Origin of the sequence: Streptomyces sp. DSM 15324, assembly GCF_001514285.1 — a bacterium.
Lineage (GTDB): Bacteria > Actinomycetota > Actinomycetes > Streptomycetales > Streptomycetaceae > Streptomyces.
In genome coordinates this window covers 1-57,671 of the sequence record NZ_KQ949042.1, presented here as the reverse complement: position 1 = coordinate 57,671, position 57,671 = coordinate 1, and the positions used below count along the sequence as shown (strand labels likewise).

Genomic DNA, 57,671 nt, shown 5'->3' with positions numbered 1-57,671 from the left:
CAGCGCGACCAGCTCCGCGCGGACGTGGACGCCGTGGACGCGTTCGGCGTGTTCGAGGACGCCCGCCCGCTCACCGCCCCCATCGACGCCGGGGCCGGTGAAGCCGAGGAGATACCCCTGCCCTCCCTCGGCGAGGCCGCCGCGCCCGCCCCGCTGCTCGCCGCACGGCTCAGCGCCTCCGCCCGCGCCACCCTGCGCTTCGCCGTCGCCCTCGACGGCGAGGTCCCGCACCAGGCCCACCTGCCCGCCCTGGTCGGCGACACCCACGCCGACGCCGCGCTCGGCGAACTCGTCGCCTGCGGACTCGTCTCCCCGGTCGGCGTCCGCTACCGGCTCGCCGCCGGCATCCAGACCCAGCTGGAGGCCGCCGGATACGACGACGACATCGAGGCCCGCGCCGCGGCCGCCGCCCAGCACTACGCCTGGTGGGCCGGGCACCCCTCGGTCACCCCCGAACGGGTCTGCGCCGAGGCGGACGCCGTCCTCACCGCCCTCGCCCGCGTGGTGCCCACGACCACCCCGCCCGCCGAGGACGAGGAGGCCACCGCGGTCGGCCTCGCCCGCGCCGCGGCGCCCGCGTTCGCCGCCGGACTGCACTGGAGCGCCTGGGAGAGCGCCCTGCACGAGGGCGCCGAGGCGGCCCGGCTGGCCGGACGGTCCGCCGACCGCGCCTACTTCCACCACGAACTCGGCGTCCTCGCCCTGTGCGGCGGGGACCTCGACCGGGCCCGCTCCGAACTCGAGGCCTCCCTCGGGCTGCGCGGCGCCCTCACCGACAAGCGCGGCACCGTCGCCGGCCGCCGCGCCCTCGCCCTGGTCGCCGACGCCTCCGGGGACGTACCGGGCCTCGCCGCCGCGACGCTCGGCGAGGAGGTGCCCGCAGCCCGCCCCGAGGAGCCCGTGTCCCCGCCGCGCGGCATCCAGGCGGCGCTGCCGACCTATCCGCCGGAGGCCCGGACCGTCGCCCACCGCGCGGTGACCCCGCCGCGCGCCCCGGCCCCGCAGCCCCGGCGCCGGGGCGGCCTCAAGGGCCTCGCCAAGCGCAACCTCGTCGCGGCCGGCGCGGGCGCGCTCCTCGTCGCCGTCCTCGGTACGGTCGTCACGCTCGGCGCGACCTCCAACAACGACGCCGGGGACCCCGCCGACCGAGGCGGCGTCAACCCCTCCGCCAGCACCGGCCTCGACGACGGCGTCGGCTCCGACACCCCGGGCGCCGACACCGGCACCGGCGACACGGGCGCGGCGACCAGCCGGCCCACGGACCCGGGGCCGGACGGGACGATGGGGACCTCGGACGACCCGACACCGTCGGAGTCGCCGTCGGCGACGGAGAGCGGCTCGACGGGGTCGACCGGGGGCGGCTCGCCGTCGCCGTCGCGGTCCACGTCCCCCTCACCGTCGCACTCGACGTCCTCGACGCCGGGGCCGTCGGCATCGAGCAGCTCGGGCTCCGGCGGCTCGTCGTCGCCCTCGCCGTCCGCGTCCGAGACGACGCCCACCACCCCGAGCGACTCCCCGTCCTCCGGCACCTCGGCCAGCGGCACCAGCTCCAGCGTCCCGGTGTCGCCGAGCTCGGCGGACTCCGCCTCCTCCCTCTCCTCGTCCTCCTCCGGGACGGTGATCTGAGGCACCCCCGGGCACGACCGAGGGCCGGGTTCCTCCCCAGGAACCCGGCCCTCGGCCTCGTACGACCGTCCTCAGAACAGCCGCAGCTTGTCGTCCTCGATGCCGCGCAGGGCGTCGTAGTCCAGGACCTGGCAGCCGATGCCGCGGTCGGTCGCGAGGACGCGCGCCTGCGGTTTGATCTCCTGCGCGGCGAAGACGCCGCGGACCGGGGCGAGATGCGGGTCGCGGTTCAACAGCTCCAGATAGCGCGTGAGCTGCTCCACGCCGTCGATCTCGCCGCGCCGCTTGATCTCGACCGCGACGGTCTGCCCCGCCGCGTCCCGGCACAGGATGTCGACCGGGCCGATGGCCGTCATGTACTCACGGCGGATGAGGGTGTAGCCCTCGCCGAGGGTCTCGATGCGGTCGGCGAGCAGCTCCTGGAGGTGTGCTTCCACGCCGTCCTTGATCAGGCCCGGATCGACGCCCAGTTCGTGCGACGAGTCGTGGAGGATCTCCTCCATCGTGATGATGAGTTTCTCCCCGCCCTTGTTGACGACGGTCCAGACGCCTTCCTCGTCACCGGTGCCCTCCTTCAGCGTGCAGGGCGGCGACATCCAGTTCAGGGGCTTGTAGGCCCGGTCGTCCGCGTGGATCGAGACGCTGCCGTCCGCCTTGACCAGGATGAGACGGGGGGCGGAGGGGAGATGGGCGGTGAGCCGGCCGGCGTAGTCGACGGAGCACCGGGCGATGACGAGACGCATGGTCGGCAACGCTATCCGACACCTCGCGCCCCACGCGATTCGCCCTGGAAAACGATCGTTCGGACGCCGGGCGACTCTGGCCGATTGTGTGCCCCGCGGGGACCCCCTATGTGCCCATTCTCCTGGTGCCGTCACGGTCAGTTGCCTACCGTAGTAAACGGGAGGTCGTGATGCGTGTACTCAGCGTTGCGGTGTTTTGGCATGGCGAACTCCCGTGCCCTGTCCGGCAACCCCTGCTCTCTTAGGGGTGCGAGAGGAGAACCCATGTCGCTCGACGTCTCACCGGCCCTACTCGAACAGGCCGAGCGAGGCGAGGTCGACGAAGCTGAATTCGTCGACTGCGTCCGGACCTCCCTGCCCTACGCATGGGAGATGATCAGCTCCCTGGTGGCCCAGCTGAAGGTGGACGGCGGACCTTTCGCCGACAACCAGACGCCCCCGCCGGACGAGCAGGCGCGCGGGCAGCTGCTGCGCGCGCTCGCGAGTGACGCCATACGCGGCGCCCTGCAGCGGCACTTCGGTGTCCGGCTGGCCTTCCAGAACTGCCACCGGGTGGCGGTGTTCCCGTTGGACTCGGCTGTCGACGAGAAGCTCGCCCGCTTCACCTCGGTGCGCAGCCAGGTGCTGAACCAGTCGCCGGAATTCCGGGACTGCTGAGGCATCGGTGTGAGCCTGTCGCTTGCCGCTCCGCCCGCAGGAGGTGCGATCAGTACCGGAGCGGCAAGCTCCCGGCCGTCCCGCCCCGTTCAGCGCAGGTGGGGGAGCACCTCGGCGCCCAGCCGCCGGACGTTCTCCTCCGTGGCCGCCAGGTCGCCCGAGCCCTCCACGAGCAGGGCGAAGCGCGAGATGCCGGTCCGTTCGCAGGTCGCCGCGAGACGGTCGGCGCACAGCTGCGGGGTGCCCACCGGGTGCAGGGCGCAGAGCAGTTCGGTGTACGCCACCGGGTCCCGCATGGAGCGGGGACGGCCGTCGACCGTGACATGGGCGTCGAGCCCCTGCCGCAGCCAGCCCGGCATCGCCTTCACGAGGGTCTCCACCGCGTCCGTGCGCCGGTCCGCGAGCTGGCAGACGCCCGCCGAGACATGGGCCGCGGCCCGCATCTCGTCGCCGGAGCGCCCCGCCGCGCGGGCGTGCTGCCGCCACAGGGCGACCATCTCCGCCTTCTCCTCGTCCCCGACGTGCATCCCGAGCAGCATCGGCAGCCCGCGCTCGGCGGCCAGCCGGACGCTCGCCGACGAGGTGCACGCCACGATCACCTCCGGCCCCCCGGTGTCCGTCAGCGCCTCCGACGGGCGGGGGACGACCGGGACTTCACGGAAGCGGAAGCGCTCGCCGTCGGCTCCCACGGACGGCTCGCGCAGCCAGCGCACCAGCAGATCGAGTGATTCGGGGAACCCCGACTCGTACGCCGCGAGGCCCGATCCGAAGACCTCCAGATCGATCCACGGCCCGCCGCGGCCCACGCCCAGCGAGAACCGGCCGCCGCTCGTCAGATGCAGCAGCGCGGCCTGTTCGCCGAGGGCGACGGGGTGCACGGTGGGCAGGACGCTCACCGCGGTGCCGACCCGGATGCGCCGGGTGCGGCCGAGCAGCAGCGCGGCGAGTGTGACCGCCGACGGGCAGGTGCCGTACGGCACGAAGTGGTGCTCGCCCAGCCAGACCGAGTCGAGGCCCGACTCCTCGGCGACCTCGGCGGAGCGGACCGCGCGGTGCAGTGCCTCTCCCTGGCCCTGCCCGGGGAACTGGGCACCCAACACGAAACTACCAACGCGCATGGACTTTCCTGCTTCCTTGGCTCCGACACGGAGCTCCCCCACCCGGCATAACCGTCTGACACGTGCCGAGGACACGGCCTGGCGGAGAGATTTGCCGATTGTCTGCAGAATGGGGTTCCGGGCAGGGGGACTTGTGGGGATCGGTCCCTTCCGGGTACCCGTGCCGACGCCGCGTACGCTGGACGGGAACCCTGCTTCCTGTATAGCCCCGTGAGGTGTTCCGTGTCCCCGCGTCGCAACCGACCCAAGGGTGCCGATCCGTCCGGCGCGTCCGGCTCGTCCGGCCGGAGCGCCGAGGACGACCGGGCGAGCCGGTACGGCGGCTGGCAGTCCTCGGTGAGCTGGCAGGGCGAGGAGTGGAACGTACGGCACGTGGCCGGTGCGAGCGCGCAGGGCAAGAGCTACCGGTGCCCCGGCTGCGACCAGATGATCCTGGACGGCGTGCCGCATGTCGTCGCCTGGCCCGAGCACGCGGGCGTCGACGACCGCCGGCACTGGCACAAGGCCTGCTGGAACGCGCGGGACCGCCGCAACCCGGGGGTGCAGCGGTCCCGTAACGCGCCTCGCTTCTGAGGGTCCTGCCGACTACCTGGACGGCTACACGTCCCGCTTCTCCAGCAGGGCGAAGGCACCGGCGAGCGCGGCGGCCGTGACACCGAGCGCGATCCAGAGCGGGTCCCAGCCGGAGGGGCCGGTCTCGCTGAGCTGAGTGGAGTACCAGACGCCGAGCTGGCTGGGGATCGAGTACTCGAACAGGGCCTCGCGCAGGTCCTGCAGGGACTCGGAGAACATGAAGATCGCGATGACCAGCGGGGCCAGCAGCAGGCCGATCATGATGGTGATGGCGCCCGCCGAGTGGCGGATGATCGAGCCGACGGCCAGGGACAGCAGTCCCAGCAGCGCGATGTAGAGGGACACGCCGACGGTGGCCTTCAGCCACTCGCCGCCCGAGGGCTCGCGCGCCTCGGTGAACAGCGCCGCGTCCACCATGGCGACCAGTCCCGTGGACACCAGGGTCACCACGAACGCGATCGCGAAGAACACGATGCCCTTCGCGGCGAGGACCCGGCCGCGCGAGGGGCAGGCGACCATGGTGGTGCGGATCATGCCGGTGCCGTACTCGGAGGCGGTGGTCAGGACACCGAGCGTGATGATCGGCATGCTGCCGAGGAGCACCCCGAAGAAGCCGAACGACAGGGGGCTGTCGCCCGCGAGGTCGGACTCGGAGGCGTTCGCGTCGACGATCAGCGCGACCATCATCCCGATGCCGACGACGAGGAGCACGAACACCCCGAGCGTCCACATCGTCGAGCGCACCGACCGGATCTTGGTCCACTCGGACGCGACGGCGTGCCCGAGGTGCGTGCGTACGACGGGAATCGGCGAGGTGTAGCCCGGGACGGCGTACGAGGGACCGGGCGCCCCCTGCCAGCCGGGCGCGGCGGCCTGCGGGACCGGGTGCTGCGGGGTGCTCATCGGGCGTCCTCGGGCTGAGTCGTCGGGGTGGCGAAGGGTTCGGCGGGCGCCTTCGCGAGGGAGGCGGGGGCGAGGGGCCCCTGGCTCGCGGCGGAGGCGGGCGGGGCGGCCGGGGTCGCCTGGGCCGTCGGGGCCGTGGGGGCGGCGGGCGCAGCCGGGGCCTGGTCCCGCGACGCGTCCGCCGTGGGGGAGGGCGCGGGGGAAGGCGTCGGGGAGGGCGCGGTGGCGGGCGTCGGGGCCGCCGGCGCCGGGGCCTGGGCGTACGGGTTGGCGCCGTGGGGCGCCGGGGGCGCGGCGGGGGCGCCGTAGCCGGGGCCGTACGGCTGGGCGGGTTGCGGCGGGGCGTAGCCGTGCTGCGCGGGCGGCGGGGCGTACCAGCCGGGCTGGCCCTGGCCGGGGACCGGCATCGGCGGCGTGACGCCGGGCGGCAGCGGCTGCTGGAGGCCGGCCTTCTCGTCGGTCGTCGAGCGGTAGTCGACGGCGCCCTGCGTCATCCGCATGTACGCCTCCTCCAGCGAGGCCTGGTGCGGCGACAGTTCCCACAGCCGTACGTCCGCGTCATGGGCGATGTCGCTGATCTGCGGCAGCGCCAGTCCGGTCACCCGCAGGGCGCCGTCCTGCTCGGGCAGGACATGGCCGCCCGCCGCCGACAGCGCCCCCGCGAGCTTCTCGCGGAGCTGCGGCTCGGTCTGCGGTGTGCGGACCCGCGCGAAGTCCGCCGAGTTGGCCGAGATGAAGTCCTTCACGCTCATGTCGGACAGCAGCTGACCCCGCCCGATGACGATCAGATGGTCCGCGGTCAGCGCCATCTCGCTCATCAGGTGCGAGGAGACGAAGACCGTACGGCCCTCCGCCGCGAGCGCCTTCATCAGGTTGCGCACCCAGAGGATGCCCTCGGGGTCGAGGCCGTTGACCGGCTCGTCGAACAGCAGCACCTGCGGATCGCCGAGCAGCGCCGCCGCGATGCCGAGCCGCTGCCCCATGCCGAGCGAGAAGCCCTTGGAGCGCCGCTTCGCCACGTCCTGGAGCCCCACCACGCCGAGCACCTCGTCCACCCGGCGGGCCGGGATGCCGGAGAGCTGGGCCAGGGAGAGCAGATGGCTGCGCGCCGACCGGCCGCCGTGCACGGCCTTGGCGTCGAGCAGCGCACCCACCTGGCGGGCCGCGTTCGGCAGCCTGCGGTACGGGAAGCCGCCGATCGTGACCCTCCCCGAGGTGGGGTTGTCCAGGCCGAGGATCATCCTCATCGTCGTCGACTTGCCCGAGCCGTTCGGCCCGAGGAAACCGGTGACCGCACCCGGCCGTACCTGGAAGGAAAGGTTGTACACAGCGGTCTTGTCGCCGTAGCGCTTGGTCAGGCCGACTGCCTCGATCATGCTCCGCACCCATCGACAGGTTCAGGACAGCGGGGCACCACGCCCCCGTAAGGGTTAGGAGCTTATCGAGCCGCTGACGGTTCCGCCCAGCTGAAAGCCGCGACCACGCGGGCGCGCCACGAAGCCCGCTGCCACCGCTGGCAACGGGCTTCGTCCGACGGTCGGCCGGGGTACCCCAGGGTTACCGGGACTGCTGGGCGGGCACTCCGCGGGAGATCGGCTCGTCGTCCGTGACCGGGGCACCGGCCGCGGCCACCGCGGCACCGGTCAGCGTGGCGAGCATCTCGCGGACGTTCGTCAGCTGCGCGTTGATGCTGTCGCGGCGGTTGGTGAGCGCCGCCAGCTCGCGCTCGGATTCCGAACGGATGCGGTCCGCCTTGGCGTTGGCGTCGGCCACGATGTCCTCGGCCTGGCGCTGCGCGGTCTCGACGGTCTGGCGGGCGCGGCGCTCGGCGTCCGTGCGCAGCTTCTCCGCCTCCAGGCGCAGCTGCTCCGCGCGGTGCTCGATCTCCGCGAGCCGCTTCTCCGCCTTCTGCTGACGGGACGCGAGGTCGCGCTCGGACTGCTCGCGGCGCTTGGCCAGGTTGGTCTCGAAGTCGGCGGCGGCCTGAGCGGCCTTGGCGCGGGTCTCCTCGAAGAGGGCGTCCGCCTCCTCACGCTTCGACTGCGCGTCCTTCTGGGCCTCCTGGCGCAGCTGGGCCGCGTCGCTCTTGGCCTTCTCGACGATCCGGACGCCCTCGTCCTCCGCCTTGGCCTTGCGGTCCGCAGCGAACGATTCTGCGTCGTTGCGCACCTGCTGGGCCGCCGACTCGGCGAGCTCGCGGTGCTGCTCGGACGCGCGACGGGCTTCCTCGCGCAGATCCTTGGCCTCCTCCTCGGCGAGGCGGAGGATCTTCTCGACCCGCGCACCGAGCCCGGCGTACGACGGCTCGGCGTCGGTGACCTGGGCCTGGGCGTTCTGAGTCTCGAGGTGGAGCTCCTCGATGCGCTTTTCCAGAGCGGTGATGCGGGCGAGAGCGCTGTCACGGTCGGAGACGAGCTTGGAGATCCGTTCGTCCACCTGAGCGCGGTCGTACCCACGCCGCACTAGCTCGAAGCCGTAGGGGGAAGTGTCGCTCATGGGGTTCCTGTCGAATGAGACCGGTGAGGTGATAGGTGGAATCCTAGGGGCCGGAGCGCTGTGTCATCGAGCGTATGCGTGTTTGATCTGAGGAATGACACCCCTTTTGGGTGGCTGAACCCCACACCCCTTGCCAAAAACTCGGGGTAAGGGGGCAGACTTTAACGCAATCCACACATTCCACTAACCGTCAGAGGTCTTCCCGCCCGCTCGTGGCGCGCCGATGCTCGCCCCCGCCCGCATGCTGCCGTCCTTGTTCGCGGACGGGATCTCAAAGGACTCCAGCGCCTCCAGCACGTCCTGGACCCGGGAGATCTCGGCGTTGATGTCCTCACGCCGCCGCACCAGGACCTCCAGCTCGCGCTTGCCCTCCTCGACCGTGAGCCGCGCCTCGCGGATCGCCTCGGCCTTGAGCTCCTCGGCCTCCCTGATCAGCGCCGACTTCTTCTGCTCGGCCTCCTTCAACAGGCCCTCCGCCTTCTTCACGGCGGCGATCCTGACCTTGCCGGCCTCGGAGTTGGCCTCCGACACCAGCTCCTTCGCCTTGGCCTGCGCCTTGGCCAGCTGCTCCTCGGACGCCTTGATCAGCGCGTCGCAGCGGTCGCCGGTCGACTTCATCGTCTCGGCGGCCTCACGGCGGGCCCGCTCGTGCAGCGACTCGATCTCGGCGGTGATGCGGTCGCGCAGCTCCTCCGCGCGCTCCCTGATCGCGGTGGCGTCCCGGCGGGCGCCGACGAGCAGTTCGTCCGCGTCCGTACGGGCCTTCTCCACACGGGTGTTGCCCTCGCGCGTCGCCTCGGCGATCAGCCGGTCGGCCTCGGTGCGGGCCGCGCCCACCATCGAGTCGGCCTGCGTCTCCGCGTCCGCGGTGGTCTGCAGCGCCTGCTCCTGTGCCTCCGTCAGCAGCTTGTCGACCTCGGCCGTGGTCTCCGTGATGAGCGTGTCGACCTGCTCGGCCGCCTCGGAACGCCGCTTGTTGGCCTCCTTGCGGGCGGCGTCCAGCGTCTCGTCCGCCTCGTCGCGGGCCACGCTCAGCATGCGGTCGGCCTCCGCCGCCGCCTGCGCCTTGACCCGCTCCGACTCCAGCCGGATCCGCTCGGCGGCCTGCTGCGCCGAACCCACCGTCTGGGCGGCCTCCGCCCGCAGCCGCTCCGCGTCGCCGCTCGCGTCCTGGATCAGCTTCTCCGCGCGGGCGACGGACTCGGCACGGACCCGCTCGGCCTCCGCGGCCGTGTCGGCCGTGAGCCGCTCCGCCTCGGCGAGGGTCTCCGTCTGGAGCCGCTCGGCCTCGTTGCGGGCCTCGGTGATGAGGGTGTCCGCCTGGGTCGCCGCGTCCGACCGGATGCGGTTGGCGTCCTCGCGGGCGTCGGCCCGGGTGCGGGCCGCGGCCTGGTCGGCCTCCGCCAGCGCGTCCGACGCCTCCGTGCGCACCCGCTGGGCGTACGCCGACGACTCCGCGCGCAGCCGCTCGGCCTCCGAGATCGCCTCGCCGACCGTGCGCTCGGCCAGTTCCCGCGCCGCCTCGGCGGCGTCGTTCGCCTCGCGGCGGATCCGGCTCGCGTCCTCGCTGGCCCGCTCCCGCTCGGCGTAGGCGTCCAAGCGGACCCGGTCCGCCTCCTCCTCGGCCTCCCGCCGGGTGCGGTCCGCGGCGTGCTCGGCGGCCGAGCGCAGCCCGTTGATCTCCTCCTGGGCCTGCTCGTGCAGCCCGCTCACGGAGTCCCGGACCTGCTGGGCGTGGAGCTCGGCCGCGGCGACCATCTCGCCGGAACGCCGGTCGGCCTCCTCGACCAGCCGGACCGCCTCGGTCTGCGCCTCCTCCACCCGGTTGCGCGCCGACGCCAGCAGCTCCTCGGACTGCGCCCGGGCCCGCTCGCGCTCCTGGTCGGCCTCCTGACGGGCCGAGCCGAGGAGTTCCTCGGCCTCGCGGCGCCGGCGGACGGCCTCCTCCTGGGCGGCGTCCAGCGTCTCGGTCGCCTCGTCGGCCAGCCGCTCCGCGGCCGCCGTGGCCTCCGCGCGCACCCGGTCGGCGAAGTCCTGCGCCTCGCTCCTGAGCCGTTCCGCCTCGGCCGCGGCCTCCGACCTCAGGCGTACGGCGACGGCCTCGCCCTCGGCCCGCGAGGCGGACGCGTCGGCCGCGGCCTCGGTGCGCAGCCGGTCGATCTCGTCGGCGGCCTGCTGCTGGAGTGTGCGGATCCGCTCGGCGGCCTCGGTGCGCAGCCGATCGGTCTCCTCGGCGGCCTCGCGGCGGATCCGCGCGGCCTCCTCACGCGCGTCCGTCAGCGCCTGCTCGGCGGACGCCAGCCGCGACTCGGCCTCCGTGTGCAGCCGGGTCAGCTCCTCGGCGGCCTCCGCCTGCCGGGCCTCGACCGCGCGCTCGGCCTCCTGGCGCAGCTCCTCCGCCGCGCGCTCGGCACCGGAGGTGATGGTCTCGGCGAGTTCCACCGCCTCCTCGCGGGAGCGCTCGGCCTCGGCGCGGGTGCGCTCCAGGGTCTCCTCGGCCTGCCGGCGCAGGGTGGTGGCGCGCTCGATGGCCTCGGTGCGGACCTTCTCGCTGTCCGCCGTGGCCTTCTGCCGCAGCTCGTCCGCGTCGGCCTTCGCCTTGGACAGCAGCTCCTCGGCCGACCGGGCGGCCTCCTCGATCTGCTGGACGGCCTCCCTGCGGGCCTCCGCGCGGATCTTCTCGCCCTCGGCGACCGCGTCGGAGCGCAGCTGCTCGGCCTCGCCGCGCAGCCGGCGGGCCTCCTCCTGGAGCTCGACCGTCTTGGCGCGGTACTCCTTGGTGTCGTCCTTCGCGGAGCCCTTGAGCTGCTCGGCGATGTCGTGCGCCTCGGCGCGCAGCCGGTCGGCCTCGTTCTCCGCCTCCCGGCGGATCCGCTCGGCCTCCTCGGCGGCGGCCTTCGTGGTGCCCCGCGCCTCCTCCTGCGCCTTGTTGAGGACGTCCTCGGCGGTCTTGGCCGCCTTCGACAGCTGGGTGGCGCTCTCCTCGGCGGTGATCGTCCGGGCCTTCTCGGAGGCCTCCGCGACGATCTTCTCGGCCTCGGCGCGGGCGTCGGCGACGATCTGCTCGGCGTCCGCCTTGGTGGTCTCGGCCTCCTGGCTGGCCTCGGTGACCAGCCGGGCGACCTGCTCCTTCGCCGTACGGGTGCGCTGCTCGTTGGTGGCCTCGGCGCTCGCGAGGGCCTTCTCGGCGGCGGCCTTGGCCTCGGCGACGACCTTCTCGGCCTCGGACTGCGCCTTGCGCAGTGCCTCCTCGGCCTCGGCCATCCGCTGCTCGGCGGCCCGGCTCAGTTCACCCGCCTGGCGGCGCGCCGAGTCCGACTCGGTCGCCGTGGAGGAGCGCAGCGCCTCGGCGTGCTCGGTGGCCTCCTGGGCCTGGGTGGAGGCGGCGTTCAGCAGCCGCTCGGCGTCGGTGCGGGCGCGCAGCAGGAGCTGCTCGGCCTCCGCGCGGGTCTGCTCCGCGTCGGCCTGGAGCCGCTGGCGGGCCTCCGCCGCCACTCGTTCGGCCTCGGCGCGGGCGGCGGCCACGGCCTGCTCGGCCTCGGCGCGCGACTCCTCCAGCAGCCGGCGGGCCTGGGCCTCGGAACGGGCCCGCAGCTGCTCCGCCCACGCCACGTTCTCGTTGACGTGCGACTCGACGGTCTGCCGGCGCTCCGCCAGTTCCTGGTCGAGCTGCTGGCGGCGGCTGACGGCCTCCTGGTGCAGCTCCGCCTGGAGCCGGGCGGCCTGCTCGGCGTGCTCCTGGAGGATGCGCTGGGTCTGCGCGCGGACCTGGCTCAGCTCGCGTTCGGCGTCCTGGCGCAACTGGTCGGCCTGCATCTGCGCGTTGCGCAGCATCTGTTCGGCCTGGTACCCGAGGTCGCCGCCGTCGAAGGACGGCCGGGACATGAGTGTGCGGCGCGCCTCGTGCAACTTGGCGCGCAGCACCTCGACCTGGTAGCCGAGGTCCTCGGCATGCTGGATCGCCTTCTCACGCTCGGTCTTCAGCCGCTTCATCTCGGCTTCGAACCGTGTGAGGTGGTCGACGTCAGCCGCCGGTTCCCGCTCCTGGCTCTCGTAGCCCCGCACTGCGCGGTCCCATCCGTCCCTGGTCGCAAGCTTGCCGAACGAGCTCCCGTCCATCCGCCGAACGGGGCCCCCGGGGAATGGTGTCAGATCAACGACGGAGCATGGGCTGCTGCCCCGACGCTCGTCCCCCGAAACCCGGACCCCGGCAACGTCCCGCCGTCCAAGGCAGCAGGACCGGCCGCCCTGGTGGAGCGACGACCGCCCCCAACCCTACCGGCCCATATGTACGAGGGTCAGTGCTCAGGTGACTCAACAGGTGCCGAAGTGACCAGTTCTGTCAGTACTCCGTGGCAATCCTTGGGGTGCAGGAAGGTGATTCGTGACCCCATGGAGCCGCGTCGCGGCTCTTCGTACAGAACGCGTACGCCCTTGGAGCGGACGTCCGCGGCCTCCGCGTCCACATCCGCCGTACCGAAAGCGATGTGGTGGACGCCCTCGCCGTTCTTGTCGAGCCACTTGGCGACGGTGGAGTCCGGGCGGGTCGGCTCCAGGAGCTGCAGGTAGGAGGCGCCGCCGTCGGAGGTCTCGTTGATCTTGAGCATGGCTTCCCGGACACCCTGCTCCTCGTTGACCTCCGAGTGGAACACCTCGAAGCCGTACGTGGAGCGGTAGAACTCGACGGTCGCGTCGAGGTCGTGACAGGCGATCCCGATGTGGTCGATTCGCGTCAGCATGGTGTTAGTGGAGCGCGGCGGAGGTGGTTACGCAACGTGCGCGCGATCACACTGAAGGGCGGATGACGGCACGGAGTGCCACTCAGTACATTCGAAGTAAACCCTCGTTCACTCCTCGGCGCGTGCAGGCCGGTAAGGGGAATCGCAGCTCATGACTGGATCTACTGGAACGAACAGCAGGACCTCGGTGATCGTCGCGGGCGCGCGCACGCCCATGGGGCGGCTGCTGGGCTCGCTGAAGTCCTTCTCCGGAGCCGACCTCGGCGGCTTCGCGATCAAGGCCGCGCTGGACCGCGCCGGGATCGGCGGCGACCAGGTGCAGTACGTGATCATGGGCCAGGTGCTCCAGGCCGGCGCGGGCCAGATCCCGGCCCGTCAGGCCGCCGTCAAGGCCGGCATCCCGATGAACGTCCCGGCGCTCACCATCAACAAGGTGTGCCTGTCCGGCCTCGACGCGATCGCGCTGGCCGACCAGCTGATCCGCGCGGGTGAGTTCGACGTGGTCGTCGCGGGCGGCCAGGAGTCCATGACCAACGCCCCCCACCTCCTGCCGAAGTCCCGCGAGGGCTACAAGTACGGCGCGATCGAGATGCTCGACGCCATGGCGTACGACGGTCTCACGGACGCCTTCGAGAACATCGCCATGGGCGAGTCCACGGAGAAGCACAACACGCGCCTCGGCATCCAGCGCCCCGAGCAGGACGAGATCGCCGCGCTGTCCCACCAGCGGGCCGCCGCCGCGCAGAAGAACGGGATCTTCGAGGCCGAGATCACCCCGGTCGAGATCCCGCAGCGCAAGGGCGAGCCGGTGGTCTTCAGCAAGGACGAGGGCATCCGCGGCGACACCACCGCCGAGTCCCTGGGCAAGCTGCGTCCGGCCTTCACCAAGGACGGCACGATCACCGCCGGCTCCTCCTCCCAGATCTCCGACGGCGCAGCCGCGGTTGTCGTGATGAGCAAGGCCAGGGCCGAGGAGCTGGGGCTCGCCTGGATCGCCGAGATCGGCGCCCACGGCAATGTGGCCGGCCCGGACAACTCGCTCCAGTCCCAGCCCTCCAACGCCATCACGCACGCCCTCGCGAAGGAGGGCCTCGGCGTCGCCGACCTCGACCTCATCGAGATCAACGAGGCCTTCGCCGCGGTCGCGGTCCAGTCAATGAAGGACCTCGGCGTGTCCACGGAAAAGGTGAACGTCAACGGGGGTGCGATCGCCCTCGGCCACCCGATCGGCATGTCCGGCGCCCGGCTCGTGCTGCACCTCGCCCTGGAGCTCAAGCGGCGCGGCGGCGGTGTCGGAGCGGCCGCGCTGTGCGGCGGCGGTGGCCAGGGCGACGCGCTGATCGTGCGCGTGCCCAAGGCCTGAGCCCGCGGCCCGGGCACGCGGTAGACCCCCTTCGGAACGGAGCTTTGATGCAGGACGTCCCCTCGCTGGTCGCCCAGGCCAGGGAAGGCCGACCCAGGGCCGTGGCCCGGCTGATCTCCCTGGTGGAGGGGGCGTCCCCGCAGCTCCGCGAGGTCATGGCGGCCCTGGCTCCGCTCACCGGCAACGCCTACGTCGTGGGCCTCACCGGTTCCCCGGGCGTCGGCAAGTCCACCTCGACGTCCGCGCTGGTGACGGCGTACCGCCGACAGGGCCGGCGGGTCGGCGTCCTGGCCGTCGACCCGTCGTCGCCGTTCTCCGGCGGCGCCCTGCTCGGCGACCGGGTCCGGATGGCCGACCACGCCTCGGACCCCGGCGTCTACATCCGCTCCATGGCCACCCGGGGTCATCTGGGCGGCCTCGCCTGGTCCGCCCCGCAGGCGATCCGGGTGCTGGACGCAGCGGGCTGCGAGGTGATCCTGGTCGAGACGGTCGGCGTCGGCCAGTCGGAGGTCGAGATCGCCTCCCAGGCGGACACCAGCGTCGTCCTGCTCGCCCCCGGCATGGGCGACGGCATCCAGGCGGCCAAGGCCGGCATCCTGGAGATCGGCGACGTGTACGTCGTCAACAAGGCCGACCGGGACGGCGCCGACGCCACCGCCCGGGAACTGAACCACATGCTGGGCCTCGGCCAGCCCCGCAGGCCCGGGGAGTGGCGCCCGCCGATCGTCAAGACGGTGGCCTCCCGGGCCGAGGGCGTCGACGAGGTGGTCGAGGCCCTGGAGAAGCACCGGGCCTGGATGGAGGAGCACGGCGTCCTCACCGAGCGCCGCCGTGCCCGCGCCGCCCACGAGGTCGAGACGATCGCCGTCACGGCCCTGCGCCGACGTATCGGCGACCTGCACGGCGACCACCGCCTCGGCGCCCTGGCCGACCGGATCGTCGCGGGCGAACTGGACCCCTACCGCGCGGCGGACACCCTGATCGCGGGCCTCACCGCGAGCTGAGCCCTCGTCACGCGGGCGCCGCCCTGCTCGGGCTCGTCCACCGTGGCCGAGGGGTGCCGGCCCTGTTCGGCGGTACCGCCGTCTTCACGCTGCCCGGGCAGCCCCTGCCGGGCGCTCCGCGGGGCTGCTCCGACGCGCCCACTGCCTCGACGGCGTCGCCGAGCACTTCTCTTCGTCGCCGGGCCCTGCTCGCGCGTTCCTGATGGGCGCGTTCCTGATGGACGCGAGGACGGCCGCCCTCGTGACCTCCCCGGCGCACGGAGCCGTGCCCTGGCGCGACGCGCCCGGCTGACGGCTGCCGCTGCTCACGGCGGGACTCGGACTGGCCCTGTGCGCCGCCGAAGTGGCACCCGGTGCCGTCTCCCGGCTGCCGTCGTCGTGGCCGTCAACGCGGACGAACGCCGCCGGGCGGAGCTTCGTCCCTGTCCGGGCTCCGCCCGGCGGTCGCGCGGGTGGTTACGGGCGTCCCCGCTGACCGCGCAGGTGCTCCGCGATCGGCTTCAGGGACGTGTCGAGGTCCGCGAGGGCCTCGGGGGTGAGGAGGTCGATGAAGTGCCGCCGCACGGATGACACATGGTGCGGGGCGACCTTCATCATGGTCTCCATGCCGTGCTCGGTCAGGACCGCGTAGAGCCCGCGACGGTCGGACTCGCAGTTCTCGCGCCGGACCAGGTTCGCGTTCTCCATGCGGGTGATCTGGTGCGAGAGACGGCTCTTGGACTGGAGGGTGGCGGACGCGAGGTCGCTCATCCGCATCCGGACGTCCTCCGACTCGGAGAGGTTCACCAGGATCTCGTAGTCGTTCATGGTCAGGCCGAACGGCTGCAGGTCCTTCTCGAGCTGGTACGTCAACAGCCTGTTGACCTCCAGGTGGGTGCGCCAGGCGCACTGCTCCGCATCGGTCAGCCAGCGCGTGGCCGTTTCGGTCTCCATATGTGAAGTCTACCTAAAATGTTGAAAGGCGAACTAGCGAGGGTGGTGTGACGGTGCGCACGCGTTCGATGTCACACTCCGCAGACTACCGCTCACAGCCCGAAGCGACGCTGGAGATCACCCAGCTGTCCGGGAAGGCGCGGTACACCGCTCTGACCGCCGTGCCCACCCGGGACGCCGGGCATTCCGCCCCCTCCGGGTACCCCCGGCTCGTGCGGAACGGTCCCCGTGGCCTGCTCCGCCATGAGGGTCTCGGTCGACTGCAGCAGCACCGTGCCGGCGCCGACGAACTCGAACTGGTGCTCTTCCCCGGAGGCCCCGCCGAGGCCCGTCAGCGCACGTAGACCGCCCATGACACCCGTCATGTACCCGTGGTCGTAGTGATGGCACGGGGAGGGGCAGTCGGCCCAGCCGACGAGTGCCTGGGGATCCACCCGGAGGGGAGGTTCCATGAACACCACCGGGCCGTTGGATGCGGCCACGAACTTTCCGGTTCCGATCAGCGTGAGAAATCCCGGCACGATCGACTGCTTGAGGGACAGAGTTGGCTGAAAAGCAAGCAGATTGCCCGAGCGAATGGTCAGGTTGCCGTCGTCCAGGTCGTACGAGTTCACGTCGAAGGCCCGGTCGGCGAGGAGCATCTTGCCCGAGCCCTCCGCCACGACCCAGTCGCTCGCGTGCAGAGGCGAATGGAACGAGGTGCGCACCAGCCGGTCCAGCCGGCCGTGCCCGATGCCGTTGAAATCGATCGACCCGTAGTAGGCGATCATCTTCCCCTTCTGGAGGAACCACTGGCTCCCCTTCAGTTCCACGCAGAAGGTGTAGTGGTTGACGTTGTCGTCGACCGGGAGGGTCATCGGGTCGTACACGGTGGGGCCGGCGGGGCCCATGCCCGGGTGGTGGCTCACAGCTTCTCCTCCGACGCCTGGACGAACACCGCACCGCTGCCGCTGAGCTCCAGCTGGAACGCCTCGCCGGAACCGCGCCCCACCATGTCCCGCCAGCCGAGCGCCGTCGACAGCTTGTTGCGGACGTCGCCGTGATGGGCGACGTAGGCCTGCGGATCGACATGGACGGGACGCTGTGGGGTGATCGGGATCTCGAAGACCCCGCCGTGGGCCATCACGGCGACCGCGCCGTGCCCCTTGAGGGTGGTGGTGAACAGGCCCTGGCCGCTGATCTGCCCGCGCACCATGCCCATGACGCCGCCCTGCGAGCCCAGGAACATCGTGCCCTGCTGGAGGGTGCCCTCGAAGGCGAGCAGGCGGTCCGCCTCGACGTACAGGGTGTCGCCGGTGAGCCGGATGACCTGGACGTGGTGGCCGCCGTGCCCGAAGAAGACCGTGCCGCTGCCCTCGACCGTCATCAGCGGGGTGTCCTCGTTGGCCAGCCGTCTGCCGATCATGGACATCACACCGCCCTGACCGCCCTGCAGGTTGGGGGTGAAGGAGACCTCGCCGCGGTACGCCAGCATGGCGCCGCGCTGACTGAACAGCCGCTGCCCCGGCACGACCGTCGCCTCGATCATCTTGGAGTTGAGCTCTCGGAAGGTCACCTCAGACGTCCCCCGCGATCGTGTTGCGCTCGCTCGGCTGGACGTACACCAGGCCGTCCCCCTCGAAGCGGATCTGGAAGGCCTCGCCGCCGCCCTCACCCAGGAACGTGCGGAACGTCACACCGGACTGGAAGGACTGACGGACGTTCCCCTGGTGGGCGATGTACGCGCCCGGGTCGACGGTCAGCGGGTACTGCGGGCTGACCCGCAGCACGACGGCCGGTCCGTCGGAGGTGATGGCCGCCTGGCCGTGCCCCTCCACCGTCGTGGTGAACAGCCCGTTGCCCTGGGAGGCGCCGCGCAGGCCGGTGAAACTCGTCCCCGTCCGCAGGCCCGCGTCCGTCGCGAGCAGATTGCTCGACTCCACGAACAACGTGTCCCCCTGGAGGCTGACGAGGTTGATCTCGGAGGCGCGGTCGGCGAACCAGCACGTCCCCTGTCCTCTCACCTCCATCACGGTCATCTGTTCGCCGGTGAGCCGCCGGGTCACCATCCCCCGGATCCCCTCACCGCCGCCACTGAGCTTCTTGAAGGCCATCTGACCGTCGTACGCGACCATCGAGCCGTTCTTCGCCTTCACGGCGTCCCCGGTCATGTCGACGGCGAGCACCTTGCTGCCTTGCAGTCGGAACATCGCCACGCTGCGAAAGGTAGCGGCCCCGCGGGTGCGCCGAACAGCACCTGTGGGTGGAGAACGACCCTGAGCGCACCCCTAGGGGGACCGTTTGCCACAATGGACGGACCCTTGTGCGTGCGTTCACAAGCGAACCGACCGACCTGAACCACCCGAAGTCCCCCCGAAGCCCCCCGATGTCCCCCTGATGTCCCCCGAAGGTGACCCGTGGACCTGAAGACCGCCTCCGCCCTCCGCCGCCTACGACTGGTCTCCGCCCCGGAGGCCGTCTCGTTCCTGCTGCTGCTCGTCTGCTCGGTGCTGAAGCGGACCACGGACTTCAACGCGGTGCCGGTGATGGGCATGGTCCACGGCATCCTGTTCGTCCTGTACGTGCTGTTCTGGGCGGACGCCTGGAACCGCGCCAAGTGGTCCCTGCGGACGGCCGCCCTCTACTTCGTCCTCTCCGTCCTGCCGACCGGCGGCTTCTTCGCCGAGCGCAGGCTGCGCCGCGAGGCCGAGAGCGCGGTCGACGCCGCCCTCGCCGCCCGTGCCCGCAAGGAAGGCGTGGTGAACGCGTGATCGTCGCCTTCTCCGTCACCCCGCTCGGCGTCGGCGAGGAGGTGGGCGAGTACGTCGCCGACGCCGTCCGCGTGGTCCGCGCGTCCGGCCTGCCCCACCGCACCGACGCCATGTTCACCTCCGTGGAGGGGGACTGGGACGAGGTCATGGACGTCGTCCGGCGCGCCGTGGCCGCCGTGGAGCAACGCGCCCCGCGCGTCTCCCTCGTCCTCAAGGCCGACATCCGCCCCGGAGTGACGGACGGTCTGACGTCGAAGGTGGAGACGGTCGAGCGCCACCTGGCCGACTGAGCGGCCCCCTCCCCGCGGCCGCCCCCCCCGTGAAGGGCGGCCGCGGGGCGGCTCACCGCCGTGCGGACGCGCGCCGCAGGTACTGCCGCACCGCCCGCTGGGCCACCGGGCCGAGTTCCTCCAGCGCGGCGACCAGGAGGCCGAGCTGCTGCAGCGCGTCGAGCGCGGAGGTGGCGCCGGCCGCGTCGACCCCTTCGTACAGCTCGATCCCGACGAACGAGGCCGCGACGGCCCGGGCGAGGCCCGGGGGATCGGTGAACTCGCCGAACGGGGTGCCGGTGAGCACGCGTTCGAGGACCTGCTCGATCTCCGCGACCCACAGGTCGAGGCCCGCCGCCGTGGCCGGGCCGAGTGTCGCGTGGGTCGGGGCGCCGGCCAGCAGCTGGCCGAGGAGCGCCACATGGCCGCCCGCGCGCTCCCGGTCATGGATCTCGCGCCCCAGGGCGAGGAGTTCCGTCAGCGAGGCGACGGCGGCGAGACGAGGCCGGTAGCGCGCCACCGTGCGCTCGGCGCCGTAGCGGCAGGCCGCCGCGAGCAGTTCGTCCACCGAGCCGAAGTAGTAGAAGACCAGCGCCTGGTTGACACCGGCGGCCGCCGCGATCGTCCGCGCCGACGCCTTGGCGATGCCCTGCTCGGTGAGCGTGCGCAGGGTGCCTTCCAGCAGCTTGGTCCTGGTGTCCGGACCGGTGCGCGGTGCGGGGCTCAATCGGGTGCCTCCGTGCTCGGGAAATGGTCGATACGGGTGAAATTCCGGTGCATCACAGGCCCCAGCGGTGGCGCTCCGACGGGTCCTGTGGTTGCGCCCGGACCCGTCGAAGCGGACCCGGATGTGCGCCCCCATGAAGATCGTCATACGAATTCCCCAGGTCGGGGCCTGTTTGAGCGATCGCTCAAACAGCTCGCGAGGGACGGTACACCCGTTTGAGCGGTCGCTCAATAGGGCGACCGGGGGACGGGTTTCGACCCGAGGGGCGCTGGCTAATCTCTCCCGGTGTCGATCAAGTCCTGTGTGATGAACCGTTGTTCGGCCGCCGTGCTCCTGGCGGCCGCGCTGGCCCTTCTCGCGTCCGGAGCCGGAACGCACCCGCGTGCGGGACACCCCGGCCACGCGTGCGTGCTCGCCCCCGGCGAGCTGACCGTCGACGACCTGCCCGCCGGCTCCTCCGCGACCCGCTGCGGCGCCGTGGGCCGTCTGGTCACCCACGGCGGCGCGGGCCTCACGGTCCCCGAACCCGGCACCGAGGTCAGCGTCGACTCCCTCACGGCGGACGGTTCCAGCCGCGGCTTCACCCTCGCCGTCGCCGCCGACGGCACGGTGTCCTACGGCTACGACGACGGCGAGGACGGCGGCACGGGCGGCCACCCGGCGGACGGCGAGGGCGACCGCAGCCACGCCGGCGCCCGGCACCGGCCCTCGCCCAAGGGCGCCCGTCCGCCCCGCCTCACCGGCAGCCGCGCCGACGCCCCCGCCCCCTGCGCGGACACCGCCTACTCCGTGGCCGACCGCAAGGAGTACGGCACGTACGAGTGGTTCATCGGCGACGGCCCCCAGCCGGGCGACCTGCCCCGCCGTCAGGTCCGCCAGGCCTTCGAGGACGGCATCACCGCCATCATCCGGGGCCGCAACGCCTGCGGACTCGCCGACACCATCAGCGCCCGCGCCAGGTTCCTGGCCGCCACCGGCCACGAGGCCGGGATCGACCAGATGGCCCGCTGCACCTTCAGGGACGGCATGAACGTCTGGGACGCCGGGGACCTCAGCAGCGACAGCGTCGCCACGACCTGCTCCTGGAGCCGCCCCGTCTCGCGGGGCCCGGACCGGCTGATCGAGGCCGACGTCCGCTTCAACATCCACGACTACACCTTCACCGACGACCCGACGGAGGCCTGCGAGGACGCGTACGACATCCGCAGCGTCGCCACCCACGAGGCCGGCCATGTCTTCGGCCTGGGCCATGTCGGGCAGGGCCACGAGAACCTCACGATGTTCCCGAGCTCCTTCTCCTGCTCCACCACCGCCCGCACCCTCGGCAAGGGGGACGTGCTGGGACTGCGCAGCATCTACTGAGAGATCTACTGAGAGATCTACTGAGAGCCGCCGTCGACCGCCGCCGTCCGCCGCACGTGCCAAGACCCTGCGCGCGATCCGGCGGACCGAAAGCCGAGACAGGGCTGACCACCATATGACCGGCGGGTAGGGTCGATTCCGTGCCGAAGCCGCTCAGTCTCCCCTTCGATCCCATCGCCCGCGCCGACGAGCTCTGGAAGCAGCGGTGGGGCAACGTGCCGTCCATGTCGGCGATCACGTCGATCATGCGCGCGCACCAGATCCTGCTCGCCGAGGTCGATGCGGTGGTCAAGCCGTACGGGCTGACGTTCGCCCGCTACGAGGCACTGGTGCTGCTCACCTTCTCCAAGGAGGGCGAGCTGACCATGTCGAAGATCGGCGAGCGGCTCCAGGTGCACCCCACCTCGGTGACCAACACCGTCGACCGCCTCGTGAAGTCGGGCCTGGTCGCCCGGCGCCCCAACCCCAACGACGGCCGCGGCACCCTCGCCGTCATCACCGACAAGGGCCGCGAGGTCGTCGAGGCGGCCACCCGTGACCTCATGGCGATGGACTTCGGGCTCGGCGTGTACGACGCGGAGGAGTGCGCCGAGATCTTCGCGATGCTGCGCCCGCTGCGGGTCGCGGCACGCGACTTCGACGAGGACTGACCCGGCCCAAGATCTACCGGAACGGGCGGTTACGCTCGACGGCATGAAGAAGAGCGTGCTGACCCGCTACCGCGTGATGGCCTACGTCACCGGTGTGCTGCTGGTCCTGCTGACCCTGGGCGTGATCGCCAAGTACGTGCTCGACCTCGACGGCGCAGACAGCTTCACCCGCGCCGTGGGCATCGCGCACGGCTGGCTGTACGTCGTCTACCTCGTCTTCGCCTTCGACCTGGGTTCCAAGGCGAAGTGGCCGGTCGGCAAGCAGCTGTGGGTGCTGCTCGCCGGCACCGTGCCGACGGCCGCGTTCTTCGTGGAGCGCAAGGTGACGCGCGAACTGGAGGAGCGGGTCGCCGACGCCGCCCCGGACGTCGTCAAGGCGTAGCCCCGGGCGCGTCCGCCGCACCCGGCGAGTGCTACGGAGACCGGGATCGGGGTCACCGACGCGTTCAAGGCGCTGAAGGCGCTGGACAACGTGGACCCGGAGACCCTGGCCCAGATCGAGCGCACTGTGAAGGCCTACGAGGACGCGCGCACGGCGTGCAAGCTCAACAGCTTCCCCGGCACGACCGAGGTGGTCCTGGCCGACGGCAGCCGCAAGGCGATCCGTGACGTGCGGTTCGGCGACCTGCTCCTGGCCACCGACCCGCTCACCGGCCGCACCCAGGCCGAGCCGGTCACCCGCACGTTCTCGCACCCGACCGAGGACCTGCTGGACATCACCCTGGCGGACGGCGGCCGTCTGACGAGCACGCCGGGCCACCGCTTCTACGTCACCGGCCGGGACTGGACCCTCGCGGCCGACCTGCGCGCCGGTGACACCCTGCGCACACCTCCGACGGAACCCTCCGTACCGTGGCCGAGGTGCGGGACCGGGCCGACCGTGCGCCCCGGACGGTCTACGACCTGACGGTGTCCGGCCTGCACACGTTCTACGCGGTGGCGGGCAGCACTCCGGTGCTGGTCCACAACTGCAACGACATCGTGCTCGACGGAGCCAAGTTCCCCGGCCTGGCGCACACGATCACCGAGCACGTGACGCCCGACAGGCTGGCGGCCGAGGCCCTGGCCGCCCAGAAGACGGCCAAGTACGGCAGGGACACGCCGAACAGCGTGTGGGTGAACCAGGACACGGCCCAGAAGGTCGTCGACGCCGCCCTGAAGGACAAGGCGAGCATGATCACCAACTGGCTGCGGGGCAACAAGACCGAGCTGGACTGGTCGGGCTTCTTCGGACCGAGGGACAGTTCCCTCGGCACGGTGTACTACGCCAACGGGACCGCGGCGGGCCGGGCCCCCACGGCCGCCGGCAACGGCTACTACATCAAGCTGGTGAGGGCACCGAAGGGGCCGGGCATTCCGAAGCACCCCCGGGGCTACTACGTGCAGACCTGCTACCCGAAGTAAGGTCCCGAGCGAGGAGGAGACACACGTGCAACGCTTCACCGCGTTCGGTTTCGGCGTCCCGTGGGTGATGGGCTTCTTCCACCAGGACTGGATCCACGACGGGCCCACGGCCGTCGACGTCGTGGCGAAGCACCTGGCGGAGGAGAGCGACGAGGAGGTCCTGGCGGTACGCCGGGACGCACATACGCTCGCCGGCCACCTGCCCTCGGAGACGCTCGAGGTCCTGTGGACCGCCGGAGCCCAGTACATGCCGGGTTTCGTGGGGATCACGGGAGCCGAGTGGACCGAGACGGTCGTCGGTCTGTGCGACGCCCGGCTGTCCGAGCGGCCGGACGCGCGTCCCCTCACGGGCGCCGACACGGAGGACGGCTGGTCCCAGCGTGAGGCGGTCGTGGCCGAGATCGAGCGGGCGGGGTTCCTGGCCGCCGAGGTGCGGGCGGCGCTCGTCGAGTGCGCTCGCCACTGCACCCCGGACCTGGCCTTCCGCGTCCTGCTCAATGCGGTGGAGCACGCTCCCGGCGCGACGCTGTCCCCGGAGCAGTACCAGGGGATGGAGGCCATCGGGACGGCCCTGCACTACGGCGAGTTCGTGGTGGACCGGGTCCGCTTCCTGGTGGAGACGCCCTGACCGGGAACTGACCGCGAAACCGGGGCCCGCACTCACCATGTTCTGTTCCAGCTTTGGCTAATGCGGTGGCGTGGCGGGCGCTGGCGGAGGGTCCGCACTCTGCTGGGCGCGGGCCCTTTCGCATGGGACGAGCGAGGGCCCGTGGTGCGGGAGAGTGCCGAAAAGCAGGCGTCAGATCGTTGTGGCTGCGCTCAGGCCGTTCAGCAGGAGCCGGGTGAAGGCCTGGGTCCACTGTGTGTCGACGGGCTCGGCGCTCACCAGTGACCGATGGACGACCGCTCCGGCGACGATGTCGAAGATGAGGTCGGCGGTGCGTGTGGCGTGCTCCGAACCTGATTCCGGGGGGAGCTCACCTCGGGCCTGCGCCCGGCTGCGGCCCTCCAGGACGAGGTGTTTCTGCGGCTCCACGATGGAGGAGCGGATGCGGGCGCGCAGGGCCTCGTCGCGGGTGGACTCGGCGATCACGGCCATCAGCCCGCTGCGGGCCTCCGGCAGCGCAAGGATCGCCGCGAACTGCAGGACCACGCCCTCGATGTCGGCGGCCAGACTGCCCCGGTCGGGGAGTTCCAGTGCGGCGAACAGCTCGGCCACCGCGTCGACGACGAGTTCGTTCTTGCCGGCCCAGCGGCGGTACAGGGTCGTCTTCGCCACCCCCGCGCGCGTCGCCACGTCCCCCAGGGTGAGTTTCGACCAGCCCAGCTCGACCAGCGCCTCCCGGGTCGCGGCCAGGATCGCGGTGTCCGCGGCGGCGCTGCGCGGGCGGCCGGCGCGGCCGACGGGGGTGCGGCTCTGCATGGACCGACCATAACCGCAGGTTTCGGACCCGCCAGTCCCCCGGTCGCCGTGAGAGAGATCACCGGGAACCCATGGTGCAGCGGCACTCGGTGCCATTACGATACGACTCGTAGCGAAAGCGTGCGACGCCGCTCCGCGCCACTCGTGACGGACGTTTCACGAACCGGGGACGCGGGCGTGGGGTGGGGACCCCGACGCCTGGGCAGGACGCTTTCGGAACGCTTTTCGCCTACGCGCGCGGACGGGGGAGGATAGGCGCATGCAGCCACGGAACATGTCCATGAGCGGAGTCGTCGACCTCGCCGCGGTGAAGGCGGCCCAGGAGGCCAAGGCGAAGGCGGAGCAGACGCGCGCCGAAACGGCCCGGCAGGGCGGCGCGGGGGCCGTCTCCCCGGCCGATCTCGTCATCGACGTCGACGAGGCGGGCTTCGAGCGCGAGATCCTGCAACGCTCCGCCGAGGTGCCGGTCGTCATCGATTTCTGGGCCGAGTGGTGCCAGCCCTGCAAGCAGCTGAGCCCGGTCCTGGAGCGGCTCGCCGTCGAGTACGACGGCCGCTTCCTGCTCGCCAAGATCGACGTCGACGTCAACCAGATGCTGATGCAGCAGTTCGGGGTGCAGGGGATCCCCGCGGTGTTCGCCGTCGTGGCGGGCCAGGCGCTGCCGCTCTTCCAGGGGGCCGCGGGCGAGGCCCAGATCCGTCAGACGCTGGACCAGCTGGTGCAGGTCGCCGAGGAGCGGTTCGGGCTCACCGGGCTGACCGTCGACCCCGATGCCGAGCCCCGGGGCGCGGGTGGCGCGTCGACCGCCGAGGCGCAGCCCGGCCCGTACGACGCGCTCCTGGAAGCCGCCGTACGGGCGCTGGACGCGGGTGACTTCGGCGGCGCGGTGCAGGCGTACAAGAACGTACTCGCGGATGACCCGGCGAACACGGAGGCGAAACTCGGTCTGGCGCAGGCCGAGTTGCTGCACCGGGTCGGCGGGATGGATCCGCAGCAGGTGCGCAAGGACGCGGCCGAGCGCCCCGCGGACGCCCAGGCGCAGATCGCCGCCGCCGACCTGGATCTGGTGGGGGGTCATGTCGAGGACGCGTTCGGGCGGCTCATCGAGACCGTGCGGCGCACGGCCGGTGACGACCGGGACGCCGTACGGCTGCGCCTGCTGGAGCTGTTCGAGGTCGTCGGACCCGACGACCCCCGGGTGGCGGCGGCGAGACGAGCGCTGGCGCGTGCGCTGTTCTGAGCCGCGCCCGGTCCGGGGGCTGACCAGTCGCTAAACGTCGGGGCCTGTGGTTCCGCAGTGAAAATTCAGCCGAGTTGGTTCCCCAGCGGCCGCGCTTTACCAAATCTTGGTAATCGCGGCCGCTGTTACTGGAAGTAAGACGAGGCCGTTGATCTGTCGGGTTCTGTCCGTCCATCAACGACTTTGTGCCGGGCCCTGTTGACACCCTCAGTCGTCGCCCGAGACCTCTGGGTCGTTGTACGGTTATCCGGCCGTTACTAGCGAGTAACGAACCCCCTTGTGCGGGCGGCGAGAATGGACCACGATCGGCCACGCTCGGTCCATTCCCGTACCCCGACAGCCGGTTGGGTACAACGGGTTTTCCTGGGTCCCCACCGAGCAGAGCCGACGGCAGACGCCGCGGGCTCTTGGGCAGGGGGGTCTTCGCCGCTGGGTGAAGCCTGTCCAGCAAGGTTGTGCGTGATGCGTGTCAGGCGCGACCAGTGGTTGTCGCTCGGGGGTGATCGCCGGTGATCGGTGCGCGGTACGCGCCTCCGGGACGGGCGCTCCCCTTCCCGAGGACGTAGCACTTCTCCCATCCCTGTCCGGCTGAGCCGCCGCATAAGTGGGGCGAGCCGGGGCCAGGAGATGTACGTCCGAGAAGGAGGAAATATGGAGTCCCAGGTGCGTGGCGGGACCAGATGGAAGCGGTTCGCGCTGGTCATGGTGCCCAGCGTCGCCGCCACGGCTGCGATAGGCGTCGCCCTGGCACAGGGTGCGCTGGCCGCGTCGTTCAGCGTTTCGGGTCAGTCGTTCAAGGTCGGTGCGGACTACCTGCACGGTACGGGCTTCTCGCAGTACGGCGCAGTCGACGCGGGCAAGGGGCTGGACGGCAAGGACCAGCTGCACCCCGTCGCGGTGTCGGCGTTCAACGACGCCGAGATCACGAACATGTGCCAGTCCGTCACCACGCCGGGCATCCCGCTGCTCGGTAGCGTGACGCTGACGCTGACGGCGGGAACGGGCAAGGAGCAGGTCCAGGCCCACACCCTGTACATCGACGTCGAGGACCTGAAGACGACGAAGGCCGTCTTCAACGGCATCGACATCGGTGTAGGTGCCGACGGCATCAACAAGGGCCCCGCCGTGAAGCAGGGCGAGATCGACCAGAAGCAGACGTTCGCTCACGGGTTCGCCCAGCAGGCCACGTCGGCCGACCTCTACGGCGTGCAGCAGACGGCGTGGGCGACCACCGCCGGCACCTTCACGCTGCCCGACCTTCACATGTCGCTGGCGGCCGGTTCCAAGGGCTGCTTCTAGTGCTCTGACGGGCGGGGAGCCCAAGGGCCTCCCCGCCCGTCCCGCTTCACGACTCGCGCACCCCCACGCAGTACATCCTCACCACAGCAACGCCGCACCAGGGAGCTGTTTTCCATGAGCGCCGAGACTTCTGCCGCACCCGGCCGGTTCACTCGCTGGAGGCTGCAGTTCCGCACCTGGCGGGGCACGAGGCCGTTCTGGGCCGGTCTGTTCATGATGATCGGTGGCGTCCCGATCATGTACTTCCCTTACGCGCACCTCACGATCGGCCAGCTCACGGTGCGCATGTCCACCACGGCGGGCGCGGGTTCCCTCATCATCGGGGTCCTGCTCATCGTCCTGGGCATCAGCCTCTGGTTCCAGAAGCACATCCGTACCTTCGCCGGTGTCGCGGCGATCCTGCTGGCACTGGTCTCCCTCCCGGTGTCCAACTTCGGTGGCTTCGTCGTCGGCTTCCTGTTCGGGCTGGTCGGCGGCGCGATGGCCATCGCGTGGGTGCCGGGTACACCGCAGGAGCCGCAGGCGGAGCAGACGCCGGAGGGCTTCGGCGGCGCGCCCGAGAGCGCCGTCCTGGACCTCACCAAGGCCGACGACGCCCCCGCCCGCCCCGACGCTGCCGGCGGGCCGGAAGAGCCGAACGACATGTCAGAAACGAGCCCGGCCAACGGGGCGAACGGGAGGCACAGTGTCGGCTGACGAGGTGACGCACGGGGCGGACGCGGACGCGTCCCGTGTGAGAACCGGGCCACGCCACGCGGCACCCAGGAAGCCGTTGCTCGCGCGGATGCACGTACCGGCGGGCAAGGCGATCGCCCTGGCGGCGATGCCGACGGCCGTGCTCATGGGGATGGGCTTCACGCCGACGCTCGCCCGCGCGGACGAACAGCCGGCGTCGAAGAGCCTCACGGCCGATGAGTACAAGGCCTGCGTCGACGCCATGACGGCCGAGGCGTCCCCCTCGGCGTCGCCGTCGGCCTCCAAGTCGTCGGCCGACACGAAGGACGCGTCCACGAGCGACTCGAAGGACACGACGTCCAAGGACACGACGTCCAAGGACACGGACGCGGGCGCGGACAGCGGTTCGGGTGGCTCCTCCTCGTCGGATTCAGGTTCCGACGACACGGCCGAGCCCTCGCCGTCGCCCTCCTCCGGCGCCGCGTCCTCGACGGACACCTCGGCGTCGTCCTCCGACGACACCGCGGCGGCCGAGCCGTCGGACACGGAGACGAGCAAGAACATCCTGGAGACCATCGGGGACGCCATCAAGGACGTCTTCGACGGCGACAACTCCGGCGACGCGACCGCGACGGCGAGCCCGTCGCCCTCCGCGTCCGCCTCGGAGAGCGCCGCGGACAGCGGCAAGGACACGTCCTCGGGCGCCTCCAAGGAGACGACCGAGAAGACCGAGAAGACCGCGAAGACATCCGGCACGGTGAAGGACGCCGAGAGCCAGGCGGCCGCTGCCGCCGCCGACACCGCCGACACCGCGACGAAGGACCCCTCGCCCTCCGCCTCGGCCAGCGCCTCGCCGAGCCCCTCCGCGAGCGCCACGACGGACGTCGCGAACTGCCCGGTCGCCACGGACGACGTCAGCGGGGTGGACAACAAGCTTCCCCTGCCCGACGACCCCTGGTACCTGAACGCCAGTTCGTTGCTGCTGAAGGACGCCGACTACCAGGGCATAGTCAAGGTGAAGACGTCCAGCGGCAAGACCAAGCAGGTGCTGAAGTACGTCATCTCCGGCGGCATCGAGATCGGCGACCTGCACCAGACCGTGATCGACAAGAAGGCGGGCAAGACCTACCACGTCCAGGCGCGCACCGGTCTTCCGAACTCGACCATCGACCACGGCGACACGGTCATGTACACCGAGAGCATCTCGGGGAACCTGTTCGGCCTGATACCGGTCACGTTCACCCCGGAGAACCCGCCGCCGCTGAACATCCCGCTGATCTACTTCACCAACGTCAAGGTCCAGCAGGCCGGCCAGTTCGGCGGCACGCTGACCGTCCCGGGCCTGCACCAGTACACCACCTGAGTCGCCCCCGGAAGCCCGTTCGGGAGCCGCACCATGAGCCGTGGCCCGGTCCTCCATGCGTGAGGGCCGGGCCACGGCTATCTGCGGTGCACCCGAAGACACTTCACGTCTGCTCCGTATCCCCGGCAATTCCTGACCCAAGGTGATCAATCTTGGCTAGTGTTGCACTGCGCATGTTCCGGATCTGACCAATCCGCGTTTGCGTATCACCGTTTGTGACCGGGGGGACTGTGTCGTCAAACGGACCACTTGTTATGCCCCGAGTGGTCCCGCAGTGCTGCGCTCAGGCTCGTGGGCGAACGCCTGTCCCTTGGTCTTCCTCCACATGCAGGAAGGGATACCACGCTTGCGTTTCAGCCCTCGAGGATTTCCCGGGCCGGTTCCGATGTCGAAGCGATCCGGCCTGGCTCGACTCCTCCCGCTCCCCGTCGCCGCCGCGCTTGTCGCAGGCATCGCCGCCACCCCTGACCTGATCGGCCGTTACGCCGGCCTGGACGCCGTGCCCGCGAGTGACTCGTACCCCTGGTTCGAGGACACCGCCGCCGAGCAACTGCGGCAGGACCAGTGCCTGATGAGCGATGTGCTGCGGCTCGGTGGCCCCGCCATGTCCGCCACCGCGCAGGACGGCCTTGGCCAGCCCGCGGACAGGCTGCACGAGCTCGCCGACCGCAAGCGGTGGGAGGCCACCCCACTGGCCACGGCGTACAAGAGCGACCGTGACACGGCCGACAAGGAGATGGACGCGCTCAGCGCGCTCCGCGACGCCTGGAAGAAGCCCCTGGAGGGACTGACCAACCCCGCCGGTTTCACCGACGCCGACTTCCGGTGGCCGCCCAACGGCCACGACGGCAAGCCCAGCTTCTACGGTCAGACCGGCCTCTCCCAGTGGGTCTCCGACCGCTTCTGGCAGGACGAGGCGAGCTTCTACAAGGACCCCACCACCGCCGCAGACACGGCCACCCGCAAGGCCGTCGCTGATCTCGGCACCCCGCTGTACGGCAAGGACCCCTCCCCGGTCGGGATGACCCACGACGAGTGGAACCGTGCCCTCTCCGAACGCGCCGCGTTCCGGTGGCTGAGCGGGGAGTCGATCGGCCCGCCGGGCGCCGACGACGCCCGCGTCTTCCTGGCCTCCGGCGGCTTCCCACGCACCGCTCCGCAGCAGGACAGTCCCGAGTACCGGATCGCGGTCGAGGACATCAAGTCCCGCTTCGCCGCGTGCGCCTGGCGCGACCCGCTCGACCCGGACGGCGCCCTGACCGACGTCACGGCCACCGCCGCGGCCGAGTGGCAGCAGGAGATCGCCTCCCAGGCCACGCAGCGCAACCAGGTCCTGAACGCCAACAAGGACGCCACCAAGGCCCTCGCGGCCGGCGCGAAGACCCTGGGCGACCTGCTCGGCCACTCCTGGGTGGCCGATCACCTCGCCCGCTGGCAGGACTACTGGTCCGCGGGCGGTGTCGGCTACATCGGCAACGCCCCGACGACGATCGAGGTGACCGGCAAGAAGGGCCTGTGCCTCGACGCGGCCGGCGGTGGCACGGCCAACGGCACCGTGGTCCAGATCTACACCTGCAACGGCACTGCCGGGCAGGAGTGGACGGTCGAGGGCGACGCCGCTGGCCTTCACCTGCGCAATGCCAAGTCCTTCAAGTGCGTCGAGGTCGCGGGCAACAACCCGGCGAACGGCACGAAGATCCAGCTCTCGACGTGCAACAGCTCCCCGGCCCAGACCTGGGAGTACAACGTCCGCGCCGCCACACCGCTGAAGAGCGTGGGCACCGGCAAGTGCCTGGACCTGAAGACGTACGACAACGGCCAGGACTCCCGGCTGTGGGCTTGCTCCGGCGGAACCCCGCAGAAGCTCACGATCAAGCTGTCGGGTCATACCGGCACCGTGCCGCCGGCCGCGCAGTTCACGAAGGCCAAGGCTGGCATCGCCACTGCTCAGGCATCGGCCAAGAAGCAGCTGGAGGCCCTCAAGGCCCAGCTGACCGCCGCGCAGAAGGCGGCCACCGCCTCCGACACCGCCGAGCAGGCGGCGTACGCCCTAGCCGACTCGGTCGGCGCGCCACGCGGCCGCGGTCTCCTGGTGGGTCAGCAGAAGGCGCAGGTCACCAAGGGAGCGGCAGCCGCCCTGGAGGCGATGGTGAAGGCGGGCGAGACCGCTGAGGCCGCCACCCGTGCCTCTGCGGCCGACAGCGCGACCATCGCCCAGCGGGCGCTGGCCCAGGCCGCGCAGTCGAAGGCCGAGTTCCGCAAGAAGGCCGCGGAGAAGGCCGCACTCCAGGCGAAGGCCGCCGCCGACGCGGCGAAGGTGCACCGCGACAACGCCAAGAAGGACAAGGAGACGGCCGAGGCCAAGCTCACCGTCGCCCTCAAGGCCGAAGGTGACGCCAAGGCGGCCGCCGCCGACGCTCACGCCAAGCGACTCGCGGCGGAGGCCGAGGAGGCGACGGCGAAGGCGGAGAAGGAGAACGCCGCCGCCAAACAGGCCGAGGCCGCCCGGTACAAGCTGAATGCCCAGACCGAGGCAGGGATCGCGAAGGACGCCAAGGCGAAGGCCGAGGCGGCCGAGCAGACCGCGGTCGCGCGCAAGGATGACGCGGTCACGGCCCGCGACAACGCCAAGGCCAAGCGCGACGACGCCTGGGAGGCCGAGCAGAAGGCCGACGCCGAGCGCGCCAAGGCCGACGCGAAGGAGGCGTACGCGCAGTCCCTCGACTCGGGCGACGCGGCGACCGCGGCCCGCACCGCCGCTGACGAGGCCGACCAGCACGCCACCGACGCCGAGAGCGCGGCCGGCCGGGCACGTACCGCCGCGGACGCGGCCACTCGGGCCGCCGCTGACGCGGACGCCGCAGCTACCCGCGCCGAGGCCGCGGCCAAGCGGGCGCGCTCCGACGCGGACGCCGCCCAGGCCGCCAAGCTGCGCGCGGACGCCGCGGTGAAGACCGCGACGAGCGCCGCGGCGGACGCGATCGCCGCAGCGCAGCACGCAGCCGCAGAGGCCAGGACCGCCGTCGCCCTGGCCGACGAGGCACAGGTGCACGCCAAGGACTCCAGGACCCAGGCGAACGCGGCACAGGCGGAGGCGGTGAAGGCCTTGGCCGCCTCGGCGAAGGCCGCGGGCTTCGCGTACGTCACGGCACAGGCCGCCGCGGACGCCGGCAGCGCCGCCGCCCAGGTCGCCCAGCCCGCCAACGACGCCGTTCAGCTCGGCTCCGCCTACGTCGACAGCGACTCGGCCGCCGGTCTGGTGGTCCTGAGCGGCCAGGCGTCGAAGACGATCGCCGAGCAGCAGAAGGCCGTCGCCGACGCCCACGCCAAGAACGCCCAGGAGGAGGCTGCCGCCGCGAAGGCCCTCGCCGACCAGGCTCAGGGTGACGCCAAGGAGGCGTACCAGCACGCGGCCAACGCCGCCCAGTACGCCGCGGACGCCCGCGGCTACGCCAAGGAGGCACTCGGCTACGCGGCTGACGCAGCCAAGGCCGCCGCCGCGGCTTCAGCATCCCTGGCCCGCACGGTCGAGTACGACCGCCAGGCGACCGACGACGCCGCAGCCGCCGACAAGGCGGCGGGCCGGGCCGAGGGCTTTGCCTCCGACGCCCGCGCCTCCGCCGACCAGGCCGCCCTCGACGCGCAGGGCGCCCGCGCCGCCGCCTCGGAGGCGGAACAGGCCGCCAAGGACGCCCGAGCGGCAGCCGATCGCGCCGACACCGCCGCGACCGAGGCCGAACAGGCGGCGAAAGACGCCGAAAAGTACGCCAAGGAGGCCCAGGAGGCCGCCGAGCGCGCGGAGACCAAGGGCAACAACGACGAGATCGCGAACGGTTCCTCGACCGGCGTCGGCAACGTGTTCTACGTCGTCGACCACATCGAGACCGTCGGCGAGCCCGACGTGATCAAGAAGGATAACTGCAACGTCATCATCCACATTGGTAACTGCACGATCACGGCTGTGATCCACTTCAACGCGGTGGTCGACCTCTACCTGTGCACCGCCGAGGAGCTGCCGGCAACCGAGTACGGGTGCCCCTCCACATCCACCGTCTTCCTCGGCCCCAAGACGCTCACGGGGCTGGAGAAGAAGGTCACCTACACCCTCACCATGGAGGAGTTCAACTCCGGCATCGACCCGGTGCACATCCTGCTCGGCGACTTCATCGAATGCGGCAAGAAGCTCGCGCCCTGGCTGGAGGGCGGCAACGGCACCAGCTGCCTGTGGGCGGCGAGCTGGTTCGTCGGCGGCAAGACCGTCCAGGCCGTCGCCGACGCGATCCACGCCCTCAACGTCGCGATGCACACCGGCATCGGAGTCACCGACGCGTTCAAGGCCTTGAAGGCGCTCAACCTGGACGCCAACGCCATGGCGGACATCGAGCGGACCGTGCACCTCTACGAGGACCTGATCACAACCTGCAAGGTCAACAGCTTCCCCGGCACCACCCAGGTGATCATGGCCGACGGCAGCGGGAAGCCGATCAGCGAGGTGCGCCGCGGTGAACGAGTGCTCGCCGCGGACCCGGAGACCGGTCGGCAGCGGGCGCAGAGGGTCACCTCGACCTTCGTGCACGACACCGACCGCCTGGTGGACATCACCTTCATCGACGGCGACCGCCTCACCAGCACCGCCGGTCACAAGGTCTACGTCGCCGAGCGCGGCTGGCGGCTGGTGTCGGAGCTGCGCGCAGGTGACGCGCTGCGCTCCCCGGACGGCTCGCTGCACACCGTCGGCGCTCTGCGGGACCGTACCGGTCTCAAGGCGAGCAGGGTCTACGACCTGACGGTGGACGGACTGCACACGTTCTACGTGCGCACCGAGGGCTTCCGCCCGGACGACCTGCTGGTCCACAACTGCATGAACCTCGCGGATGAACTGCTCTACCCGCAGACCCAGGCGCACACCCTGTCCAAGCACGTCCGGCCGACTCCGGGGGAGGCCCGCGCATTCGCCGAGGAGAATCTGCGCAATGGCCGTGAGCCCATCAACAGCGTCTGGGTGAGCGAGGAGATCGCCCAGCAGGGTGTCGACCGCGCGTTCGCTTCGTACTTCTTCCCGAACGGCAAGAAGCGGACGGCGAGCTTCGACGCTCTGGACAACTGGGTTGCCAAGCGAGGCAGTTGGAGGAACAAGAAGGAGTTCACGTTCACCGCGCGATGGGACAAGTACCCGTCCCTCGGCACGGTGTACCGAGCCGACGGCAGTTCGTACGCCGCGGGGAACACGATCAAAGTGACTCTCCACAGACTGCCCGGCAAGTCGGGGCACGAGGGCTTTATCGTCTACACCGCGTACCCGGTCTGATCTCTCGCCCAGGGGCCCGCCCCACCTTCGAGGCGGGCCCCTGCACAGCACCCGACAGACGCGGGCAACCGTCAGACAGGAAGAAGAACCGACGATGGCCAGGCAGCGCGAGGCATACGCCGCGTTCTACGAGGGTGACTTCGGCCTCAGTGAGCTGACCGCGCGGCTGGCCGCCGCGTCGGCACCCCCGGACCGGGCCCGGGCGCTGGCCCTGGCGGCCGACGTGGCAGCCCTCTGCGAGGGCGAGGGCGCGGTGGAGCTCGGTGTCGACGCGGGATGCCTGCTGCAATCCCCGCTTCCGGACGACGTGATCCGTACGGCGTGGCTGGCGGCCACCCGGCACCGGTTCGACCCCGCGGGCCACGACCTCACCATGCGCGAGTGGCTGGGCCTCCTCACGGAGCGCTGGCCAGCCCGGGCCCGCAAGGGGAACGGGCCGCGTTTCCTCTCGCGGCCGTCGGTCGACGAGGAGAGCCTGCGCGCGACGGTCGTACGGGAGATGGGCATCACCGTCCTGCCCGACCGAACTGCCGCGGCGGCCCTGGCGAACGTCGCCGAACAGGCCGACGCCGACCTGGGACTGCGTCTGTTCCTACGAGCGGTCAAGGCGTATTCCGTGCCCGTCGGGAAAGACGCGTACGACCGGCTGATGCGACTCGACGAACAGCTCGGGTATCCGGGGCCCGTGGTCTACGACGGCCTGAACGTCCTCTGGCCGCCCCTGGACACTGGCCGCCGCGACGCCAGGGGTGACTTCGGCTTCTCCGGCCTCACCGCATGGTTCGCGGGCGGCTGGTACCACGACGCCACACCGGAGGAAGCCGTACGCCAGGCGGCCGCCGCGGACCACGACGGCCAGACACCCGGAACCCAGGCGGCCTTCCTGCTGGAGGACACGCTCCGGCTGCTGGACTCACCCCTGTCCTCCAAGGCCCTCACCGACCTGTGGCTGACTGCCACGGGCCGGGGGTACGCCATCGACCGGCTGGGCATCGACGGCCGCGACTGGCTCCGGGGGATCGCGGACGTCTGTCGGGAGCGTCTGCGGGAAGTGGCGCCCGAGTACATTCCGGCCCCGCCGGCACCGGTCACCGAGCCGGTCGACGACGTGCTGCGCGAGCTCCATGAGGCCGGGCTCCCACACCCCGCAACGGCGGCGCTGGAACAGGTCGTGTCCCAGGTCGACCCCGACCTCGGGTTCCGGCTCTTCCTCCGGATCCTGAAGGCGTACCTGGTTTCGGTCCCGGAGTCGCGGTACCTGCGGTATCACGAGCTTGGTGAGTACTTCGGCTACCACGAACTCGTCGTCGACGACGGGACACTTCGGTCCGTTCCGGACCTCGCCTGACGGACGCGGCACACAGCACATCGCGGCCGAGGGAACCGTGTCCCTGTCGCGAGGGAACGGGTCGTTCGGACAGCTGAGGGCGCCCCCTGCCACAGGGAGCGCCCTCAGCGTCGTACCGGTGCTCGCTACGCCACGCCGCCGATGTGGTGCACCCGCAGCATGTTCGTCGTGCCGGGGACGCCGGGCGGGGAGCCGGCCGTGATGATGACCGTCTCGCCCGGGTTGAAGCGGTTGATCTTGGCGATCTCCTGGTCCACCATGTCGACCATTTCGTCGGTGCTGTTGACGAACGGCACGACGTGCGACTCCACGCCCCAGCTGAGCGTCAGCTGGTTGCGCGTGTTCTCGTCGGTGGTGAAGGCGATGATCGGCTGCTGCGCCCGGTAGCGGGAGAGCCGGCGGGCCGTGTCGCCGGACTGGGTGAAGGCCACCAGGCCCCGGCCGCCGAGGAAGTCGGCGATCTCGCACGCGGCGCGCGCGATCGAACCGCCCTGCGTCCGCGGCTTCTTGCCGGGGACGAGGGGCTGGAGGCCCTTGCTGAGCAGCTCCTGCTCGGCTGCCGTGACGATCTTCGACATCGTCTTGACCGTCTCGATGGGGTACGCGCCGACCGAGGACTCCGCCGACAGCATGACCGCGTCCGCGCCGTCCAGGATCGCGTTGGCCACGTCGGAGGCCTCGGCGCGGGTCGGGCGGGAGTTGGTGATCATCGACTCCATCATCTGGGTCGCCACGATCACCGGCTTGGCGTTGCGCCGGCACAGCTCGATGAGGCGCTTCTGCACCATGGGGACCTTCTCGAGCGGGTATTCGACGGCGAGGTCGCCGCGGGCGACCATCACGGCGTCGAACGCCATCACGACGTCCTCCATGTTCTCGACCGCCTGCGGCTTCTCCACCTTGGCGATGACGGGGACCCGGCGGCCCTCCTCGTCCATCACGCGGTGGACGTCGGTCACGTCCTTGGCGTCGCGGACGAAGGACAGCGCGACCATGTCGCAGCCCATGCGCAGCGCGAAACGGAGGTCCTCGACGTCCTTCTCGGACAGCGCGGGCACGTTGACGGCCGCGCCGGGCAGGTTGATGCCCTTGTGGTCGGAGATGACGCCGCCCTCGATGACGATCGTCCGCACCCGCGGGCCCTCGACGTCCAGGACCTTCAGCTCGACGTTGCCGTCGTTGATCAGGATCTGGTCGCCGCGCGAGACGTCACCGGGCAGACCCTTGTACGTCGTGCCGCAGATCGTCTTGTCGCCGGGCACGTCCTCGGTGGTGATGGTGAACTCGTCACCCCGCACCAGCTCCACCGGGCCCTCGGCGAAGGTCTCGAGACGGATCTTCGGGCCCTGGAGGTCGGCGAGGACACCGATGGCCCGGCCGGTCTCCTTGGCGGCGGCCCGGACCCGGTCGTAACGGCCCTGGTGCTCGGCGTGCGAGCCGTGGCTGAAGTTGAAGCGGGCCACATTCATGCCGGCTTCGATCAGGGCCACGAGCTGCTCGTGGGAGTCGACCGCGGGGCCGAGAGTACAGACGATTTTCGAACGGCGCATGGGGCGATCCTATCGGTTTGTTTCGCTACGGAATATTCCGTCTGGCGGAAGATACAAATGGGCGGGTTCGCGCTCAGTTGCCACGCGGCGGAGCTGCATATCCATCCTGCGGCTCTGTTCGTCTCTACGGCCAGTTCGTCTCTACGGCCAATGCATAGGTCTGTGTGGCGATCTCCAGTTCCTCGTCCGTCGGCACCACGGCGACCGCCACCCGGGCGCCCGCGGGCGAGATCAGCCGGGGCCCGTCGCCCCGTACGGCGTTGAGCCCGCCGTCCACCGCAAGGCCCAGGGTCTCCAGGCCCGCGACGGCCGCCGCGCGCACCTCGGCCGCGTTCTCGCCGACCCCGGCGGTGAACGCGACCGCGTCCACTCGCCCGAGGACGGCGTAATAGGCGCCGATGTACTTCTTCAGACGGTGAATGTAGATGTCGAAGGCGAGCCGCGCCTGTACATCGCCCTCGTCGATGCGGCGCCGGATCTCCCGCATGTCGTTGTCGCCGCACAGTCCGACGAGCCCGCTCTTCTTGTTGAGAAGAGTGTCGATTTCATCGATGGACATTCCGCCAACCCGTGCCAAATGGAAGATGACGGCCGGATCGACGTCGCCGGAGCGCGTCCCCATCACCAGTCCCTCCAGCGGCGTCAGACCCATCGAGGTGTCCACGCACCGGCCCCGCTCGACCGCGGAGGCGGACGCCCCGTTGCCGAGGTGCAGCACGATCACGTTCACCTCCTCGGGCGCCTTGCCGAGCAGCTCCGCCGTCGCCCGGGAGACGTACGCGTGCGAGGTCCCGTGGAAGCCGTAGCGCCGGACCCGGTGCGCGTCGGCGGTCTCCACGTCGATCGCGTAGCGGGCGGCGGCCTCCGGCATCGTCGTGTGGAACGCGGTGTCGAACACGGCGACCTGGGGCAGATCGGGCCGCAGCGCCTGCGCGGTGCGGATCCCGGTGAGGTTGGCCGGGTTGTGCAGCGGCGCGACCGGGATCAGCCGCTCGATCTCGGCGAGGACCGCGTCGTCGACGACCGTCGGTTCGGTGAACAGCTTGCCGCCGTGCACCACCCGGTGCCCGATGGCGGCGAGTTCGGGCGAGTCCAGCCCGAGCCCGTCCTGGGCCAGTTCCTCGGCCACCGCCTTCAGCGCGGCGTCGTGGTCGGCGATCGGCCCGGTCCACTCGCGGGTCTCCCCGCCGGCCGCGAGCGGCGTGTGCTTCAGCCGCGAGGTCCGCTCACCGATGCGCTCGACGAGCCCGCTCGCCAGCCGGTCGCCCTCCCGCATGTCGAGCAGCTGGTACTTCACCGACGAGGAGCCGGAGTTGAGGACGAGGACGCGGGTCGCGGTCACTGCTGGGGAGCCTTCTGGTCGAGGGACTGGTCGAGGGACTGGTCGAGGGACTGGTCGAGAGTCTGGGCCTGGATCGCCGTGATGGCGACGGTGGTGACGATGTCGGGGACGAGCGCGCCCCGCGACAGGTCGTTGACGGGCTTGCGCAGCCCCTGGAGCACCGGCCCGACGGCGATCGCGCCGGCCGAACGCTGCACGGCCTTGTACGTGTTGTTGCCCGTGTTGAGGTCCGGGAAGATCAGCACGCTGGCCTGGCCCGCCACTTCGGAGCCCGGCAGCTTGGTCGCCGCGACGCTGGGCTCGACCGCGGCGTCGTACTGGATCGGCCCCTCGATCTTCAGATCGGGCCGCCGCGAGCGCACCAGCTCGGTGGCCTCGCGCACCTTGTCGACGTCGGCGCCCGAGCCGGACGTACCCGTGGAGTACGACAGCATCGCGATCCTCGGCTCCACGCCGAACTGGGCGGCGGTGGCGGCCGACTGGATGGCGATGTCGGCGAGTTGCTCGGCGTTCGGAACGGGGTTGACCGCGCAGTCGCCGTAGACGAGGACCTTGTCGGCGAGGCACATGAAGAACACGGAGGAGACGATGTCCGCGTCCGGCTTGGTCTTGATGATCTCGAAGGCGGGCCGGATGGTCGCGGCCGTGGAGTGCACGGACCCGGAGACCATGCCGTCCGCGAGACCCTCCTGCACCATCAGGGTGCCGAAGTAGTTCACGTCGGAGACGACGTCGTACGCCAGCTCCACGGTGACGCCCTTGTGGGCGCGGAAGTGCGCGTACCGCTCGGCGAAGGCGTCCCGCAACTCACTGGTCGCCGGGTCGATCACCTGGCAGTCGCCCAGGTCGATGCCGAGGTCGGCGGCCTTCTTGCGGATCTGGTCCTCCGGCCCGAGCAGCGTGAGGTCGCACACGCCGCGCCGCAGCAGCACCTCGGCCGCGTGCAGCACCCGCTCCTCGGTGCCCTCCGGCAGCACCACCCGCCGCCGGTCGGCGCGGGCCTGCTCCAGCAGCTGGTGCTCGAACATCATCGGCGTGACCCGGTCGGTGCTGGGGGCGGAGACGCGCTTGAGGAGCTCGGCGGTGTCGACGTGCCGCTCGAACAGGCCGAGCGCGGTCTCGGCCTTGCGCGGGGTGGCCGCGTTCAGCTTGCCCTCCAGGGAGAACAGCTGCTCGGCGGTGGGGAAGCTGTTGCCGGGCACCGACAGGACGGGGGTGCCGGGGGCCAGCCGGGCGGCGAGGGTCAGGATCGCGTCGCTGGGGACCTCGTCGAGGGTGAGCAGCACCCCGGCGATCGGCGGGGTGCCGGCGCTGTGCGCGGCGAGCGAGCCGATGACCAGGTCGGCCCGGTCGCCCGGGGTGACCACGAGACAGCCCGGGGTCAGGGCGGCGAGGAAGTTCGGCAGCATCGCGCCGCCGAAGACGAAGCCGAGGGCGTCGCGGGCGAGCCCGGAGTCGTCGCCGAGCACCACCCGGGCGCCGAGCGCGTGGCTGACCTGGGCGACGGTCGGCGCGGACAGGGCGGGCTCGTCGGGCAGCACGTAGGAGGGGACGGGCAGCCGCTTCGCCAGCGCCTCGGCCACCTCGTCCCGGTCCTCGCGGGCGACCAGGTTGGCGACCATGGCGAGCACGTCGCAGCCGAGCGCCAGATAGGCGCGGTAGGCGTTGCGCGTCTCGGCGAGGACGGACTCCGCGGTCTGCTTGCGGCCGCCGACCACCGGGATCACGGACGCGCCGAACTCGTTGGCGAGGCGCGCGTTGAGGGCCAGCTCGTCCGGGAACTGGGTGTCGGCGTAGTCCGTGCCCAGGACGAGGACGACGTCGTAGTCGCGGGCGACCCGGTGGAACCGTTCGACGAGGGTGGAGACCAGTTCGTCCGCGCCCTGCTCGGCCTGGAGGGTGGACGCCTCGTGGTAGTCCAGGCCGTAGACCGTCGCCGGGTCCTGGGTCAGCCGGTAGCGCGCCCGCAGCAGCTCGAACAGCCGGTCCGGCCGGTCGTGGACGAGCGGCCGGAAGACGCCCACCCGGTCGACCTGCCGGGTCAGTAGCTCCATGACCCCCAGTTCGACGACCTGTCTGCCGTCGCCGCGGTCGATACCGGTCACGTACACGCTGCGGGTCACGCGAGCACTCCGTTTCGTCTGGTGGTGTGTGTCGAGGCGGTGTGTGGGGGGCCGGATCATAAAAATCGCCCACCTGGGTGAGCAGAACCCTCTTGACAATACCCCTGCGCGTGGATAAGGCGCCCGTCAAGAGACAGTGCCCTCGGCGGCGTGGAACAATCGGACCTGGCTCACCGGCATCAACACCGAGCAGGAGACACACCACGATGCGCATCGGAGTTCTCACCGCAGGCGGCGACTGCCCCGGCCTGAACGCAGTGATCCGGTCGGTGGTGCACCGCGCGGTCGACAACTACGGCGACGAGGTCATCGGCTTCGAGGACGGGTACGCCGGTCTCCTGGACGGCCGTTACCGCAGTCTCGACCTCAACGCGGTGAGCGGCATCCTGGCCCACGGCGGTACGATCCTCGGCTCCTCGCGCCTCGAGCGCGACCGGCTGCGCGAGGCCTGCGAGTCCGCCTCGGACATGATCCACGACTTCGGCATCGACGCGCTGATCCCGATCGGCGGCGAGGGCACGCTGACGGCGGCCCGCATGCTCAGCGACGCCGGTCTCCCGGTGGTCGGCGTCCCCAAGACCATCGACAACGACATCTCCTCCACCGACCGCACCTTCGGTTTCGACACCGCGGTCGGGGTGGCCACGGAGGCGATGGACCGCCTCAAGACCACGGCGGAGTCGCACCAGCGTGTGATGGTCGTCGAGGTCATGGGCCGCCACGCGGGCTGGATCGCCCTGGAGTCGGGCATGGCCGCGGGCGCCCATGGCATCTGCCTCCCCGAGCGTCGCTTCGACCCCGCCGACCTGGTCAAGATGGTCGAGGAGCGCTTCGCACGCGGCAAGAAGTTCGCCGTGATCTGCGTGGCGGAGGGCGCCCACCCCCTCGAGGGCAGCATGGACTACGGCAAGGGCGAGATCGACAAGTTCGGCCACGAGCGCTTCCAGGGCATCGGCACGGCCCTCGCGTACGAGCTGGAGAGGCGGCTCGGCAAGGAGGCCCGGCCCGTCATCCTCGGCCACGTCCAGCGCGGCGGCGTCCCCACGGCCTACGACCGTGTCCTCGCCACCCGCTTCGGCTGGCACGCCGTGGAGGCGGCCCACCGCGGCGAGTTCGGAAGGATGACGGCCCTGCGCGGCACCGATGTGGTCATGGTCCCGCTGGCCGAGGCGGTCACCGAACTGAAGACGGTCCCGAAGGACCGGATGGACGAGGCGGAGTCGGTCTTCTAGTGCCGTAGTACCGGCGCGGGCACGTATCGGGCACGGGGTGCCGCAGGCGGCGTACGGCCGGAGCGGGTCACCGCCCAGGCGGCGTACGGCCGGAGCGGGTCACCGCGCTTTGCCCGCCGCCCCCTTCACCCACCGGTAGACCAGTTCGGGCCGTCCCACCTGCCCGTACAGCGGCTTGCGCTCGGCGCGGCCCGCCTCCACCAGGTGCTCCAGATAGCGCCGGGCGGTGATGCGGGAGATGCCGACCGTCTCGGCCACGCCCGCCGCGGTGAGGCCCTCCGGGGCCTCGCGGACGGCTTCCGTGACGCGTTCCAGGGTCGGGGCGCTCAGGCCTTTGGGCAGCGCCGCCGGGGTCGGGGCGCGCAGGGCCGCGAGGGCGCGGTCCACCTCGTCCTGGCCGCTCGCCTCGCCGGCCGCGCCGCGGAACTCCGCGTACCGCACCAGACGGTCGCGCAGCGTCGCGAACGTGAAGGGTTTCAGGACGTACTGGACGACGCCCAGGGAGACGCCCTCGCGGACCACCGTCAGATCGCGGGCCGAGGTCACCGCGATGACGTCCGCGTGATAGCCCGCCGCCCGCAGGGAGCGGGCCAGTTGGAGGCCGTGCGCGTCCGGCAGGTGGAGGTCGAGGAGGAGCAGGTCCACCGGGGTGCGGTCGAGGAGGCGCCGGGCCTCCGCGCCCGTGTGCGCCTTCCCGACCGCGACGAACCCCGGCACCCGCCCGACGTACAGGACATGCGCGTCCGCGGCCACCGGATCGTCCTCGACGACCAGCACTCTGATGGGCCCACCCGGTACTTCCGGTCTCTCCGGCACTTCCGTCATCCTTTGCCTCCTGGCACCGCCGTCGCCCGCCGCAACGGCAGCCGCACCGTGAACGCGGCCCCGCCGCCGTCCGCCTCCGCCACCGACAGCGTCCCCTCGTGCCGGTGCACGGCCTGCCGGACCAGGGCGAGACCGAGACCTCGTCCCCCGGGACCCGACGGCTTGGTCGAGAAGCCCCGCTCGAAGACCAGGGAGGCGTGGGCAGGATCCACCCCCGCGCCGGTGTCCGCCACCCCCAGGAGCAGCTCGTCCCCCTCGGTGCACGCGGTCACCGTGACCCGCGCCCGGACGCTGCCCTGCGCCGCGTCCACCGCGTTGTCGATGAGGTTGCCGAGGATGGTGACCAGGTCCCGGGCCGGCAGCGACGGCGGCAGCAGACCGTCGTCCAGTCCGCTGTCCTGCGACACCACCAACTCCACGCCGCGCTCGTTCGCCTGGGCGGTCTTGCCCAGCAGCAGCGCCGCGAGGACGGGCTCGCTCACCGCCGCCACGACCTGGTCGGTCAGCGCCTGCGCCAGCTCCAGCTCCGCCGTGGCGAACTCGACCGCCTCGTCCGCCCGGCCCAGTTCGATGAGCGAGACCACGGTGTGCAGCCGGTTCGCCGCCTCGTGCGCCTGGGAGCGCAGCGCCTGGGTGAACCCCCGCTCGGAGTCCAACTCGCCCATCAGGGACTGGAGTTCGGTGACATCCCGGAGCGTGACGACCGTGCCCCTGCGTTCTCCGCCGGACACCGGCGAGGTATTGACCACCAGCACCCCCGCCGCCGTCAGATGCACCTCGTCCACCCGTGGCTCGGAGGCCAGCAGCGCGCCCGTCAGCGGGGCCGGCAGCCCCAGGTCCGCCACCGACTTGCCGACGACGTCCCCCGGCAGCCCGAGCAGTTCCCGGCCGCCGTCGTTGATCAGCGCCACCCGGTACTGCCCGTCCAGCATCAGCAGCCCCTCGCGCACCGCGTGCAACGCCGCCTGGTGGTAGTCGTGCATCCGGCTCAGCTCGGCGGCGTTCATCCCGTGGGTGTGCCGGCGCAGCGAGGCGTTGATGACGTACGTGCCCACCGCGCCCAGCAGCAGCGCGCCCGCCGCGGCCGAGAACAGGGCCGTGACCTGGTCCTGGACCCGCTTGCTGATCGCCTCCACCTTGATGCCCGCGCTGACCAGCCCGATGATCCGGTCGCCGTCCTCGATCGGGGTGACCGCCCGCACGGACGCGCCCAGCGTGCCGGTGTACGTCTCGGTGAAGGTCCGGCCCGCCAGGGCCTTCGCCGTGTTCCCGCGGAAGTGCCGGCCGATCTCCCTGACATCCGGATGCGTCCAGCGGATGCCCTCGGGATTCATGATCGTCACGAAGTCGACCTCGGTGTCCTTCATGACGCGCATCGCGTACGGCTGGAGCTCCGCCGTCGGGTTCGGCCCGCGGACGGCCGCCCGCACCGAGGGGGAGTCGGCGACCGCGCGGGCCACCGCGGTGGCCTGGCGGCCCGCGGCCTCCTCGGCCTGCGTGCGGTCGCTGACGTACGTGAACAGCGCGTACCCGGCCACGAGCACCGCTATCAGCACGGCCTGCATGGCGAAGAGCTGGCCGGCCAGGCTGCGGGGCATCGGCACACGGACGGGGAGGCGCATGTCGTCAGTGTGCCTCCCGTGTTAAGCGCGAACTAAATGAACGTAAGGGTGACCGCCCTCACATGCCCGGCGATAGTCACTGCATTCCCCTTATCTCCCCGGACGTGAGCCGCACGCCGGTGATGCCGACGAAGACGTCAAGGAGGGCAGCCGTGGCCGCCAGCACCACCCCCAATACGGCACCTGCCGCACCCGCTGGGAAGCGGGACCGCACCCACTATCTCTACATCGCCGTCATCGCCGCCGTGGCGCTCGGCATCGCCGTGGGACTGATCTGGCCCGACCTCGGTGTCGAGCTCAAGCCGCTCGGTACCGGGTTCGTGAACCTGATCAAGATGATGATCTCCCCGATCATCTTCTGCACGATCGTGCTCGGCATCGGCTCCGTACGGAAGGCCGCGAAGGTCGGCGCCGTCGGCGGTATCGCCCTCGGCTACTTCCTGGTCATGTCCCTGGTCGCCCTCGGTATCGGCCTGGTCGTCGGCAACATCCTGGAGCCGGGCACCGGCCTGCAGATCACCGAGGCCGTCAAGAACGCCGGGCACGGCCAGGTGGACTCCGAGGCACTGCCGCCGGTCGACTTCGTGCTGTCGATCATCCCGAAGACGCTCGTCTCCGCCTTCACCGAGCAGCAGGTCCTGCAGACCCTGCTGGTCGCCCTGCTCTCCGGTTTCGCCCTGCAGGCCATGGGCTCGGCCGGGCAGCCGATCCTGCGCGGCGTGGAGCACATCCAGCGACTGGTCTTCCGCATCCTCGGCATGGTGATGTGGGCCGCACCCATCGGTTCCTTCGGCGCCATCGCCGCCGTCACCGGGTCCGCGGGCATCGACGCGCTCAAGCAGCTCGCCATCCTGATGCTCGGCTTCTACGTCACCTGCTTCCTCTTCGTCTTCCTCGTGCTCGGCGCGCTGCTGCGGATCGTCGCCGGACTGAACATCCTCACGCTGTTCAAGTACCTGGGCCGTGAGTTCCTGCTGATCCTTTCCACCTCCTCCTCCGAGTCCGCGCTGCCGCGCCTCATCGCGAAGATGGAGCACCTGGGCGTCAGCAAGCCCGTCGTCGGCATCACCGTCCCGACCGGCTACTCCTTCAACCTCGACGGCACCATGATCTACATGACCATGGCGTCCCTGTTCGTCGCCGATGCCATGGGTACGCCGATGGCGGTCAGCGAGCAGATCCCGCTGCTGCTCTTCCTGCTCCTGGCCTCCAAGGGCGCCGCGGGTGTCACCGGCGCGGGTCTGGCCACGCTGGCCGGCGGCCTGCAGTCGCACAAGCCGGCCCTGGTCGACGGCGTCGGCCTGATCGTCGGCATCGACCGCTTCATGAGCGAGGCCCGCGCCCTGACCAACTTCGCGGGCAACGCCGTCGCCACCGTCCTGATCGGTACCTGGACGAAGGAGATCGACAAGGAGCGGGTCCAGCTGGTCCTCGCCGGCGGTCTGCCCTTCGACGAGCAGACGCTGCTCGACGAGGGCGACGCCGTCCTGGCGGAGGTGCCCGAGCAGCGCGAGGACGGCGAGAAGGAACTCGCCAAGGCCTGACGAGCGATCCCGGGCCTCGAACTCCGGGTGCCCGGCCCCGCCTGAACCGGGGCCGGGCACCCGGTCACAGAAAGGAACCGGACGACCGAGCACTCCCCCCGTGGCTCGGTCGCCCGGATCCTTTTCATGTAGTGATTCTTTGAGCAAACTTCAGTTTGAGTTCCGGCGTAGAGAAATGCTGCGCCAGCCGAAATAGAGCATACCCAGCGCCCCGCCGGCCGCGCCGACGAAGCACAGGATCGTCGCCCATTGCGCCATTTCTCGCGTCATCCACAAAAGGCTCACGAAGACCAGCGCCATGGAGAGCAGGAACCGCTCTCCATGGCTCGGGCCGCGGCGACCGGTCAGTCCCCGATGGCGCTGCACGTATACGTGACGCCCTTCATTTCGATGTCCCGGAATCCCACGCGCAGCGTCGTGTTGAGCGGGGCGACATCGCCGCCGCCCCCTCCGCCGCCGCCGGCCCGCCGGCAGTCGTACCCGAGGGCTTCCAGCTTCTTGAGGTCACTCTTCGCCTGGTAGCTCTCGTACGAGGCGATCATGGCCGCCCGCTTCTGCGCAGGCGTGGCGTTCTTCGCCTGTGAATACAGGTAGCACCCGACGCTGGCGCCGATGCCCACCCACGACGCGCCCTTGGCCAGGGCCCGGGAGAGGCCGGCCGCGCCGCTGCCGATTCCCAGCACCGTGCAGATCTCGTCAGCTCCCGCGCGAAGCTGTACCTCCGTCGCCGCCGGTGCGGCCATCCCTTCACCTTCCGACGAGGCGGCGAATGCCGTCTGGGCGCCGGCGCCGCACAGCGCGCCGGTCATGGTGAAGGCGATCAGGGTGGAAATACCCTTGCTTCGTATGTTCACGAAGTTCAATCCCCCATACGTTTTGAATTGCTTGGTCAGAGCGAGATGGATGCTACCGGCGAGGGCATGGCGGCACAATTGATAATCGTCATGGTAGGTGAGTGTGCCGGAAGGCGGTGAATTCAACACAAAGCCCTAGAATGGACATTTGCGGTTGTGTAGAGGTGTAAATATCCCGTGGTGTCTCGCCGTGCCCGCTCCTGGGGTGTTGCCTTGACGCCGACGTCAGGGCTTACGTTCATGGGCATGCGAATCGGCGAGCTGGCCGCACGGGCCGGGACCACGACGCGGGCGCTGCGGTACTACGAGTCGCGCGGGCTGCTGCCCGCGCGGCGCGGGAAGAACGGGTACCGGACGTACGACGAGAGTGATCTGAAGCTGCTGCGGCAGATCAGGACACTGCAGGACTTCGGGTTCGACCTGGAGGAGGCACGGCCGTTCGTGGAGTGCCTCCAGGCTGGCCACTCCGAGGGTGACGTCTGCCCCGCCTCGCTCGACGTGTACCGGCGCAAGCTGGCCGAACTGGACGCCTTGATCGGGGAGCTCCAGTCGGTCAGGGCGCGGATCGGGGTGCGGCTGGCCTCCGTCGGGGGCGAACCGCCGCTGTGTGAACTGGGAGGCCGGTAGATGGTGACGGACGTGACGGACGAGAACTTCGCGGCGGAGGTGATCGGTTCCGACCTGCCGGTGCTGGTGGAGTTCACCGCCGACTGGTGCCCGCCGTGCCGGCAGATGGGACCGGTGCTGAAGGCGCTCGCCTCCGAGGAGGGGGACCGGCTGAAGGTGGTGCAGCTGAATGTGGACCACAATCCCCTGACGACCAATGCCTACAAGGTGCTGTCGATGCCGACGTTCATGGTCTTCCGGGGCGGTGAGCCGGTGAAGGCGATGGTGGGCGCCCGGCCCGGCCGCCGACTTCGGGAAGAGCTGTCCGACGTGCTCTGAGCTGCGGCGATACAAAGAAAATCCCCCGAGTGATTGCGCTCGGGGGATTTCTCTGCGTATATTCGATGGTTCGCGACTTCAGGAGAATTGAGTCGCAAACAAGTTCAGTGAGCACAGTATATCCGGGCGGGAGCGGAATTGTCAAACACCGGCTTTCCAGACAGTGAATTGCGGCGCGAACAGGAATTCATCGACGACCTGTACGCCCGGGTGGACGCCCTGCGCGGTGCCACCGAGGCCTCCGTCGACGACGCGCTCGCCCAGGGCAACACGCCCATGCAGGCCCGCCTGGAGCGGGACATCCTGGTCGCCGAACGCTCGGGGCTGCTGGCCGCGCTCAACGCCGTCGACGGCTCGCTCTGCTTCGGCCGGATCGACCTCACCTCGGGCGTCAGCCACCACATCGGCCGGATCGGGCTGCGCGCCGACGACACCGACCGCACCCCCGTGCTGATCGACTGGCGGGCGGACGTGGCCCGCCCGTTCTACCTGGCCACCGGGCACACCCCGCTGGGCCTGCGGCGCCGGCGGCACCTCAGCACCGAAGGCCGCGAGGTCACCGCCCTGCACGACGAGATCCTCGACCTCGGCGACCAGGAGCGCACCGGCCACGAGGACCCCACCGGCGACGACGTCCTGCTCGCCGCGCTCAACGCCGCGCGCACCGGCCGGATGCACGACATCGTGCAGACCATCCAGGCCGAACAGGACGAGATCATCCGCGCCCCCCACCGGGGCGTCCTGGTCGTCGAGGGCGGCCCCGGCACCGGCAAGACCGCCGTCGCCCTGCACCGCGCCGCCTACCTCCTCTACGAACACCGCGAACTGCTCGCCCAGCGCGCCGTCCTCATCGTCGGCCCCAACCCCGCCTTCCTCGGCTACATCGGCGAGGTGCTGCCCTCCCTCGGCGAGACCGGCGTGCTGCTGGCGACCCTCGGCGAGCTGTTCCCCGGCGTCAGGGCCACCGCGACGGACACCCGCGAGGCCGCCGCGGTCAAGGGCCGCGCCGACATGGCCGAGGTGCTCGCCGAGGTGGTCCGGGACTGGCAGTCGCTGCCCGACCCGGTGATCGCCATCGAGCACGACCGGGAGGTCCTGATGCTCGACGACGGCCTGGTGAGGGTCGCGCGCGAGCGCACCCGGGCGGCGCGGCTGCCGCACAACGTGGCCCGGGAGCACTTCGAGGGCCACATCCTCAACACCCTCACCGAGCTGTACGCCGAGCGCGTCGGCACCGACCCCTACGACGGCTCAAGCCTCCTGGGCGCCGCCGACATCACCCAGATCCGCGACGAGCTGGCGGAGAACCCCGAGGTGTGGGCCGCCATCGACCAGCTCTGGCCGCGTCTGACCCCGCAGCGCCTGGTCGCGGACTTCCTCGCCGACCCCGTCGGCTACCTCCCCGACGAGGACGCGGCCGCCGTCCGGCGCCCGGTGACCCGGGCGTGGACCGTGGCGGACGTCCCGCTGCTCGACGAGGCCGCCGAGCTGCTGGGCTGGGACGAGCGGGTGGCGCGGGCCCGCGCGGAGCGGGAGCGCGAGACCCAGGTGGCCTACGCCCAGGGCGTGCTGGACGTCTCCTACGCCTCCCGGACGTACGAGTTCGAGGGCGTCGACGACGAGGACAGCGAGGTCCTGTCCGCGCACGACATCATCGACGCCGAACGCTTCGCCGAGCGGCAGGAGGAGGACGACCACCGCAGCGCCGCCGAGCGCGCCGCCGCCGACCGGACCTGGGCGTTCGGGCACATCATCGTCGACGAGGCACAGGAGCTGTCACCGATGGCCTGGCGGCTGCTCATGCGGCGCAGCCCGACCCGCTCGATGACCCTGGTCGGCGACCCCGCGCAGACCGCGGAGGCGGCCGGCGTCGGCTCCTGGGCGAAGATCCTGGAGCCCTACGTCGAGGACCGCTACGAGCACACCCGCCTCGGCGTCAACTACCGCACCCCCGCCGAGATCATGGAGGTCGCGGCGGCCGTCGTACGCGCCGAGGACCCGGACTTCGAGCCGCCGAGCTCGGTGCGCTCCACGGGGGTACGGCCCTGGGCCCGCGCCACCGCCGACCTGCCCGAGGCGGTCGCCGAGGCGGTGCGGGAGCTGACGCCCGCCGAGGGCCGGCTCGCGGTCATCGCCCCGCGCCATCTGCACCGCAGGCTGGCCGCCCGGCTGGACGGGGTGGTGGCGGGCACCGAACCGGACCTCACCCGGACCGTGGTGCTGCTCGACCCGCGCCAGTCCAAGGGCCTCGAATTCGACTCGGTGCTGGTGGTCGAGCCGGGCCTCTACGGCACCAGCGACCTCTACGTCGCCCTCACCCGGGCCACTCAGCGCCTCGGGGTGGTCCATACCAAGGAGCTGCCGAAGGCACTGGTGGCGGCACTGGCGTAACGCGGGATCACCAGAACGTAACAGTTCGTGCCGTGATCACCGCGCGTGCACGGCCGGTGCGGTAAGCGTTGCCGTATGGAAGCCCAGCCCCACGCCACCGCACCGGCCGACAGCCCCGATCTCGGCTCGCTGGCCGTCCAGCCGCTGCTCACCGCGGAGTTCGACGCCGACCCCGGCGCGGTGTACCGGCGGCTGCGCGCCGCCTACGGTTCCGTGGCGCCCGTCGGCCTCATGGGCGTACCGGTGTGGCTGGTCCTGGACTACCGCGAGGTTCTGGAGGTCCTGAAGAACGAGAGCCAGTGGCGGCGGGACGTACGGCACTGGCGGGCCCGGGCGCAGGGCGAACTGCCCCACGACTGGCCGCTGCTCGCGGGGTACGAGGTCCGCCAGATGATGTTCATGGACGACGAGGAGCACCGCGCCGCCCGCCGCACCCACCACGCGGCCCTGCGCCCCTTCCAGGACCCCAGGAGCCCCGTCGGCTGGGAACTGCGCCAGGCCGTCGCCCGGTACGCCGACGAACTCGTCGCCCTCCTCGCCGCCGAGTCCGGCCGCACCGGCCACTGCGACCTGGGCGCCCAGTACACCCGCCCGCTGCTGCTGATGGTCACCGCGAAACTCTTCGGCTGCCCGGTCGACCTCGGCGACGAACTGGTCATGGACCTGTGGCGGATGCTGGACGGCGGCCCCGACGCGGGACCCGCCACCGGCCGGGCCCTGGCCGCCTTCACCCGCCTCGCCGCCCACCGCCGCGCCCGCCCCGGCGACGACCTCACCTCGTATCTGATGCTGGCCGACCCGGACCTCGACGACGAACAGCTCGGCCGGGAGCTGTTCATGAACGCCGTCTACCTCAACGACATCACCGGCAACATGGTCCTCAACACCCTGCTGGAGGTGTTGCGCGGCAACGCCACGGTGCGCCGCAGCCTCTCGGCGGGCCAGCTCGGCGAGACCGTCAACCGGGCCGCCCTCGCCAACCCGCCGGTCGCCAACATGTGCTTCCGGTTCGCGGCGCGGGACGTGCGGCTCGGCCGGTTCTGGATCCGGGCGGGCGACATCGTCTCCCCGTCCTCCGCCGCCGCCCACCAGGACCTGCTCGCCATCGGCTCCTCCACCATGGTCGGCTCCACCGTCTCCACCCGGGCCCACCTCGGCTGGGGCGCCGGCCCCCACCAGTGCCCGAGCGCCGCCCGGGAACTCGGCGCACTGATCGTCTCCACCGCCGTCGGCCGGGTCTTCGACCACTTCGCGCAGGCCGAACTCGCCCTCCCACTCGATCAGTTGCCCTGGCGGTCCGGCCCGGTGGTGCGCGGCCTGAAGGTCCTCCCGGTCCGCTACGAGCTGTCGGCCGACACCCCGGTCCTGCACCGCCCCGACCCGGACCTCCTGCCCGCCGGCCCCCACCAGGAGAGCCACGCGAGGGGCCTGCTCGGGGCCCTGCTCCGGGTGATGTTCGGCGCCAGGTAGGAGAGTCAGGCCGGTCGCAGCCACACCGTCGCGAGCGGTGGCAGCGTCAGCCGGATGCTGGCCGGGCGCCCGTGCCAGGGCTGGGGTTCCGGCTTCACCGGGTCGGGGTGACCGACGCCGCTGCCGCCGTAGCGTTCGGCGTCGGTGTTGAGCGTCTCGTGCCAGGCCGGGATGTCGTCGGGGACGCCGAGGCGGTAGTCGTGGCGGACGACGGGGGAGAGGTTGGAGACGGACAGCAGCGGCGCGCCCTCCGCGCCGTGACGCAGGAACGCGAAGACGTTGTCGTCGGCGGCGTCCCCGACCACCCACTCGAAGCCGGCCGGATCGGTGTCCCGCTGCCACAGCGCGGGCGTCGCCCGGTAGGCCGCGTTGAGGTCGCGGACCAGATCGCGCACGCCCCGGTGGTCGGGCTCGGCCCCGTAGGCCGAGTCCAGCAGCCACCAGTCCGGGCCGTGCGCCTCCGACCACTCCGCGCCCTGCGCGAACTCCTGCCCCATGAAGAGGAGTTGCTTGCCGGGGTGGGCCCACATGAAGCCCAGGTAGGCCCGCAGGTCGGCGCGCTGCCGCCACCAGTCGCCCGGCATCTTCGACACCAGGGAGCGCTTGCCGTGCACCACCTCGTCGTGCGAGATCGGCAGCACGTAGTTCTCGCTGTACGCGTACACCATCGAGAAGGTCATCTCATGGTGGTGGTATTTGCGGTGCACCGGCTCATGGGCCATGTACTGCAGCGAGTCGTGCATCCAGCCCATGTTCCACTTCAGCCCGAAGCCGAGCCCGCCGAAACCGCTCGGCCCGCGGTGGTGGGTGGCCCGGGTGACGCCGTCCCAGGCGGTGGACTCCTCGGCGACCGTCACGACCCCAGGGTTGCGCCGGTAGACCGTCGCGTTCATCTCCTGGAGGAAGGCGACGGCGTCCAGGTTCTCCCGGCCGCCGTGCTCGTTCGGCGTCCACTGGCCCGGCTCGCGCGAGTAGTCGAGGTAGAGCATCGAGGCGACGGCGTCCACCCGGAGCCCGTCGATGTGGAACTCCTCGCACCAGTACGTGGCGTTGGCGACCAGGAAGTTGCGCACCTCACGCCGCCCGAAGTCGAACTCCAGCGTCCCCCAGTCGGGGTGCGCGGCGCGCAACGGGTCCTCGTGCTCGTACAACGGCCGCCCGTCGAACTCCGCGAGCGCCCACTCGTCGCGGGGGAAGTGGGCCGGCACCCAGTCCATCAGGACGCCGATGCCCGCCCGGTGCAGCGCGTCGACCAGGTACTTGAAGTCGTCCGGGGTGCCCAGCCGGGCCGTCGGCGCGTAGAACCCGGTGACCTGGTAGCCCCAGGACCCGCCGAAGGGATGCTCGGCGACCGGCATCAGCTCGACATGCGTGAAGCCCAGGTCGCCGACATAGGCGGGCAGCTGCTCGGCGAGCTGACGGTAGGTCAATCCCGGTCGCCAGGAGGGGAGATGAACCTCGTACACCGAGAAAGGGGCCTCGTGCACGGGTATCTCGCCCCGCCGCGACAGCCACTCCTCGTCGCCCCACGCGTACCGCGAGGCGTGCACGATCGACGAGGTCGCGGGCGGTATCTCCGTGCGCCGGGCCAGCGGATCGGCGCGCAGGGTGTGCGAGCCGTCCGGGCGGGCGATGTCGAACTTGTACAGCTCGCCCTCGCCGACCCCGGGCAGGAACACCTCCCACACCCCCGAGGAGCCCAGCGAGCGCATCGGGCACCCGGTGCCGTCCCAGAAGTTGAAGGACCCGGCCACCCGCACCCCGCGCGCGTTCGGCGCCCACACCGAGAACCGGGTGCCGGCCACCCCCTGGTGGGTCATCGGCTCGGCGCCCAGCACCCTCCACAGCTCCTCGTGCCGTCCCTCGCCGATCAGATGCAGGTCCAGCTCGCCCAGCGTGGGCAGGAAGCCGTAGGCGTCCTCGGTCTCCACGGTCGTGGTCTCGTACTCCACCAGCAGCCGGTACGCCGGGACCTCCGTCAGGGGCAGCAGCCCCGAGAAGAAGCCGTCCCCGTCGTCGTGCAGCTCCGCCCGCAGCCCGCCCGCGACCACGGTGACCGACCGGGCGTACGGCCTGAGCGCGCGGAAGACGACCCCGCCGGGCCGCGGGTGCGCGCCCAGCACGGAGTGCGGGTCGTGATGCGTGCCGTGCAGCAGCCGCTCACGGTCGACGGCGTCCGGGGCGGGGGAGAAGGCGGGGACGGCCGACGCGGGAGGCCTGCGCTTCTTGCCGCCCTTGCCGCCCTTGCCGGTGGCCTTCTTCTTCGGGGGAGTCACGTGCGGGGCCTCCTCAAGGCAGTTCGGGTGCGGCGAGGCGCTCTACGGCGGACAGCGGGACGGGCAGCCAGTCGGGGCGGTGCCGGGCCTCGTACACGACCTCGTAGACCGCCTTGTCGGTCTCGAAGGCCCGCAGCAGCACCGGATCGGTACGCGGATCGCGGCCCGCCGCCTCCGCGTACCCGGAGCAGAACGCCGACCGGCAGGCGTGCGCCCAGCCGGGGGCCGGCCGTTCGCCCGCGTGGGCCGCGTAGTCGAAGGACCGCAGCATGCCCGCCACGTCGCGCACCGCGGGCTGCGGCATCCGGCGTTCCGCCGGCGGCCTGGCCGGCTCCCCCTCGAAGTCGATCAGCGACCACTGCCCGGACGGCGCCCGCAGACACTGCCCGAGATGCAGGTCGCCGTGCACGCGCTGCGCGGTCCAGGTCCGCCCCTCCGCCGCCAGGTCCGCCAGCGCGGTGAAGGCGGTGCGCAGCGCGGGCGCGTACGGCCGCAGCGCCGGCACCGCCTGCGCCGCCGTCTCCAGCCGTACGGCCATCCCCTCGACCATCGGCCGTATCTGCGCCGGCCCGAGGGTCACCGTGGGCAGCGCCCTGGCCAGCGCGCCGTGCACCTCGGCGGTGGCCCGCCCCAGCGCCCGCGCCTCGGCGCCGAAGTCCTCGCCCTTGGCCAGCTCCCGCAGCGCCAGCTCCCAGCCGTCCGTCGCGCCCTGCACGTAGGGCTGGAGCACCCCGAGGACGTACGGCTCGCCGGTGCCGTCCTCCGGGTCCATCTCCAGCCAGGCGGTCGGCGCCGGCACCCGGGGACAGCCCTCGCGGGCCAGCGCCAGGGGCAGCTCCAGGTCGGGATTGACGCCGGGCGCGACCCGGCGGAACAGCTTCAGGATGAACGTATCTCCATAGACGACGGACGAGTTCGACTGCTCGGCGGTCATCAGCCGCGGGACCAGACCGGGCCGGATCTCCTGCGCGGGGTCGCCCTCGCAGCGCAGGGAGCCGATCCGGGCCCGGGAGCGCAGCGCCTCCAGCAGCAGCTCGGCGGGCCGGGTGTCGTACAGGGCGTCGTAGACCGTGCGCCCGGCCAGCGCTCCCCGGCTCACATGGCCGATCAGCGCGGGTGCCAGGCGGGGCGGCAGGGCCTCGCGGACCCCGATCAGCAGCTGGTACCGGTCGCCGTGGGTGTCCGGCTGATGGGCGCGCAGCACCAGGTGGTAGAGGCCGAGCCGGGCGCCGGCCGGCAGCAGCTCGGTGGCCGCGACCAGGGAGAACCCGGTGACCGGGCGGCCCTTGCCGGCGAACCAGCGCTGCCGCGGCAGCCACTCGCGCAGCAGCGGGTCCAGTGACGCGAGGAGGCCGGGGCTGACCGTGCCGGAACCGCCGGAGCGTGTGACCGTCTTCGCCATGGCGTCACATTCCTTTCCCCGGGTGGTCGGGGTGTCACTGATGCGTGCCCCGGGCGGGACGGGGGAAACCGCCCCGCCGCGGGCCTTCTAGGCGCCTTCCCCGCGGAGCCGGAACCAGTAGAAGCCGTGTCCGGCCAGGGTCAGCAGGTAGGGCAGATCGCCGATGGCCGGGAAGCGCACCCCGCCGAACAGCTCGACCGGATGGCGTCCGTTGAACCGGCGCAGGTCCAGTTCCGTGGGCTGGGCGAACCGCGAGAAGTTGTGCACGCACAGCACCAGGTCGTCCTCGTACTCGCGCAGGAACGCGAGCACGGCCGGATTGGTGGAGGGCAGCTCGGTGTACGTCCCGAGCCCGAAGGCGGGGTTCTGCTTGCGGATCTCGATCATCCGGCGGGTCCAGTGCAGCAGCGACGAGGGCGACGACATCGACGCCTCGACGTTGGTGACCTGGTAGCCGTAGACGGGGTCCATGATGGTCGGCAGATAGAGCCGTCCGGGGTCGCTGGAGGAAAAACCCGCGTTACGGTCCGGTGTCCACTGCATCGGGGTGCGGACGGCGTCGCGGTCGCCGAGCCAGATGTTGTCGCCCATGCCGATCTCGTCGCCGTAGTAGAGGATCGGCGAGCCGGGCAGCGACAGCAGCAGGGCGGTGAACAGCTCGATCTGGTTGCGGTCGTTGTCCAGGAGCGGGGCGAGGCGGCGGCGGATGCCGATGTTGGCGCGCATCCGCGGGTCCTTGGCGTACTCCGCGTACATGTAGTCGCGCTCTTCGTCGGTGACCATCTCGAGGGTCAGCTCGTCGTGGTTGCGCAGGAAGATGCCCCACTGGCACTTGGCGGGAATGGCCGGCGTCTTGGCCAGGATCTCGGAGACGGGGTGGCGGGATTCGCGCCGGACGGCCATGAAGATCCGGGGCATGACGGGGAAGTGGAACGCCATGTGGCATTCGTCGCCGCCGGAGGCGTAGTCGCCGAAGTAGTCGACGACGTCCTCGGGCCACTGGTTGGCCTCGGCGAGGATCACCGTGTCCGGGTAGTGGGCGTCGATCTCCTTGCGGACCCGCTTGAGGAACTCATGGGTCGCCGGAAGGTTTTCGCAGTTGGTGCCCTCGCGTGCGTACAGGTACGGCACCGCGTCCAGCCGGAACCCGTCGATGCCCAGGTCCAGCCAGAACCGCAGCGCGGAGATCATCTCCTCCTGGACGGCCGGGTTCTCGTAGTTGAGGTCGGGCTGGTGGGAGAAGAAGCGGTGGAAGAAGTACTGCTTGCGGACGGGGTCGAAGGTCCAGTTGGAGACCTCGGTGTCGACGAAGATGATGCGGGCGTCGGCGTACTGCTTGTCGTCGTCGGCCCACATGTAGTAGTCGCCGTAGGGGCCGTCGGGATCCTTCCTCGACTCCTGGAACCACGGGTGCTGGTCGCTGGTGTGGTTCATGACGAAGTCGATGATCACGCGCATCCCGCGCTGGTGGGCGGCGTCGACGAACTCCACGAAGTCGGCGAGGTCGCCGAACTCGGGCAGCACCGAGGTGTAGTCGGAGACGTCGTATCCGCCGTCGCGCAGGGGGGACTTGAAGAAGGGCGGCAGCCAGAGGCAGTCGACGCCGAGCCACTGCAGGTAGTCGAGTTTGGCGGTGATGCCCTTGAGGTCGCCGACACCGTCGCCGTTGCTGTCCTGGAAGGAACGGACCAGGACCTCGTAGAAGACGGCTCGTTTGAACCAGTCGGGGTCGCGGTCCTTGGCGGGGGTGTCCTCGAACGTGTCCGGAACGGGCTCGTTGACGATCATCGTGTGGGTGACCCTCCGATCTGCGGGTTGGACGGTCGCAGGACGGTGAGGACGTGCGCGGGCCGGGTGCCCGGTTCGAGGCGCACGTAGTTGGCCCTGCCCCAGTGGTAGGTCTCGCCGGTGAGCTCGTCGCGCACCGGCACCGACTCGTGCCAGTCCAGGCCGAGTTGCGGCATGTCCAACGAGACCGTCGCCTCCTGGGTGTGGTGGGGGTCGAGGTTGACGACCACCAGAACCGTGTTCGAACCGCTCTTCTTCGAGTAGGCGATCACCGCTTCCTTGTCGGTGTGGTGGAAGCGCAGCGTGCGCAGGGTGTGCAGGGCGGGGTTCTCCC

49 protein-coding genes (1 of these 49 running past the window's edge) are annotated in these 57,671 nt (G+C 71.1%); 25 read left to right on the top strand and 24 right to left on the bottom strand.

The genetic code is table 11. The features are described from left to right. Positions 1-1,626, top strand: the 3' portion of a protein-coding gene (locus tag AQJ58_RS39055; protein ID WP_067259256.1) for an ATP-binding protein. It extends 888 nt beyond the left edge of the window; 1,626 of the gene's 2,514 nt are visible here — the last part of the coding sequence; its start codon lies beyond the left edge, outside the window; the stop codon is at positions 1,624-1,626. 71 nt (positions 1,627-1,697) lie between these two features. Here AQJ58_RS39055 and nucS read toward each other — a convergent pair whose 3' ends face one another. Next, positions 1,698-2,369, bottom strand: coding sequence for an endonuclease NucS (gene nucS, locus AQJ58_RS39050; protein WP_067259255.1), 672 nt, complete (start codon positions 2,367-2,369; stop codon positions 1,698-1,700). A gap of 264 nt (positions 2,370-2,633) precedes the next feature. On the opposite strand from nucS, the gene AQJ58_RS39045 reads away from it, so the two are divergent. Beyond that, positions 2,634-3,026: an SCO5389 family protein gene (locus tag AQJ58_RS39045; RefSeq protein WP_067259253.1), complete on the top strand. Its 393-nt coding sequence runs from the start codon at positions 2,634-2,636 to the stop codon at positions 3,024-3,026. Between the two features lie 89 nt (positions 3,027-3,115). Here the strand turns inward: AQJ58_RS39045 and AQJ58_RS39040 are convergent, their stop codons facing one another. Beyond that, positions 3,116-4,144, bottom strand: coding sequence for an LLM class flavin-dependent oxidoreductase (locus tag AQJ58_RS39040; RefSeq protein ID WP_067259252.1), 1,029 nt, complete (start codon positions 4,142-4,144; stop codon positions 3,116-3,118). 222 nt (positions 4,145-4,366) lie between these two features. On the opposite strand from AQJ58_RS39040, the gene AQJ58_RS39035 reads away from it, so the two are divergent. Continuing rightward, complete coding sequence (locus AQJ58_RS39035; RefSeq protein WP_067259250.1) at positions 4,367-4,717, top strand: ATP/GTP-binding protein; 351 nt, start codon at positions 4,367-4,369, stop codon at positions 4,715-4,717. A gap of 24 nt (positions 4,718-4,741) precedes the next feature. Here AQJ58_RS39035 and AQJ58_RS39030 read toward each other — a convergent pair whose 3' ends face one another. The 5 genes from AQJ58_RS39030 to mce all read right to left on the bottom strand — a co-directional run bounded on the left by AQJ58_RS39030 (position 4,742) and on the right by mce (position 12,855). Next, the gene (locus AQJ58_RS39030) at positions 4,742-5,620 is read right to left on the bottom strand and encodes an ABC-2 transporter permease (protein ID WP_067259248.1); all 879 of its coding nucleotides are present in this window, start codon (positions 5,618-5,620) and stop codon (positions 4,742-4,744) included. Next, positions 5,617-6,996 (bottom strand): ABC transporter ATP-binding protein, encoded by a 1,380-nt coding sequence (locus AQJ58_RS39025; RefSeq protein WP_067259247.1) that lies wholly within the window; start codon positions 6,994-6,996, stop codon positions 5,617-5,619. Before AQJ58_RS39025 ends, AQJ58_RS39030 begins: the two co-directional genes overlap by 4 nt. Positions 6,997-7,177: 181 nt before the next feature. After that, positions 7,178-8,116 (bottom strand): coiled-coil domain-containing protein, encoded by a 939-nt coding sequence (locus AQJ58_RS39020; protein ID WP_067259245.1) that lies wholly within the window; start codon positions 8,114-8,116, stop codon positions 7,178-7,180. A 183-nt stretch (positions 8,117-8,299) separates the two neighbouring features. Continuing rightward, the gene (scy, locus tag AQJ58_RS39015) at positions 8,300-12,181 is read right to left on the bottom strand and encodes a polarized growth protein Scy (protein ID WP_067259243.1); all 3,882 of its coding nucleotides are present in this window, start codon (positions 12,179-12,181) and stop codon (positions 8,300-8,302) included. 233 nt (positions 12,182-12,414) lie between these two features. Next, entirely contained in the window at positions 12,415-12,855 is a 441-nt protein-coding gene (mce, locus tag AQJ58_RS39010; protein WP_067259241.1) for a methylmalonyl-CoA epimerase, read from the bottom strand. Positions 12,856-13,006: 151 nt separating this feature from the next. Between mce and AQJ58_RS39005 the strand changes: the two genes are divergently transcribed. Beyond that, entirely contained in the window at positions 13,007-14,218 is a 1,212-nt protein-coding gene (locus AQJ58_RS39005; protein WP_067259239.1) for an acetyl-CoA C-acetyltransferase, read from the top strand. A gap of 47 nt (positions 14,219-14,265) precedes the next feature. Next, positions 14,266-15,222 (top strand): methylmalonyl Co-A mutase-associated GTPase MeaB, encoded by a 957-nt coding sequence (gene meaB, locus AQJ58_RS39000; protein ID WP_067259237.1) that lies wholly within the window; start codon positions 14,266-14,268, stop codon positions 15,220-15,222. 456 nt (positions 15,223-15,678) lie between these two features. On the opposite strand, the gene AQJ58_RS38995 is transcribed toward meaB, so the two are convergent. The 4 genes from AQJ58_RS38995 to AQJ58_RS38980 form a co-directional block, all read right to left on the bottom strand. Further along, positions 15,679-16,155: a MarR family winged helix-turn-helix transcriptional regulator gene (locus tag AQJ58_RS38995; protein WP_067259236.1), complete on the bottom strand. Its 477-nt coding sequence runs from the start codon at positions 16,153-16,155 to the stop codon at positions 15,679-15,681. A 92-nt stretch (positions 16,156-16,247) separates the two neighbouring features. Further along, entirely contained in the window at positions 16,248-17,045 is a 798-nt protein-coding gene (locus AQJ58_RS38990; protein ID WP_107122268.1) for an AIM24 family protein, read from the bottom strand. Positions 17,046-17,059: 14 nt separating this feature from the next. Beyond that, the gene (locus AQJ58_RS38985) at positions 17,060-17,710 is read right to left on the bottom strand and encodes an AIM24 family protein (protein WP_067259232.1); all 651 of its coding nucleotides are present in this window, start codon (positions 17,708-17,710) and stop codon (positions 17,060-17,062) included. Position 17,711: 1 nt separating this feature from the next. Continuing rightward, positions 17,712-18,344, bottom strand: coding sequence for an AIM24 family protein (locus AQJ58_RS38980; RefSeq protein WP_067259230.1), 633 nt, complete (start codon positions 18,342-18,344; stop codon positions 17,712-17,714). 207 nt (positions 18,345-18,551) lie between these two features. On the opposite strand from AQJ58_RS38980, the gene AQJ58_RS38975 reads away from it, so the two are divergent. Together AQJ58_RS38975 and AQJ58_RS38970 are read left to right on the top strand one after the other, a co-directional pair. Continuing rightward, positions 18,552-18,905: a DUF3817 domain-containing protein gene (locus tag AQJ58_RS38975; protein WP_067259228.1), complete on the top strand. Its 354-nt coding sequence runs from the start codon at positions 18,552-18,554 to the stop codon at positions 18,903-18,905. Continuing rightward, entirely contained in the window at positions 18,902-19,195 is a 294-nt protein-coding gene (locus AQJ58_RS38970) for an MTH1187 family thiamine-binding protein (protein WP_067259226.1), read from the top strand. Before AQJ58_RS38975 ends, AQJ58_RS38970 begins: the two co-directional genes overlap by 4 nt. Positions 19,196-19,247: 52 nt before the next feature. Here the strand turns inward: AQJ58_RS38970 and AQJ58_RS38965 are convergent, their stop codons facing one another. Continuing rightward, positions 19,248-19,901 (bottom strand): TetR/AcrR family transcriptional regulator, encoded by a 654-nt coding sequence (locus tag AQJ58_RS38965; protein ID WP_067259224.1) that lies wholly within the window; start codon positions 19,899-19,901, stop codon positions 19,248-19,250. A 285-nt stretch (positions 19,902-20,186) separates the two neighbouring features. Between AQJ58_RS38965 and AQJ58_RS43140 the strand changes: the two genes are divergently transcribed. From AQJ58_RS43140 to AQJ58_RS38935, 6 genes are all read left to right on the top strand, one after another. Next, positions 20,187-21,263 carry a matrixin family metalloprotease gene (locus AQJ58_RS43140; protein ID WP_234360452.1) on the top strand — a complete coding sequence of 359 codons (1,077 nt, stop codon included), beginning with the start codon at positions 20,187-20,189 and terminating at the stop codon, positions 21,261-21,263. A gap of 140 nt (positions 21,264-21,403) precedes the next feature. Then, positions 21,404-21,913: a MarR family winged helix-turn-helix transcriptional regulator gene (locus tag AQJ58_RS38955; protein ID WP_067259222.1), complete on the top strand. Its 510-nt coding sequence runs from the start codon at positions 21,404-21,406 to the stop codon at positions 21,911-21,913. A gap of 43 nt (positions 21,914-21,956) precedes the next feature. Next, positions 21,957-22,295: a DUF3817 domain-containing protein gene (locus AQJ58_RS38950; RefSeq protein ID WP_067259221.1), complete on the top strand. Its 339-nt coding sequence runs from the start codon at positions 21,957-21,959 to the stop codon at positions 22,293-22,295. 90 nt (positions 22,296-22,385) lie between these two features. Further along, complete coding sequence (locus tag AQJ58_RS45210; protein WP_067259219.1) at positions 22,386-22,820, top strand: polymorphic toxin-type HINT domain-containing protein; 435 nt, start codon at positions 22,386-22,388, stop codon at positions 22,818-22,820. Beyond that, positions 22,766-23,317, top strand: a complete 552-nt coding sequence (locus AQJ58_RS45205; RefSeq protein WP_067259217.1) for an RNase A-like domain-containing protein — start codon at positions 22,766-22,768, stop codon at positions 23,315-23,317. Before AQJ58_RS45210 ends, AQJ58_RS45205 begins: the two co-directional genes overlap by 55 nt. Positions 23,318-23,342: 25 nt before the next feature. Then, positions 23,343-23,945, top strand: coding sequence for a contact-dependent growth inhibition system immunity protein (locus AQJ58_RS38935; RefSeq protein ID WP_067259216.1), 603 nt, complete (start codon positions 23,343-23,345; stop codon positions 23,943-23,945). Positions 23,946-24,116: 171 nt separating this feature from the next. Here the strand turns inward: AQJ58_RS38935 and AQJ58_RS38930 are convergent, their stop codons facing one another. Then, on the bottom strand, positions 24,117-24,740 hold the full coding sequence (locus AQJ58_RS38930) for a TetR/AcrR family transcriptional regulator (protein ID WP_067259214.1): 624 nt from the start codon (positions 24,738-24,740) through the stop codon (positions 24,117-24,119). A 259-nt stretch (positions 24,741-24,999) separates the two neighbouring features. On the opposite strand from AQJ58_RS38930, the gene AQJ58_RS38925 reads away from it, so the two are divergent. From AQJ58_RS38925 to AQJ58_RS45200, 6 genes are all read left to right on the top strand, one after another. Next, positions 25,000-25,980: a tetratricopeptide repeat protein gene (locus AQJ58_RS38925; protein ID WP_067259212.1), complete on the top strand. Its 981-nt coding sequence runs from the start codon at positions 25,000-25,002 to the stop codon at positions 25,978-25,980. Between the two features lie 651 nt (positions 25,981-26,631). Further along, positions 26,632-27,279, top strand: a complete 648-nt coding sequence (locus AQJ58_RS38920; protein ID WP_067259210.1) for a DUF6230 family protein — start codon at positions 26,632-26,634, stop codon at positions 27,277-27,279. A 114-nt stretch (positions 27,280-27,393) separates the two neighbouring features. Then, positions 27,394-27,975 (top strand): DUF6114 domain-containing protein, encoded by a 582-nt coding sequence (locus tag AQJ58_RS38915; protein WP_067259208.1) that lies wholly within the window; start codon positions 27,394-27,396, stop codon positions 27,973-27,975. Then, on the top strand, positions 27,965-29,317 hold the full coding sequence (locus tag AQJ58_RS38910) for a hypothetical protein (RefSeq protein ID WP_067259206.1): 1,353 nt from the start codon (positions 27,965-27,967) through the stop codon (positions 29,315-29,317). Before AQJ58_RS38915 ends, AQJ58_RS38910 begins: the two co-directional genes overlap by 11 nt. Before the next feature lie 385 nt (positions 29,318-29,702). Next, on the top strand, positions 29,703-34,625 hold the full coding sequence (locus AQJ58_RS38905) for an RICIN domain-containing protein (protein ID WP_067259204.1): 4,923 nt from the start codon (positions 29,703-29,705) through the stop codon (positions 34,623-34,625). 94 nt (positions 34,626-34,719) lie between these two features. Beyond that, the gene (locus AQJ58_RS45200) at positions 34,720-35,973 is read left to right on the top strand and encodes a hypothetical protein (RefSeq protein ID WP_234360451.1); all 1,254 of its coding nucleotides are present in this window, start codon (positions 34,720-34,722) and stop codon (positions 35,971-35,973) included. Between the two features lie 125 nt (positions 35,974-36,098). Here AQJ58_RS45200 and pyk read toward each other — a convergent pair whose 3' ends face one another. From pyk to pta, 3 genes are all read right to left on the bottom strand, one after another. After that, the gene (gene pyk / locus AQJ58_RS38895) at positions 36,099-37,523 is read right to left on the bottom strand and encodes a pyruvate kinase (RefSeq protein ID WP_067259202.1); all 1,425 of its coding nucleotides are present in this window, start codon (positions 37,521-37,523) and stop codon (positions 36,099-36,101) included. A 124-nt stretch (positions 37,524-37,647) separates the two neighbouring features. Further along, complete coding sequence (locus AQJ58_RS38890; RefSeq protein ID WP_067259200.1) at positions 37,648-38,865, bottom strand: acetate kinase; 1,218 nt, start codon at positions 38,863-38,865, stop codon at positions 37,648-37,650. Then, entirely contained in the window at positions 38,862-40,988 is a 2,127-nt protein-coding gene (gene pta / locus AQJ58_RS38885; protein ID WP_067259198.1) for a phosphate acetyltransferase, read from the bottom strand. The genes AQJ58_RS38890 and pta overlap by 4 nt, the downstream gene beginning before the upstream one ends. A gap of 206 nt (positions 40,989-41,194) precedes the next feature. Here pta and AQJ58_RS38880 point away from each other — a divergent pair, with 206 nt between their 5' ends. Beyond that, positions 41,195-42,220 carry an ATP-dependent 6-phosphofructokinase gene (locus tag AQJ58_RS38880; protein ID WP_067259196.1) on the top strand — a complete coding sequence of 342 codons (1,026 nt, stop codon included), beginning with the start codon at positions 41,195-41,197 and terminating at the stop codon, positions 42,218-42,220. A gap of 99 nt (positions 42,221-42,319) precedes the next feature. On the opposite strand, the gene AQJ58_RS38875 is transcribed toward AQJ58_RS38880, so the two are convergent. Both AQJ58_RS38875 and AQJ58_RS38870 read right to left on the bottom strand, forming a co-directional pair. Beyond that, positions 42,320-43,045 (bottom strand): response regulator, encoded by a 726-nt coding sequence (locus AQJ58_RS38875; protein WP_067259194.1) that lies wholly within the window; start codon positions 43,043-43,045, stop codon positions 42,320-42,322. Continuing rightward, entirely contained in the window at positions 43,042-44,667 is a 1,626-nt protein-coding gene (locus tag AQJ58_RS38870; protein WP_067259193.1) for a sensor histidine kinase, read from the bottom strand. Before AQJ58_RS38870 ends, AQJ58_RS38875 begins: the two co-directional genes overlap by 4 nt. A 122-nt stretch (positions 44,668-44,789) precedes the next feature. Between AQJ58_RS38870 and AQJ58_RS38865 the strand changes: the two genes are divergently transcribed. Next, the gene (locus tag AQJ58_RS38865) at positions 44,790-46,211 is read left to right on the top strand and encodes a cation:dicarboxylate symporter family transporter (protein ID WP_067259191.1); all 1,422 of its coding nucleotides are present in this window, start codon (positions 44,790-44,792) and stop codon (positions 46,209-46,211) included. 150 nt (positions 46,212-46,361) lie between these two features. Here the strand turns inward: AQJ58_RS38865 and AQJ58_RS44075 are convergent, their stop codons facing one another. Together AQJ58_RS44075 and AQJ58_RS38860 are read right to left on the bottom strand one after the other, a co-directional pair. Continuing rightward, on the bottom strand, positions 46,362-46,511 hold the full coding sequence (locus AQJ58_RS44075) for a hypothetical protein (protein WP_234360450.1): 150 nt from the start codon (positions 46,509-46,511) through the stop codon (positions 46,362-46,364). 44 nt (positions 46,512-46,555) lie between these two features. Continuing rightward, positions 46,556-47,194: a hypothetical protein gene (locus tag AQJ58_RS38860; protein ID WP_234360449.1), complete on the bottom strand. Its 639-nt coding sequence runs from the start codon at positions 47,192-47,194 to the stop codon at positions 46,556-46,558. A 117-nt stretch (positions 47,195-47,311) separates the two neighbouring features. On the opposite strand from AQJ58_RS38860, the gene AQJ58_RS38855 reads away from it, so the two are divergent. The 4 genes from AQJ58_RS38855 (at position 47,312) to AQJ58_RS38840 (ending at position 51,871) form a co-directional block, all read left to right on the top strand. After that, a complete protein-coding gene (locus AQJ58_RS38855; RefSeq protein WP_067259318.1) occupies positions 47,312-47,692 on the top strand; it encodes a MerR family transcriptional regulator in 381 nt (126 codons plus the stop codon). Continuing rightward, on the top strand, positions 47,693-48,010 hold the full coding sequence (locus tag AQJ58_RS38850) for a thioredoxin family protein (protein ID WP_079079502.1): 318 nt from the start codon (positions 47,693-47,695) through the stop codon (positions 48,008-48,010). A gap of 168 nt (positions 48,011-48,178) precedes the next feature. Continuing rightward, positions 48,179-50,401 carry a HelD family protein gene (locus AQJ58_RS38845; RefSeq protein WP_067259189.1) on the top strand — a complete coding sequence of 741 codons (2,223 nt, stop codon included), beginning with the start codon at positions 48,179-48,181 and terminating at the stop codon, positions 50,399-50,401. 75 nt (positions 50,402-50,476) lie between these two features. Next, entirely contained in the window at positions 50,477-51,871 is a 1,395-nt protein-coding gene (locus AQJ58_RS38840) for a cytochrome P450 family protein (RefSeq protein WP_067259187.1), read from the top strand. A gap of 5 nt (positions 51,872-51,876) precedes the next feature. On the opposite strand, the gene glgB is transcribed toward AQJ58_RS38840, so the two are convergent. From glgB to AQJ58_RS38820, 4 genes are all read right to left on the bottom strand, one after another. Next, entirely contained in the window at positions 51,877-54,147 is a 2,271-nt protein-coding gene (glgB, locus tag AQJ58_RS38835) for a 1,4-alpha-glucan branching enzyme (RefSeq protein ID WP_420712209.1), read from the bottom strand. 13 nt (positions 54,148-54,160) lie between these two features. Continuing rightward, complete coding sequence (locus tag AQJ58_RS38830; protein WP_067259185.1) at positions 54,161-55,549, bottom strand: maltokinase N-terminal cap-like domain-containing protein; 1,389 nt, start codon at positions 55,547-55,549, stop codon at positions 54,161-54,163. 87 nt (positions 55,550-55,636) lie between these two features. Continuing rightward, complete coding sequence (gene treS / locus AQJ58_RS38825; RefSeq protein ID WP_067259183.1) at positions 55,637-57,337, bottom strand: maltose alpha-D-glucosyltransferase; 1,701 nt, start codon at positions 57,335-57,337, stop codon at positions 55,637-55,639. After that, positions 57,334-57,671, bottom strand: a 338-nt coding sequence (locus tag AQJ58_RS38820; protein ID WP_199844793.1) for an alpha-glucosidase C-terminal domain-containing protein, incomplete at its 5' end; no start/stop codon positions are given. The genes treS and AQJ58_RS38820, both read right to left, overlap by 4 nt.

Excerpts from the sequence above, each read along its gene's own strand:
- nucS (WP_067259255.1), bottom strand. The coding sequence starts at position 2,369 with ATGCGTCTCGTCATCGCCCGGTGCTCCGTCGACTACGCCGGCCGGCTC.
- AQJ58_RS39045 (WP_067259253.1), top strand. The coding sequence starts at position 2,634 with ATGTCGCTCGACGTCTCACCGGCCCTACTCGAACAGGCCGAGCGAGGC.
- AQJ58_RS39040 (WP_067259252.1), bottom strand. The coding sequence starts at position 4,144 with ATGCGCGTTGGTAGTTTCGTGTTGGGTGCCCAGTTCCCCGGGCAGGGC.
- AQJ58_RS39030 (WP_067259248.1), bottom strand. The coding sequence starts at position 5,620 with ATGAGCACCCCGCAGCACCCGGTCCCGCAGGCCGCCGCGCCCGGCTGG.
- AQJ58_RS39025 (WP_067259247.1), bottom strand. The coding sequence starts at position 6,996 with ATGATCGAGGCAGTCGGCCTGACCAAGCGCTACGGCGACAAGACCGCT.
- AQJ58_RS39020 (WP_067259245.1), bottom strand. The coding sequence starts at position 8,116 with ATGAGCGACACTTCCCCCTACGGCTTCGAGCTAGTGCGGCGTGGGTAC.
- mce (WP_067259241.1), bottom strand. The coding sequence starts at position 12,855 with ATGCTGACGCGAATCGACCACATCGGGATCGCCTGTCACGACCTCGAC.
- AQJ58_RS39005 (WP_067259239.1), top strand. The coding sequence starts at position 13,007 with ATGACTGGATCTACTGGAACGAACAGCAGGACCTCGGTGATCGTCGCG.
- meaB (WP_067259237.1), top strand. The coding sequence starts at position 14,266 with ATGCAGGACGTCCCCTCGCTGGTCGCCCAGGCCAGGGAAGGCCGACCC.
- AQJ58_RS38995 (WP_067259236.1), bottom strand. The coding sequence starts at position 16,155 with ATGGAGACCGAAACGGCCACGCGCTGGCTGACCGATGCGGAGCAGTGC.
- AQJ58_RS38990 (WP_107122268.1), bottom strand. The coding sequence starts at position 17,045 with ATGGGCCCCGCCGGCCCCACCGTGTACGACCCGATGACCCTCCCGGTC.
- AQJ58_RS38980 (WP_067259230.1), bottom strand. The coding sequence starts at position 18,344 with ATGTTCCGACTGCAAGGCAGCAAGGTGCTCGCCGTCGACATGACCGGG.
- AQJ58_RS38950 (WP_067259221.1), top strand. The coding sequence starts at position 21,957 with ATGAAGAAGAGCGTGCTGACCCGCTACCGCGTGATGGCCTACGTCACC.
- AQJ58_RS38930 (WP_067259214.1), bottom strand. The coding sequence starts at position 24,740 with ATGCAGAGCCGCACCCCCGTCGGCCGCGCCGGCCGCCCGCGCAGCGCC.
- AQJ58_RS38925 (WP_067259212.1), top strand. The coding sequence starts at position 25,000 with ATGCAGCCACGGAACATGTCCATGAGCGGAGTCGTCGACCTCGCCGCG.
- AQJ58_RS38920 (WP_067259210.1), top strand. The coding sequence starts at position 26,632 with ATGGAGTCCCAGGTGCGTGGCGGGACCAGATGGAAGCGGTTCGCGCTG.
- AQJ58_RS38915 (WP_067259208.1), top strand. The coding sequence starts at position 27,394 with ATGAGCGCCGAGACTTCTGCCGCACCCGGCCGGTTCACTCGCTGGAGG.
- AQJ58_RS38905 (WP_067259204.1), top strand. The coding sequence starts at position 29,703 with ATGTCGAAGCGATCCGGCCTGGCTCGACTCCTCCCGCTCCCCGTCGCC.
- AQJ58_RS45200 (WP_234360451.1), top strand. The coding sequence starts at position 34,720 with ATGGCCAGGCAGCGCGAGGCATACGCCGCGTTCTACGAGGGTGACTTC.
- pyk (WP_067259202.1), bottom strand. The coding sequence starts at position 37,523 with ATGCGCCGTTCGAAAATCGTCTGTACTCTCGGCCCCGCGGTCGACTCC.
- AQJ58_RS38880 (WP_067259196.1), top strand. The coding sequence starts at position 41,195 with ATGCGCATCGGAGTTCTCACCGCAGGCGGCGACTGCCCCGGCCTGAAC.
- AQJ58_RS38875 (WP_067259194.1), bottom strand. The coding sequence starts at position 43,045 with ATGACGGAAGTGCCGGAGAGACCGGAAGTACCGGGTGGGCCCATCAGA.
- AQJ58_RS38870 (WP_067259193.1), bottom strand. The coding sequence starts at position 44,667 with ATGCGCCTCCCCGTCCGTGTGCCGATGCCCCGCAGCCTGGCCGGCCAG.
- AQJ58_RS38865 (WP_067259191.1), top strand. The coding sequence starts at position 44,790 with ATGCCGACGAAGACGTCAAGGAGGGCAGCCGTGGCCGCCAGCACCACC.
- AQJ58_RS44075 (WP_234360450.1), bottom strand. The coding sequence starts at position 46,511 with ATGGCGCTGGTCTTCGTGAGCCTTTTGTGGATGACGCGAGAAATGGCG.
- AQJ58_RS38855 (WP_067259318.1), top strand. The coding sequence starts at position 47,312 with ATGCGAATCGGCGAGCTGGCCGCACGGGCCGGGACCACGACGCGGGCG.
- AQJ58_RS38850 (WP_079079502.1), top strand. The coding sequence starts at position 47,693 with ATGGTGACGGACGTGACGGACGAGAACTTCGCGGCGGAGGTGATCGGT.
- AQJ58_RS38840 (WP_067259187.1), top strand. The coding sequence starts at position 50,477 with ATGGAAGCCCAGCCCCACGCCACCGCACCGGCCGACAGCCCCGATCTC.
- AQJ58_RS38830 (WP_067259185.1), bottom strand. The coding sequence starts at position 55,549 with ATGGCGAAGACGGTCACACGCTCCGGCGGTTCCGGCACGGTCAGCCCC.
- treS (WP_067259183.1), bottom strand. The coding sequence starts at position 57,337 with ATGATCGTCAACGAGCCCGTTCCGGACACGTTCGAGGACACCCCCGCC.